This window comes from Dyadobacter soli, assembly GCF_900101885.1.
Taxonomy (GTDB): domain Bacteria; phylum Bacteroidota; class Bacteroidia; order Cytophagales; family Spirosomataceae; genus Dyadobacter; species Dyadobacter soli.
Map to the genome: position 1 here is coordinate 1 of NZ_FNAN01000007.1, position 57,671 is coordinate 57,671.

Consider the following 57,671-nt stretch of genomic DNA (forward strand, 5'->3'; position numbering starts at 1 on the left):
AGAGGGTGTCTCAATTAAAAAACGAGGCACCCTCTTTCATTTTATTTTTGATGATCTGGAATCGGCAGTAATATCTTAGACAAGAAGCTATTGGGCTCGATTTGGTTAATGAAGGCAAAAAACGGCTGTCTTAGGCCGCTCTTTTCCTTAGATTTTGGGCTAATGCTATTAATCCCCACTCGATTTCGACCTTTTGCTTGCCGCGGAGCATGAATCGCCGGAAGCCGTGATTGTTTTTGATGTTGCCAAAGACCGGTTCAACATCATAGCATCGCTTCTTTCGTTTCTGGATGCCTTCTTCACTTGTTAGCAGCTGGTCAGCTTGCTGCTTTTGCCTTTCTAGATTGACATTTATCTGAATCACCCGATCGCCTTGTGACTTGTGACAAGCTCCGTTCAATGGGCAATTTTGACAGTTTCTGGCTTTGTAAAGCCTTACGGTCTGCCCAAAGCCGGTGGTTGTTTTCCTTGTCCGATCGCCTATGTAAGCCATTTTCTGACCCATCGGACAGATATAATAGTCCTGCCCCGGGTTGTAATAAAGTTTGTCGGTGGCAAATGGGTGTTTCCTGTTGAAGGCGCGGTTCTGGCGTTTGTCAAATAGGTTGTACTTCACAAAGGCAGTCACCTTCTTTTCTTCCAATAAAGTGTAGTTTTCCTCCGAGCCGTAACCGGCATCGGCAGTCAGCGATTTGGGGGCAGCGCCAAAGCTTTTCTCATGCTGTTCCAGGTGACTGGACAGCGTGTTCGTATCAGTGGTATTGGGGTGGATGGAGTAATTTACGATGAACTGATTTGAGGTTGATATCTGAACATTATAGGCAGGTTTGAGCTGGCCGTTGCGCATATGGTCCTCCTTCAACTTCATAAAGGTAGCGTCAGGATCGGTCTTGCTATAACTGTTTCGTCTACCTAAAATGGCTTCCTGCTGCTCGTAGCGGGCAATATTGGCCGGGTAATGCTTGGTCACATAACCCAGTTTGGTCTTCATTTTCTTGTCGATGTTCTCCTTTTTACCGAGCACCTGGTTAAGCGTATCGACCGTATCCTGGACTTTCTCCTTATTGATTGTGGTCAAGTCTGGCGGCTCGGGCATGTTGTCTTCGGTGGCAGCCACGCTCTGTGCATACGCCCAGATCTCAGCCAGTTGTTTTTTCATTTTCTCCTTATTGCTGGCAATCGCCTTCTTCCAGACAAATGTGTATTTATTGGCGTTCGCTTCAATTTTGGTTCCATCGGTAAATACTTCCTCAATGCTCAGATATCCTTCCTGGGCAAGCAAGCTGACCACTTGCTCAAAAATCGTCCTGAACGTATCCTTTAAACGAACGCCCCTAAAACGGTTAATGGTGTTATGATCAGGGAAGCTCATTGAGCTCAAATACATAAAGTAAATGCTCTCCTTACAAGCCGCTTCCAGCTTCCTACTTGAATAAATATTGCTCATGTAGCCGAATACAAGCACTTTTAACAGCATCTGGGGATGGTAGCTCGCCGGGCCGGTCAGGTAGTAGGCAGCATTGAGCGACTCTAAATTGATCTTATTGATCACATCATCGACCACACGTACAACGTGACCTTTGGGGACTAATTCATCTAAACTTGGGGGAAGCAGCATTAACTGCTGCTGGTGATAGGGCTTGAAATTAGGCTGTCGTCGACCCATTTTTCCTTGATTTGCTTATACCTAAAGATAATCAATTCAGAAAAATTACCCAACCATGAAAATGAAAAAAGACTGCCTCATGTGAGACAGCCTCTTGCACTAAAAATCTTCCTACGGCGCCACTTCCACGATCATTTCGATCTCCACGGCGATACCGGAAGGCAACGAAGCCACCCCGATCGCCGAACGGGCGTGCTTGCCGCTTTCTCCGAAAACTTCTACCATGAAATCGGTGAAGCCGTTGATCACCTGCGGCTGCTGCGTCAATGTGGGCGTGGAGTTGACCAGGCCTAACACTTTCACTACACGTTTTACCTTGTTCAGGTCGCCGATCTCTTGTTTCAGAGAGGCGAGCAATGCGATCCCGCAGAGTTTCGCGGCTTCTTTTCCCTGCTCGACGGTGAGGTCGTCCCCTACTTTACCGAGGATTTGGCCGCCGCCGGGTTTATCGGGTCCGTGGCCCGAGAGGTAAACCAGGTTACCCACGCGCACCGCACTCAATATGGTCCCTTTCGACGGGTTCTTTTTCGGTATCGTAATGCCCATTTCGGTCAGTTTCTTTTCGACGTCGGGGCGACCGGACTGCGCGTTGCCACGGAAGCTGACGACAGCGAACAAAAGCAATAGTACAATCCGGGAAGTTTGTTTTAACATGGTAAGGTTAAGTTTAAAAATTAGATGGCGCCAAAATTAACAATCATTTGTTGAGAACTGCCATGAGCTGTACACTATTGTAATCCTCACCCTGCGCCGATAACACAGAAATTATTTTATTATCAACATTAATTCTCTATATAATTAAACAAAATTGAGTATCTGTTAAGTAACACTTGACTTTTACTGTCGTAAATCCCCCCTCTCCTATCTGTATCATCAGATTATCATATTGTTAAATAGCGCCTGAACGGAGCTGTTAAACAAGTCGGATTACCCAATTTTGTCGCCTCAAAACCGGAACTAACTTAATTCATTCACCATATCCATAAATCTACACCCATGTATCGATGTAAAGAAAGGTGGCCGCTGCGTGCTGGCACCTTGCAAAAATCGATTGCCCATGCGGCGCTGATCACCCTGATCGGCGGCACGAGCTGGGCAAGCCCGACTCTTGAAACCGGAATCAAATCCGGGAAAGCGCACTGGAATTTCACCAAAGCAGATCGTCAAATCAAAGGCCGCGTTACCGACGGCGATACGCCTGATGGTATCCCGGGCGCCAACGTTATTATTAAAGGGTCCCAGACCGGTACCGTTACCGACGCCTCCGGAAACTACTCCATCGACATCCCCGAGGGCGGTGCGGTGCTCGTTTTTTCTTATGTAGGTTATACAAGCCAGGAAGTTGAGACCGGGGCACGTACCACGATCGATATCGCATTGAAGGCTGACAGCAAGTCACTTAACGAAGTGGTGGTTGTCGGTTACGGTACGCAAAAGAAAGTGAACCTTACCGGTGCAGTGGACCAGGTAGGCCAGGAAGTGCTGCAAAACCGTCCGCTCCCCAACCTCGCGCAAGGCCTGGTGGGTGCGGTACCCAACCTGAACATCCGGATGTTCGATGGCAAGCCTACCCAATCGCCTTCATTCAACGTCCGCGGTACTACCTCGATTGGTCAGCAGGGAAGCGCATTGGTACTCATCGACGGTGTCGAAGGTGACCCGCGCATGTTGAACCCGCAGGATATCGAGAGTATTTCGGTGTTGAAAGATGCGGCCTCGGCTTCCATTTATGGTGCCCGTGCAGTATTCGGGGTGGTATTGATTACCACAAGACCTGCTCCGGAAGGCAAAATGAGGATTTCTTATTCGGCTAACTATTCGATCAAAGCGCCGACGGAGGTTCCCGACAATATCACCGACTCCTATCCCTGGGCGCAGGGTTTCAGCGACGCATGGTCGCGCTGGAACGACAACGGCAGCACGCCGACGGCGATCAACAAAACCATCGCATTCTCTCCCGCCTACCTGGCCGAGATTAAAAGAAGGTATGAAGACCCGTCGCTGCCACGCGTCGAAGTGAATCCTACTACCGGTGAATATCAATATTATTACAGCACCGACTGGTACAAACAGCTTTACAAAAAACGCCTCAGCGCACAGGATCACGCGCTTTCGATCGCAGGTGGTACTGACAAAGCCACTTATTTGCTGAGCGGCCGCTTCAACAACCAGGACGGTTTGTTCCGCTACAATACGGATAAATACAACATGTACAACTTCCGTGGTAAAGGCGGTGTGCAGCTGACGCCGTGGCTTCGCGTGGATAACAATACCGAGTTCTCGTCGATGAAATACCACCAGCCACTCAACGTGGGCGAGGGAAGCGGTATTTACCGTAACATCGCCGATGAAGGCCACCCGCTGGCACCATTGACCAACCCGGACGGATCGCTCTCATTCTCCGCGGCTTATACCGTGGGGGATTACTACTATGGCCGTAATGCCCAGGATCAGACACGTCGCTTCCTGAAAAACCAGACCGCATTGAAGGCCCAGTTCTTCGAAAAAGCGCTGACGATCAGGGCAAATATGACATTCCAGAACACCGACTTCGGTACGCACCAGGTGCGCGTTCCGGTGCCGTACAGCCGCGCGCAAGGCGTGACCGGCTACACGGGTACCAACACCAACGATATTGCCGAAGGAAGGAGCACTACCAATTACCTGGCTACCAACTTCTATGCGGATTATGTGAAATCGTTCAACAACGTGCACAACTTCACATTGCTGGGTGGTTTGAACTACGAGCAATCGAAGCAGGACAGCATTTTTGCGCAGCGTAACGGTCTCGTTTACAGCGGCGCCGACAATATCAACCTTGCACTCGGGCAGAGCATTACCACGGCCGGGCGTTACCGCAAATGGGCCATTGCCGGTGGTTTCTTCCGTTTGAACTACAACTTCCGCGAACGTTACCTGCTCGAATTGAACGGACGCTACGACGGTTCGTCTAAATTCCCGACCGACCAGCAGTGGGCATTCTTCCCGTCGGTATCTGCCGGATGGCGCGTGTCCGAGGAGCCGTTCTGGAAAGTGAATCCTAAAATCATTTCCAATGTAAAAGTCCGTGCTTCTTACGGCTCACTGGGGAATGGTAACATTCAGCCTTACTCGTTCAACGAGAAGTTCGGTATTTCTCAATTGGGACGTGTGATCAATGGTGTTCGCCCGCAAGCAACCGGTATGCCGGGGGTAGTACCTAACGATTTGAGCTGGGAAACTGCCACTACTGCCAACCTTGGTCTGGATTTCTATGCGTTGAACAGCCGTCTTTCCTTCTCGGGAGATATTTACCAGCGCAATACCACGAATATGTTTACCGTAGGGCCAACCGTGCCGGCAGTTTATGGAACGGTAGTTCCAAAAGGCAACTATGCGGATTTGAAAACCAATGGATGGGAGCTTTCCATCAACTGGGACGACCAGTTCAACATGGCATCCAAGCCTTTCCATTACAATGTGCGTTTCACACTGGCGGATTACAGAGCGACCATCACCAAATACAACAATCCCGACAAAAACCTGACCGATTATTACGAAGGCCAGCGTGTGGGTGAAATCTGGGGATATAAAGTGGCCGGCTTGTTCCGCTCCGACGACGAGATCGCAACATCTCCGTCACAAGCCAACATTCCGAATACGAACACCCGGAAAAACTACGTAGGTGACCTTAAATTCCAGAACCTGGATGGCGACAACGTGATTTACCAGGGCCTGAACCGCGTAGGCAATTCGGGGGACAAAACCATTATCGGTAACTCGGAACCACGCTACTCGTACGGCGTAAACCTGTCGGGCGACTGGAATGGCTTCTTCCTGGGTGCATTCTTCCAGGGCGTATTGAAGCAGGACTGGTACCCTTCATCGGAAGCGCGTTTCTGGGGACAATACAACCGACCTTACAACTCTTACCCACGCTGGCAGCAGGATAATATGTTCCGCGAGGAGCTGGGTAACTTCGATGCTTACCTCCCACGCCTCGTAGGTTACGTAGCGCAAGGCTCGGGCCGCGCATTGCAGGTGGCCAACGACCGTTACTTGCAGAATGTAGGCTATATCCGCCTGAGAAACCTGCAAATCGGCTACACCATTCCCGAGCGTTTCACTTCCAAAATCCACGCCCGCGACCTGAAAGTATATGTTTCCGGCGAAAACCTCTGGACATGGTCGCCGCTGTACAAATGGACCCGCGACACCGACGTTACCAGCATTTACGGATCCGATCGCGATCTGGGCGGCGGTACCTCCGGCGACGGTTACAACTATCCGATGTTGAAAGCTGTATCTATCGGCTTGTCACTCAATTTTTAATGGGAATTATGAAGACTAGTAAAATACTTAACTATACCCTTGCCGTAATGCTGATCGCTACGGCAAGCTCCTGCGACCTCAACGAGGTGCCGGTAGATACTGCCACGAATGAAGCCGTATTCGGCTCGGAAAACGGTTTGGACCTTTATGCAAACTCTTTTTACAACCTGCTTCCTGACCCGGACGCGGGCGTGTTCCAGATCGACGACAACTCCGATTTTGTTGCCCGTAATGGCGTGGATACTTACCTGGCGGTAAATGCATTAAGCCCTATTACGAGCGGTGGATGGGATTGGGGAAACCTTCGTAACATCAATTACTTCCTGGAAAACACAGAAAAAAGCACCGTTCCAACCAAGAACCATTACCTGGGCGTGGCGCGCTTTTTCCGGGCCCTGTTTTATTTCGATAAAGTAAAAAGGTTCGGTGATGTGCCCTGGATCGATAAAACCATCGACGTGAAGGACGACGCTACGCTTTACGGCTCGCGTATGAACCGCTACGAAGTAATGGACAAGGTACTTGCCGATCTTAACTTCGCGATCGAGAACATTACATTGACCTCCGATCCTTCGGTAACACGCATTACCAAGAACGTGGCGCGTGCGTACAAAACGCGCATTGCTTTGTACGAAGCTTCGTGGCGGAAATACCATACCGAGGACAACAAGCAGACAACTGCCAATGCATGGTATGAAGAAGTAGTGAAAGAAGCCAATGCGATCACCGGTTTCACGCTGCATACGAGCTCGCCGGACAGGGCTTACCGCGAAATGTTCATCGCAAAGAGCGCATTCGCCGATGAAACCATCCTTTCGGTTGCATTGAGCGCCAGTTTGCAGGTGTACAGCTCGGCCAACCGCCGGTTTATCAGCCCTACTTATGGTAACCGTCCCAGCCTGACCCGCCGTTTTGTGAATACCTACCTGAACCTGGATGGTACGCCATTTACCAGCAAGAAGGGTTACGAAACGACTACGTTCGTGGAGGAGGTTAAAAACCGCGACCTGCGTTTGAAACAAACCATCCGCACCGGCGACTATACCCGTACAGAAAACGGTGTTCCCGTGATCGCTCCGCCAAATTTCACCCAGACCTACACCGGTTACCAGCCGATCAAATGGTGCTACGACGAGCGTTTCCCATTCGACGACGAAAGCCGTAACGACAATGCGCACATTATCATGCGCTACGGCGAGGTGTTGCTCAACAAGGCGGAAGCATTGGCCGAGCTCGACAAAATGACCGACGCGGAATGGACCAATACCATCGGTGCATTGCGTAAGCGTGCAGGTATCACCGGCGCTACGCTCACGACCCTGCCTACCACAGCCGATCCTTATATGGTTTCGTTCTTTGGCAACAAGTTCAACAGCCCTGTGCTGCTGGAAGTATTGCGCGAAAGAGGTACTGAAATGGTTTTCGAAGGCCTCCGCCCGGACGATTTGAGAAGATGGAAACTCGGTAACCTCTTCCAGGACGCGCCCATGAATGGCATGTACGTGCCTGCACTCGGCGAATACGACCTGAATGGCGACGGCAAAAACGACGTATCGTTTTACCAGGGCACCAAGCCTACTTCTACCACGCCGGGCATCGCATTCGTGGATGTAAGCCCTTCGACAGCGGTAGGTCGGATCCAGCTTTCCAAAGGCACTTCCGGCGAAGTGGTCTGGAACCCGGGCCAGCGCGAATGGGCCGACAAGAAATACCTCTGGCCAATTCCCGAGCCCGACCGCATCCGGAACCCTGCATTGGGGCAAAACCCAGGCTGGTAATGTTAAATTCTTAAAAATCTGGTTCTGGAAATCCATTTTAGAAATCCATTTTAGAAATCCATTTTCTGGAAATCCTTAATCTCTCGATCCCCGGGCTAAAGACCGGGGCAATAGATTAACATCTGAGGTTGTCGGCAACGACAACCTCATTTTTTTGCCCTTATCCCCTTGCCCCGGTCTTTAGCCCGGGGATCAGATGATAAAGATTGATTGAATTGACTATCCAAAAAATATTTTGCCCTTATCCCCTTGCCCCGGTCTTTAGCCCGGGGATCAGATGATAAAGATTGATTGGAAATGACTATCCAAAAAATATTTTGCCCTTATCCCCTTGCCCCGGTCTTTAGCCCGGGGATCAGATGATAAAGATTGATTGGAAATGACTATCCAAAAAATATTTTGCCCTTATCCCCTTGCCCCGGACTTTAGCCCGGGGATCAGATGATAAAGATTGATAGATGGGATGACAAATGGCTATCTCAAAAAATATTTTACATACAAAACATGATTTTATATTTTGATAATACATACATTTAATGACTAAATAGACTAAACTATTGTTGGCCAGATGAAAGGGACTAACCTTGGCGAATTTGAAGAACTGGTATTACTCACGATCGCCTCACTCGCGGCCGAAGCTTACAGCGTTGCCATTTGTGATGAGCTGGAACGATATACCGGCCGTTCGGCGAAGCTGGGCGTGGTGCATGCCGTACTGAACAGGCTCGAAGAAAAAGGACTGGCCAAAAGCCGCCTCGGCGACGCAAGCGCCACGCGGGGCGGTAAACGGAAGCGCTTTTACGAAGTCTCCCACGCGGGCAAGGTGGCGCTCATGCGTGCGAAGGAGCTGCGCGAGTCGATCTGGCGGAACATTCCCGGCTTTAACCTCGAAGGCTCGATATGAAAAAGTCCGACCCGCAGCCTCCCAGATGGACCACCAGCTTCCTTCGCTGGTATTGCCGCCCGCGCCTGCTCGAAGACCTCGAAGGCGATCTTTACGAGTATTTTGAACGCAATGTGCGGCAAAAAGGCATTGCCCGCGCCCGGCTGATTTACTTCCTGGACGTGATCAAGTTCATGAGACCGTACACCATTCGTAAAATAGAACCTCTTACTTTCCTAACCCATTTCATGATGATCGGCAGCTATTTCAAAACCTCGCGGCGCAACCTCGTCCGCAACAAACTGTTTTCGTTTATCAATATCGTCGGCCTGGCTGTGAGCATGTCGGTAGGGCTGCTGGTCATCGCCATTGTGAACGACCTGCGTTCGTACGACGATTTCCACGAGAAGAAAGACCGCATTTACCGCATCAACACGCACCATCAGGCCGACGGGCGGGAACCCATGAACCTCGCTTCCACCTCCGCGAGAATCGCGCAGCGGCTCGCGGGCGACGTTCCGGGCATCGAGGATTTTACCATTATCCGCAACGGGTTTTCCGAAGATGCCAAAATAGGCCAGAACACGTTTCCGCTCGAAGCAACCTGGGCCGATGGGTCATTTTTTAAAGTGGTCACTTTTCCCCTGATTGCCGGAGACCCGGCGACGGCGCTCAAAGAACCCTATTCGCTCGTTTTGACTGAAAAAACCGCCCTTAAATTTTTCGGTACCACCCATGCGGTAGGTCAGACCGTCCGCTTGGACACCCTGGATTACCAGGTTACCGGGGTAGCCAGGGATGTGCCGCATCTTTCCCATATCCATTTCGACGCGCTGGTATCGTTTGCAACCGCGGAAGCATTGTTCGGGAAGAAAGGAGATGTGTTTAACAACTGGGACAATGTATGGTCCAACTACGTATACATCGCCGTGCCGAAAGGAGGCAGCACGACCGGCATTCAACGCGCGCTCGACCAGATTTGCAGGGAGGAAAACAAGGCATTGGTGCACCAGAAGGTCACCATGTCGCTCCAACCATTCAAAGACATTGCATTGGGAAGGAAACTTTCCAACAATATGGGCCCGCGCACCGAACCCACTACCCTATGGATACTGGGCGGGCTGGCTTTTGTGATCATCCTTTCGGCTTGTTTCAACTATACCAACCTGTCGGTAGCGCGGTCGCTCAGGCGGTCGCGCGAGGTAGGCGTACGTAAGATCATCGGCGCGCGCGGAAGCCATGTGCTCGGCCAGTTTATGGCCGAGTCGGTGATCATCGCCTTTCTGGCTTTGCTGTTCTCTTTCGGGCTTTACCTGCTGGTTCGGAGGGAATTCCTGGCGCTCGACCCGCACATTTCCGAGATTTTCAGGCTCGACCTGTCGTTCCGTTCGGTATTGTATTTCATCGCGCTGGCCCTATTCACCGGGCTTGCGGCCGGCTTCCTGCCCGCTGTGTTTTTCTCCAAGATCAATGCGCTTGCGGTCATGAAGGACGCATCGGGAATCAAAATTTTCAGGCATATCGGGCTGCGGCGGGTGCTTATCGTGACGCAATATGCGCTTTCCCTGATTTTCATTGCCACCACCGTCGTGGGTTACGGACAATACAAGGGCTTTTTGAATTTCGACCTCGGTTTCAACACCGGAAATATCCTTAATATCAAACTGCGCGGCGTGGATGCCGAAGTATTAAAAAAAGAGCTGGCCGAAATACCCGGAGTGAAGCAAATCTCGCATTCGAGCATGGTTACCAGCGTGGGCAGCATTTACGGGTTCGACGTGAAATACTTTCCCCGCAAGGACGCGCAACCCGCCGATTCGGGATTGGTGTGGGTGAATACCGTAGACGAGCATTACCTTCCTATTCACCAACATAAACTGCTGGCGGGCAACAACTTTACATTACGGCCCGAGAAAGGGAGCGAGAGCGAACTGATTGTAAACCAACAGGTTTTAAAGCGATTTAACATCGGCAACCAGGATCCGCATAAAGCGCTGGGGCAGATCATCGAAGTCAACGGACAAAAGCTGACGATCATAGGCGTGCTGAAAGATTTCCATTACGGCACGATGGAAAACAAGATCGAGCCGGCGATGCTGCGGTATTCCCGAAGCGAGCCGTGGGGATACCTCAACCTTCAACTTGCGACCAACGATCTTGAAAACACGATGGCGAAAATCGAATCCGCCTGGAAACGGTTCGACAGGGTGCATCCGCTGAAAGCCACTTTTTACGACGATCAGATTCAAGAAGCATACAGCCAGTTTTCCGTGATGGTGAAGGCCATCGGCTTCCTCGCCTTCCTGGCTATCTGTATTGCGTCCCTCGGCCTTTTCGGCATGGTCGTCTTCACTACCGAAACCAAGTTGAAGGAAATCAGCATCCGCAAAGTGTTGGGCGCCAGCGAGCCGGGGCTGATATACCTCCTTTGCCGCGGCTTCATCACACTGCTGGGCATTGCGGCGCTCATAGCCCTGCCGGCTACCTACCTGCTATTCGACAAATTGCTCCTTACCCGCTTTGCCTATCACCAGCCCATCGGCCTTCCCGAACTGCTCGGGGGAGCGTTGGTGGTTATGCTGCTGGCGCTGATCATGATTGGCTCGCAAACAGCCAAAGCCGCCCGGAGTAACCCGGCGAAAGTGCTGAAAAGCGAATAAAAAGAATCGCTGTCAATCCATGGCAGCGATTCTTTTTCAGTATTTACTTTGAAATACAAAGTACTTTATAAATATTTGAGAAAATCTTTAAACCGACCGCTATGAATCTTTTTACCCGTCTTGTCCTGTTTTACCTGGAAGCGAAAGGCAACAAATGGTTCCGTTACTTCGCGACCTTTTGCCGCATCGGCGTGGCGTTGGCCTTTATTCCTTCCGGTTTTGTGAAGGTCTCGGGTGAAAGGTTTACCGCGCTGCCCTCGAACAACCCGCTCGGCCACTATTTTGACGCCCTGCATTTGACCGGCTACTATTATACATTCATCGGCGCCGGGCAGCTGATTACCGCGGCCCTGCTGCTCATCCCGCGCACGGCAGTGCTGGGCGCCCTCATGGCATTTCCTATCATGCTGAATATCACCGTGCTGGTTTACGCCCTCCGTTTCGAAGGTACGCGCATTGTCACACTTATCCTCCTGGCGAACACTTACCTCATCTGCTGGTATTTCGACAGAATCCGGTACATCCTGCCCTTCAAAAAGGCCGACCTGGGCATTCCGGAATACAAGGCGGTGAGTAAAAAATTTCCTGTCAAGTTCTTCGCTATGGTGATTGCCATGATTGCCGGCGTCATTATCGGGAACCAATACATGTACGACATCCGTCCCGGCAACTCCCCGGAGGAATGCACGAACGGCTGCCCCGGTAATGATAACCCCGAGGCATGCAGGCAGTTTTGCGATTGCATTTACAACCAGGGTAAGCCGCTGAACGTCTGCCTGGACGCGTACGAGAAGGCGCCCAAAGCCAGATGAGTACGGAATGCACATTGAGACCACCTGCCGCCCTCCTTCGATGAAAAACCGTTAAATCACTGAAAAATGCCGAATACTCACGAAAACCGCCATTAAATAGTTTGAGAGCAACGGCTCCACGGCAACGCGTTACGTTTGCATTGTTTTCCGGCAAGCCCGGGGATCAACCTATCATTAGTCATGAAAATTAAATAAGTATAGACCGCTGGCAGTTCACATTGCCAGCGGTTCTTTTTTTATACACTAAATTTGTTTTTATATTTAATTAAATTATATATTTAGTCAGAAGGTTAACGAACCCATTTCAAACCACTAACCAACCTGACATATGGCAGCCATAGAAGTTTCCGGAAACACCCGCGGCACTGGCGTGGGCAGAGTGAGAAGCAAAGTGTCGACCCGCGTCGATATGACCCCGATGGTAGACCTCGGCTTTTTGCTGATTACATTCTTCATGCTCGCTACTACCATGAGCAAACCCACTTCGATGTCGGTATTCTTCCCGAAAAAGACCGACCTCGTCGAAACCGAACCGATCCGCGCTTCCGGGGTACTGACAATTTTCCTCGGCAACCACGATGAAGTCTATTACCTCGACGGCATTGCGCCGGATGATCAGCGCGCTCCTTCCTCATTGAAAACCACACGCCACGGATTCGAGTTGAGGAACGTCATTTTCGCAGGACAAAAACGCGTCGCAGCCTTGCCGGAAGAACGTCTTGGCAGTCGATCGCTGATTGTGGTGATTAAACCAACGGCGGTTTCGAGCTACAAAAACATGGTGGATGTGATGGACGAAATGGCGATTACCAAAACAAGAAGTTACGCATTGGTCGACAAGCTGACCGAAGCGGAAACAAAACTGCTCGGCGATCGCATTCAGGACAGTCCAATCCCAACCGATCAGCCCCTGGATAAGAAGTAATGCATTGGCTGTAATGCATTGGCAAGCCTGGTCGCCAGCTACTGCGCTACCTGCGACTTTCGTTCTGAAAACGCATACCATTGGACAACGACCAATGCGGTGACGAGCATCGGGGCGGCGATCAGGTTTACGACATTCCATCCCCAGCGGTCGAGGGCTGCTCCGGCTGTGAAAGACGATACGGTGGCGACGGCGTACACCATGAAGTCGTGGAAGGCCTGGCTTTTGGCGCGGTCGCCGGTTGCATAGGACTTGGTAAGCAAAGCCGTGCCGCCGATAAACATGAAATTCCAGCCGATGCCTAGAAAGATCAGTCCGGTTGTGAAATGGAACAGCTCCGTGCCCGACAGCGCCAGCGACAAATGCAGCAGAAATATCAAAATCCCGCACGAAATGACCCGCACCGCACCGAAACGCTGGATGAGGTCGCCCGTGAAAAAGGATGGTACAAACATGCCGAGCACATGCCATTGAATGACGACCGACGAGTCGTCCGCATTGTATCCGCATATTTTCATGGTGATCGGCGTGGCGGTCATCACCATGACCATCACCGCCGACCCTACTGCCGAAGAAGCAATAGCGCCGATGAATGGAGGCCGTTTCAATATCTCCGAAAGCGGCCGCTCGCGCTGCACAGGTTCCGCGAGCGCGTCCTGGCGTGTGTCATGACGTATACGTGAGACGGCCAACACCGCGAGGATCGATAACGCCATGAGCGATACATAAGAATAGAGAAACGGGATGTCCCCAATGTCCTTGGTAAGCCTGGCAATGGACGGCCCGGCCACGGCAGCAAAGACACCACCTGAAACCACCCACGAAATAGCCTTGCTCCTTTCGGCCTCCGGTACCGATTCCGCTGCTGCGAACCGGTAGTATTGCGAAAAGCCCTGATACGCTCCAACGAACATGTTGCCGAGTACAAAAAGCCAGAAATCGACGAGGTAAATGCCAAGCGACGCCAATGCGCCCGCCAGAAAGCCCAGGCCGATACCCACCATAAACCCCTTTTTCCGCCCGTATTTTTTCATAAACATAGAAGCGGGGATCAAAGCCGCAGCCGTTCCGATGCTGATCACCGCGACGGGTATGGTTGCCAAAGCCTTATCGGCAGCCAGATTGTAACCTACCAGTCCCGACAATGCGGCTACCAATATCCCCGCCGTCTGAAAAAATGCCTGACCGGCCACAAGCGGAAACACATTTGCCAGAAACCGGCCCCGTTCATTCAAAATCATTCTGGTATCAATTAGTTAATCCAAAACCACGTGTGCCAAGGTAAGGCAATGCCCTGCCACATCCGAGCCTTTCAGTAGGTTATTTCCAGCCGCCGTTGCCGATTTGCTATTTTTAGCCTTCAAGCGAAAAACAACCGGTTATGAATATACCTTCCACCGACGAGGTGCGGGCCATTGCAGCCATCACCGACCCGACGATCCGCAATTTGCGCATTACGCAATGCTACTGCGAGCTTTCAACCGCATTCGTCAGCCGCACGGGCCCGGTTGCCAACTGGTGCACGTTTGCTACCTGGGCATCCAAGCAGGCAGGCCAGAGCATCCGGCGTGAAGATCTGCTGAGGAGCATGGAGGCGCAGCTGAACCTTCCGCAGTTGGAGGAATTGAAGCTGCTGTGGCGCGTAGCAGTGGAGTTGGGCGTCGATGCGGCATTGCAGCAGAAGCTGTTCGGCATTATCCGCAATACGTGGCTGGCCGGCATCATCGATGACATCAGCGGGGCAGTGAGCCGTGGAAACCGGAAGGTTTTCGAAGAAATCGGCTGGGAATTTGCACGATTTCTCTCTGCTTATTCTCAGGATAAGGCATTTAACCAGCAGCAGCTCGACGATTTCTGCCGAAATCTGCGGCCCGGCAATCCGCCGGATGGCCAGCAGTATCTCAAACAGGCATTTACCAATTACTATCATGCATTCTTCGAGGAAGACGCCCAGTTGCGGACCGAATTGCAGCTGCTGGCCAACCTCGAAATCGGGTTTCATGAACAAACGCGCCTGCAACCGGAAATAGCGGCATCGCTGAATGCGGCATTCGCGGTAAACACCGAAATCGTGCGCAAGAAAATAACCGACGCATTCTTCCCGCCGGAAAGCTGGCTGGCACGTATCCGGCTCTCCTACCTGAAAATCACGGGCAAAACCTCGCGGCTGGACACGGCTATCAATAAATTAATGCACCGCCTGCAAAGCATTGTAAGGGAGCAGCTTACTATACATCTCATGACATTGACACTCCCTCCCGAACTGCGGCTTTCGCTGGCAAAGGATCTGAACAAAACCTACCCGGCGGCATTGCTGCACCTCTCCTGCCCCAGCCTGCTCACATTACTTTCGCAAATAGATCCTACCCCCGACAGTGTGGCACAAAGCGGCGCCGTCGATTGGGCCGACCTGCCGGAGCGTATGCATTTCATTACCGAACTGTTCCGCTGTTACCACATCGATCCGGCGCTGTACTCGGAGGCATTCACGCTGCAACAGGTAGCGGCCATGAAGGGCGGCAAATTACCGACGGGGCGGCTTTGAGCACGCATGATCCTGCGTCGGATACGCCCTGTCCAAGAAATTTTACCGGTCGAAAACTTGCTTGAAAAGCTCCCTTACGAATATATTCGCCCCATTGTCAAAATTGTATTTTTTCGGGTATGCGTACAAGGAAGGTGATTCCGGGTGTAGTTTTTTCTCTTATTTTCTCATTATCAGCAGCATTTGCACAAAACAAAGTCGATCTGTCCAATGCCATCAATGCCGCCCGCCTGAAAGCAGCCAAAGATACGGCCTGGCATAAGATCGAATTTGGGGCTAACATCAACCAGGGGTCGTTTAGCTCCAACTGGACCGGCGGTGGCGTGAACTCGATCGCGCTCGGTGTGTTTTTCAATGCATTGAACGAAAAGAAGAAGGGGAAGAATTCGTGGCGCAATGATTTCCAGTCGCAGTACGGTATTGTGCGCAACAAAGGCCAGGAAAGCCGTAAGAATGCCGACCGCGTTTTCTTTGATACCAAATACAACCGCGAGCTTTCCGACAAATGGAGCTTCTTCGCGAACGTCAACTTCCTTTCACAATTTGCGGCGGGCTACGAGTACAGCGCCAGCACCGACTCCGTCGCATTCAAAAGAAAGGTTTCCGGCCTGCTTTCGCCTGCCTACCTCACCGAAGCGATCGGTATCGAGTATCGCCCGGCCCCCTATTTCTTCGTGGACCTGGCACCCGGCGCATTGCGGCAAACCATCGTGGTAGACCGCGACTTGTATGTGAACACGCCCGACCAGAAGAACTACGGCGTACCTATCGGCAAGCGCGTACGCACGGAAGCGGCCCTCATCCAGCTCGTGGCCAACTTCGACAAGGATATCGCCAAGGACGTGAACCTGAAATTCAGGTACCTGATGTTTTCTAGCTTCCAGGACCCGTTGGAGATCGATAACCGCCTCGATGCCCAGATGACGGCCAAAATCAACAAATATGTGAATGTAAACCTGGGCGCTATCGTGGTTTACGATAAGGACCAGAGCAGCAAAATCCAGTTCGCCCAGGCTTTGAGTGTCGGTTTCCTGTTCGCGTTCTGATCAGAACGCTATGTTTTTCCAAAGCGTACCGTTTACCGTCGTGTAGGCGTGTAAAAGTCCTTGCTTGTGCAATGAACCAAGGTGTTGCTCGCTGTTTGCGAAACTTTGGCCCGAAAGCCCGGCAAATTCCTTGGTAGTCAGCGTCGGATACTGGGCGAAAAGGTCCTGCCAGTTTTTACTATACCAACCTTTCGGGGCACCGGGGTGCATTTTGGCGATCGCCGCTTCGAAAATTTCATAGGGTTTAAAACCGTAAATCTTCTCGTGTTGCCCCTCCCGGTTAAAGACGAGCAGGGTCGGAAAACCGCGGACAGCCCATTGTGCCGCCAGTTGTAAATCGCCCTGGAACAATTTGACAGCGTCCGTTTGGTAATCCTTTTCAAATTGACCAACATCCAGTCCGGCGTGGCTGGCAGCATCCGCAAGATGTTCCCAGCGGGTAATATTCTTTTTTTCCAGAAACACCATTTCCCTGATACGCCGCAGGAAAGCCAGTGCTTTACCTTCGTCCTGCATTTGCGCCGCTTTGAAAGCCACGGAAGGCGGATAGGATGAATGCAGCGGGTCTTCCAGCCACACATCGCCCACAATGGGCATCTCGTAATAGCGGCTCACCTCGTCCCAATGTGGCGCCACGTCCGTAGGTTTGCTGATCCCGCCGCTGTTGTACGACCAGTCGGGCAGCAGCCCGCCCATCCGGTATTCGAGCTCCACCAGCGGGCCGTATTCCAGTTTCAATTTCCGCAACTGCGGTTCGATGCCCCAGCAGGTAGAACAGATCGGATCGGTGAAATAGATGATTTTGACAGGTTTGATACCCGGTTCGACAGTAGCCCCGGCGCTTTCGCCGGGCGCGGACGGCAGTTCGCAAATGCCGCTTTCCGCATCACAGAGCAGTGGATTGTTTTTCATACCCGAAATTAGCTTTCGTATAGTTTCCAATCGTTATGCATTTCCCTTTGGTAACTGGTTACCTTTTGGAAACTACCCAGCGGTGACATACCTTTACATGCGACCAGATCAGGCAAAAAGATGAAGAAACAGGCATCGTGCAATACCACGCAGCAATGCAGAAAAAGGATACTTGCTATCCGTGACGCCATGGAGATCCTTTCGGGCAAATGGAAGTTCCATATACTGGGCACGTTGCTCCTCAACGACAAAATGCGTTTCATGGACCTGCTGCGGGAAGTGGACGGCATTGCTGCCAAGATGCTTTCCAAAGAACTGCACGACATGGAAATGAACCAGCTCATTACCCGCCGCGTGCTCGACACGAAGCCGGTAACGGTCGAATACGAGCTCACCGAATATGGCCGTTCCGTGGAACCGATCATCAACGAAATAGCCGGCTGGGGAATGCTTTACCGCAAAGGTGTGGTGGTGGAATGAAATAAAATAGACTTACGGTTACTTAAAATATTTTCGTTAATTGCCGTCGCACTAATTTATCCAATTACTTAGCCATGCGGACATTTCAACGACTATTAAAAGCAGCATTATCCTTAACTACCTGTGCACTTATCACTAACACGGCCCAGGCCCAGCTGAGCCTCGGGGTAAAGGGAGGGGTTAATTTCAGCAGTCTGGTCGTCAAGGACGACGATTTCACTAATTTTTCGGAACGGGTAGCGCCCAATTTTGCCATCATTTTCAACTATCAGATCGCCCCGACGTTCAGTATTCAGGCGGAGCCGGGCTTTTCTGCACGGGGAGTTACAATTCGCCCGTCAAACAGTACGCCGGTAATCGTTTTTCCCGGCTCGCCCCATCAGCGAGTGGAAAAGGGGGTGCTTAAAATCGGCTATTTTGAATTGCCGATCGTTGCCCAATACCGGCCACGGCTGACCGAGAAACTGGAAGCCATTATTTCTGCCGGTCCCGAAATCCGTTTCCGCACCGGACCGCAAAGGCAGGAAGTTACCACCGCCACCTACGTAAATGGCGAGAAAGTGGGAACAGTTACAAGAAAGGATTCCTATTCCGGTGACGACGCCGTCAGCGTTTTCGATGCCGGGGTTACCGCGGGTGCAGGCCTGGCCTATCCGATAGGGCGACTTAAAGTGTATGTCGAAGGGCGTTATCACCTCGGCTTGTACAATCTCGCATCCAATACCAACGATGGCGACGCGTACGACAGTAAAGTCCACAACCGGGGTGCCTCGGTAGTGCTGGGCGTAACGGTACCGATCTTCAAATAATGTCAATGGCCCCGTCCCGGGGTCATTTTCTTTTACTGACTGAAAAAGCTAACTTCCCACGTATCCTCTAAAATGATATAATTGCTCAACGAACAACAAATCTTTCAACCATAATGGAGCCCGCTTTAAATGTATTAATCATTGAGGATCACGAGCTTATGACATGGGCCCTGATCAAAGTTATCCGAGATGGCTTCGACAATGCTATCCTTCAATCGGCTTTTGACCTGGAACGCGGCCTTGAAATCCTGAAAGAAACCGACATTCAGCTCGTCATGCTGGACCTCGATATCCCTGGCGGCAACAGCCCGCGCATGATCGCGCAGATCCGGCAGATCCGGAAAGAAGTCCGCATTCTGATCTATTCGGGACTTTCGGAAAAACACCATGCACTGAAATACATTATGGCGGGCGCCGACGGCTTTATTTCCAAAAACGCCCCGAAGTCAGCCGTTTGTGACGCGGTGAGAACGGTGCTCAGCGATAAAAAGTACCTGCAACCGATCACGCAGGAGGCGGTTGTGAATGCATTGATATTCAAAAAATTCAGACGGCAGATTTCCGACACCATCCGGCTTACCAAAAGGGAGCAGGACGTGCTGCGATTGCTCCTGAAAGGCAAATGGACCAACGAGATCGCCGACGAACTCGGCCTGCAACCGAATACCATCAGTACCCACAAGGGAAGCATTTACATAAAATTCGGTGTCACCAACCCTGTCGAACTCTTCGAACAGGTACGGGCGAGAATGCCCGAGCTGCTGCATGAAAACGAGAGTAGCCCATCCGTAAAGTAGATCCGTGCTGCGTTTATGATTTACAGGCTCAGCTTACTTTTCCTTCTTCTCTTTTCCGTTCCCATATTTGCCCAAAACGGGTTCTCTGTCAGACACTTCACCGCCGACAACGGTCTCCCGCAGAACAGTATCAAAAGCATTTCCGCCGATACGAAAGGGTATATCTGGCTGGCGACGGAAGACGGCCTGGTGCGTTTTGACGGATTCAATTTCGTCGTTTTCAGCAAATCGGATCTCGGTATCAGCAGCAGCCGCTTCTATTCCCTTGAACCAGGGCAAAGGCGTAAGCCGGGGGTTACGTCCACGCGTAACGACGGTCGGACGGACATTTGCTATGCCACCAATGTCGCCAACGAAGCGGTCGTGATCCGTGACGGGCGGCCGCGACGTGATACCGCCTATACGTCCAATGTGCTGGCGGTGCGCAAGCGTTTGTCGCGAAGACCGAAAGACATTTTCGCCGTAGCCGGGTTACCGGATATCTGGAACGTGCCGCTCTCGAACGTCCGGGCAATGATCCCCACAGGCGATGGCGACGGAAATTTCTATCTGTGCGACAACGATACGGTCTCCTGTTACAAGCAATGGAGAAGGGTTTACGACCTGCGGGCGGAGACAGACGATTTATGGCATTACTTCGCCCTGGGCGGCAGGCTTTACCATCTGGATGCAGGTAACGCTTTTACTGCTATTTTCAATGGTCGCCGGTCACAGTTTCAGCTGAAAGGGGATTTTGCCGCGGAGCCACACGGCGCTGGAAGTGACAGGCATCGGGATACCAGACTTTACTGGAATCCCAATGCCGACCAGGCTTTTCTTTTCAGATCCGGTCATTTGTACCTGCTCGAACCGCAAAAAGACGGCACGCTCACCAGCCGGCTGCTCACGAAAGGTTTCGACCTGACGGCGAACAGTATCGATGTCGTGCATTACGACCCGCTCGCCGGGCTAGTACACCTCGGCAGCAGTACCAATGGGCTGTTTGTCCTCACATTGCATCAGTTTGAAACCGTACGGGTGAGCGGCAACGACCGGCCGAATATTTTCTATGCGCAAATTCCTTTCGGAAGCAATTCGGTGCTTACGCCCACGGGTATCATCGCGGGAAAAGACAATTCGGGCAAACCAATCGACAAGCGGCTACCGCTCCTGGAAAAGGTAAACCCCAGCGACAAACGGGTAATTTTTCGCGACCGGCAGGGCAATCTCTGGACGAAAAACATGCGGATACTGATCAAAATGGATGCAAACGGGAAGCATTTGATCGGTGGCCGGAAGCTGGGCCGGGAAGTGAAGGCCATTTTGCAGGTCAACGACTCGACCATGTGCCTGGGTATGTATGAACGAGGCTTGTTCACAATGCATATCGACGGCCCCGATAAGAAACCCAGGCATGTGGACGGTGTCTACAATAAAAATGTCACCTGCCTGGATCTGCAAGCCGAAAATCAGGTGCTCGTGGGTACCGAGGACGGCCTATACCACGCCGACTTGCACACCGGGAAAATCTCGCTGATCCAGGGTACCCGGGGGATTTACATCAAAAGCATCCATTCGTTCGGGAATGGCCGGGCGTGGATTACGGCGGCGGAAAAGGGCTTGCTGCTGCTCGACGGACCGCGCGGGCTGGTTACCTTCCCGCACGACAAGCAGGGATACCTGGCAAGCGCACATTGCGTGGTGGACGACGGACGCGGGTTTCTGTGGGTATCTACCAATCGCGGGCTGTTCCGGATAAGCCGGACGGACCTGCTCGCATTTGCCGGTTCCCGACCGGACACCCCGCCCGAGCAACCCGGCGAGGAAACAGCACAGCTGGCCCCGCCGCTATTTTACGAGTACCATGCAATGAACGAGGGGTTCAATACCAATGAATTCAATGGAAACTGCGCGCCTTGTGCCCTGAAATTCGACGACGGCACCATTTCCCTTCCCTCGCTCGAAGGCCTGGTATGGTTCCGGCCCTCGCATATACGCACTTACCTGCCCGGCGAGCCGCTGATGCTCGACCGCGTGGACGTGAACCGGCAGATCATCAGCGACCCGGGCGATACCGTCAGCCTGCCGCTTTCGCCCGAAAACGTCCGTCTCCATTTCTCTACGCCCTATTTTGGGCATTACGACAACCTGAACGTGTCGTACACCCTGATCCGCGATGCGTCGGATCTCCCCGGTGCTTCATGGATACCGCTGGACGATGAGGACGATCTCACTGTGCAATATTCCAATTTACCCTCAGGTACACATATGCTCGTGATCCGGAAGCAGGCCGGTTTTGGATTGAATAATTATACGATTAAAAAAATCTGGCTGACCGTGCCCCGGCATTGGTTTGAAACTGCATGGGCAAAGGCTGCATTTGCGGCGCTGTTGATACTCACATTCGTAGCCGGTGTGCGACTATACAATCATAAAAAACTGAAAATCATCCAGAAAGAGAAGCTGATGCTGGAAGAAATGGTACGGCAGCGGACGAGTTCCCTGGAAACCGCATTGGCGCAGCTGGAAGAATCTAAGCGCGATGTCGACGAGCAGGTGCACCTGATGTCGCGGATGCTGGCCTCGATCAGCCACGATGTGCAATCACCTTTGAACCACATTACCTTTGCCGCGGGCGATATTGCCGAAATGGTGCACACGGGCCCGAATGGCAAGATTATCGAGATAGCCAATGCAATAGCCATCGTTTCGAGCCGCACGGGCAAGTTACTGCACGGCCTTTTGAATTATATCAAAATCCAGGTGTACGGCAAAAGAATGCATTCCGGGCGGATTGAATTAAACAAACTGATCCTCGAAAAGCTCGACTTTTTCGAAAGCGTCATCCAGCACAACGGCAACCGGGTAACCCGCGATATTCCGCAGAACTTCCAGGTCGAATCGGATTATGAATTGCTTGCGGTCGTGATCCATAACCTGCTCGATAATGCGGCCAAGTACACGCGAAACGGGGAAATCGCATTGCGCTCGGGAATGCGCGATGGTGTTGCGGAACTCATTATTTCCAATTCAGGCCCTCCTCTTTCGCAGGAGAAAATGGATTTCATCAATCAAGCCGGCGGGGAAAGCACCGACTCCCGCCCGTTTCCGAACGAACGGGTCGTTAACCTGGGACTCATCATCATCAAAGAAGTGTCTCAACTGCTCGGTATCAGCATTAGCGTCAGGCAAACCGCTACCATCGATTTTCACATTCTTTTCAAAAAACCAGCCTGAAAAAACGCCCCACTCATTCGAATGGGGCGCCGCATTGCTGAAAATTTGTGCCTATTCCACGGCTACCCGCTGAAAATATACGCGGTCCTTGTCCTCAGCGGTGCCGCTACCGGAATAGGCCACAAGAATATCCTTGCCCACCAGCTTGATCACCGGAAATGTGGCATAACCGGCCTTCGAGGGCAGGTAACGGGTCCTTAGTTTCTTACCCGCCGGTGTCCGGATTTCCAGCCCGATCCGGCTCCCCTCCCCGGTATGCTCGTCCCAGACAATCGCCTGGTTACCATTTTTCAGGATTTGTATTTGCGGATGTTTGCCTGCTGTGCTGGCACCTACCGCGTTTTTAGCGGTGAATGTCTGCCCGTTATCTTTCGAAGAAGCGTAAAAAACACCTTTCCCCGACCCCATCGTGTACCACACGAATGACAGCCCCGTGCTCGTCTGCGCTATGGCCGGGCCGGTATGCGGGCAGGCGCTGATCACCCAGTTGTCGGGGCTGATGCGCGCCGGTGCCGAAAAACTTACACCATTGTCTTTGGAAACAATGTGGACCATATCCCTGATCGAATCGTTCAAAATTTTGCGATAGGCTACGTGCAGGCCGCCCGTATTATCGGTAAACAGGTCGGTGCGGCAGCATTGGCACACGGTTTCGTCGATCACCTTCTCGCCTTCGAACGCATTACTTTTACCGAATCTGGCAAAATAGAGCGAGGAGCCGTCGCGCGGGTTATTCTTCCGGCTGTCAAGCCACACAACGCCTACGCTGCGGTCGGGCAGTATTTCAAAATCGAAATAACGCTGGTCGATACTATTCGGATCGGGGCTTAATGGCGCCGGCGAAGTCCAGGTGGTACCGCCGTCGGCTGAGGAGGTGTAGTAGATCAGTCCTGAATACGGGTTCTTCGGATTCGGATTTGCCACGCCCCAGGCCGCTATTACCCGGCCATCCGGCGCTACGATCACTTTCGGCAGGTTTTCGCCATGCGGCTTCACTTTTTCGCTGCCCGGTACCAGGATGGTTTTCGAAAATCCATTGCCCTTCGAAACCCGGTAACACAGCACCGCTTTCGACTCCGAAACCGTCCGTACCCAGCTGAAAACCGCCAGCGTATCGGCGCTCTGGAAAAGATACGGGCAGGTGCCGGTGAAAGTACTGTCGATTGCACGCTCATTTTCGGCGATGGTTTTATCCGCCGGTATTTTGGAGCCCGCGCCGATACAGAGCAGCAGCAGACCGATATAATAAATGGTGTTTTTCATTGGTAAAATCAATATTCGGGCAAATTACCCAAACTTCCGTTAAAGCCGCGCCTTACCGGGCCCTGTGAAAGAATTTTCAGCATTAATGGCGCCTAACCTTTACATTAGCTAACCGAATCCGCAACATCATGACAGACAAAAACCACTCATCCGCACCCGTTTCCATTGCCGTCCTGCCCTTTCTGAACCTGAGCGGCGACCCCGAAGAAGAGTATTTCAGCGACGGCGTCACCGAGGAGATTATCAATGTATTGAGCCGCGTGCCCGGTTTGCAGGTCGCGGGCCGGACGTCGTCTTTTACTTTCAAAGGCAAAAATCATGACCCGCAATGGATCGGTGCGCAGCTGCAAGTAGGCCATATCCTCGAAGGCAACCTGCAAACTACCGGCGAGCAGCTGCACATTACTGCAAGGCTGCTGAAAGCCAACGGTTCCCAAATCTGGTCGGAGCGGTACGACAGGACGTTGGAAGATATATTCGATGTGCAGGAAGAGCTTGCGCAGGCTATCCTGGATGCGGTTAAAATCGAGTTGCTGGGTGAAGAACCGGCGATCGCGTTCAAGCGCTATACTAATTATAAGGAAGCCTACCAGCTATACCTCCGGGCGCGGTTTTACCACAACAAATTCGGTGGCAGCGACGACTACCAGAAGGCTATCGGGTATTTCCGGGCAGCACTGGAAACCGATCCTTCCTATGCGATCGCCTATTCCGGCATTGCGTCCTGCTACCTCAATATGTGGTTTTACAGGCATTTACCCGCCGAAACGGCATTGCCCTTGCTGAAAGAAGCTACCGGGCAGGCGCTTGCACTGGATAGCGCCATCGCCGAAAGCTACCTTGCGCTCGCACGCATGCAAATGCTCTACGAATGGGATTTCGCCGCAGCCTCGGACTCCTTCCGCAAAGCATTGGAGCTGAACTGGAACACGGCCGACCTTCACGGTCAATATGCATTATATCTCGCGCTTACCGACCGCCCCACCGAAGCCGAGGCAGAAGCGGCCCACGCCCTGGCGCTGGAACCGTTTTCGCTGATCAACAACTTCTACGCGGCCTACGTGTACTGGATCTCGGCCCGGTTCGACCTGGCCGTTGAGCAGGGACGCAAGCTGGTGGCGCTGGACCCGTCGTTCTGGGGCGGTTACATGATCACCGGCCTGAACCTCATCACATTAAAAGATTACCCCAATGCACAGGACGCGCTCGAAACGGCATTGGAGATCAACTATAACGGCATAACGCTGAGCGCCTGCGGGGTGCTCTTCGGCTTGTCGGGAGAAACGGAGAGTGCGCGGGATATCCTGACGCAGATGGCGTCACTAGGTAAAACGAGCGTCGTAGCGAACTACGACCTAGGCATTGTCAACGCTTCGATCGGGGAGGCAGATACCGCCGTAATGTATTTCCAGGCGGCGATCGAGCGGCACGAACCGCCGATGCTGTTCTTCAAGTACATCCTCAGAGACTGGCTTTCCGACCGTTTACACGAGAAAAGCTACCGAGAACTGGTTCATATGCATCAATAATGTTACAAATAATATATTTCCGTTACAACTTCGAAATTTTATCCTACCTTTGATACCTAACAAAAAAGAAAGTCTAAGTTATGAATAAGGGTAGGGTTAAGTTTTTCAATGAAACGAAAGGTTTCGGTTTCATTACTCCGGAAGAAGGCGGAGATGACATTTTTGTACACACATCAGGTCTGAAAGACAATGTTCGTGAGAATGACCTTGTAACTTACGACGTTGAAAACGGCCGGAAAGGACTGAACGCCGTCAACGTTACGCTGGCATAACTGTCAAACTACGCTAGAACGAGATCCTCCTTCGCGGGAGGATTTTTTTTGTTCTAACAACTTTACACCGACACTCATCCATTATGGCATTTATAGACATTGTTCTTCGTCCGCCTTCCTATGGATGGCAAGATGAACACGGAAATCTGGTCAAGCCGCGCCCAGGTCAGATTTTTGCTGAATTCTTTAAACGGCTGAACATCGTTCAGGACAGAAAGAACTGGCTTTCGCTGATGAGTTGGGTGAAAGTGCTCTGCATGGTGCCGTTTCTGGCACTTTTTATTTTCAAATTCTTCAATCTCTGGTTGCTGCTGGCGGCATTCGTGTACAGCATGTTCATCATGGGCACGCATGGCACCATCTGGCACCACCGCTATTGCACACACGGCGCATACAAGTTTAAAAATCATTTCTGGCGCGTTTTTACACAAAACCTCACGGTGTGTATGATTCCGGAGGAGATATATGTGGTCTCGCACCATGTACATCACGCCAAATCCGACCGCCCCGGCGATCCCTATAATGCCGAAGCAGGGTTTCTCTATTGCTTCCTGGCCGATGTGAACCACCAGCCGATCGCGGCAGATCTCAGCGAACAGCAGTACAATCGCGTAAAGTCGCTCATGCGGCACACCGGTGTGATCGCAAATTCCTACCAGCAATACCTCACCTGGGGCTCGTACCAGCACCCGGCAAGGGCAGTGCTTTACTGGCTGCTCAACTGGTCGTTCTGGTATGCGGTGTTCTTCCTGCTAGGCGGCCATGCGCTGGCATGTACGTTGTTTGGCGCTGCCGGTTTCTGGGCGGTTGGCGTGCGTACCTTTAATTATGAAGGGCATGGCAAAGGCCAGGACAAGCAACGGCCGGGCACCGATTTCAATCAGAACGACAAGTCGATCAATCAGCTCTGGCCGGGCATTGTAGCCGGCGAGTGGCACAACAACCACCACCTTTTCCCTAAAAGTGCCCGCAGCGGCTTCAAGCCTTACCAGATAGATCTGGCCTGGTATTATATCAAATTCCTGAACAAGCTAGGCGCAATATCCAGCTACCACGACTCCAAAAAGCAGTTTTACAAACAATACGAATCGCCGTACCAGGAGGCAAAGCAGAATCCAGAAAAGCGGACGAAATTCACAGAAGCCTGACGAGGCAAGCTGTTTCGATAGATTATCCGGTATTGTACCTTTACAGTACCGATGGTGAACGCATTTGTCAAATGGCTCCTGGCTGCTCTCCTCCTCCTGCCGCTGCTTCCTTCCCGCGCGCAGCAGGGAAGCATGGCTGTTGCCAACAAAAAAATCAAACTCCAAAGCATTTCCATTGACGACGGCCTGTCTCAGGGCTACGTAAGCCGGGTGTTGCAGGACAAAACCGGCTACCTGTGGATTGCCACCGCCGACGGCCTCAACCGTTACGATGGTTACGAGTTCGTGGTGTACAGGAACAGTCCCGACAATCACTCTATCGCGTCCAATTACGTCAAAAAAATGTGTCTGGACCGTGCGGGTAGGCTCTGGATAACCTTTGCCCAAGGCGGCCTCGACCTGTTCGACCGCGATTCGGGGACGTTCATTCACGTGATCCCGATCGGCAGCAGGCCCATTACCACCGATCCCGATGGCTTTTCCTTCCTGGGGCAGTACCGCAATGGCGTGGCTTTCATTCGGAACCGGCAGCTTTTCGGGGTAAGTTTAGAGCCGGTCATTAACGGTGCAAAAAAAGGGAAACCTGCGTCTGCCAGCACCAGAATACAGCCCTTATCTGCTGCGAAAAACTCGGCCAAACCGACGTGGGGCATTATGCCGGACATTTACACTTCCGCTAATGGGCAAACCTGGCTACTCGATGTAAACTCTTCGCTTTACCAGCTCCGTATCGACACCACAGCCAACCGGTACCAATTCGTGGAGCATAGCCTGCCGGTCGCATTGGTTCCTGCGAATACGCCCAAAGTATGCCGCCATTTTTTCGCCGTCGACGAGTTCAGAGGGCTGATTTACTTCCAGCAATACAACAATTTATACAAACTCGACCCGAAGACAGGCGATACCGATTTGCTAATGCAGCACACGGGTTTCTGGACTTTCCTGTTCAGCGCGGTCGACCAAAACGGAAATATATGGTTCGCCAACTACGGCAAGCTTTACTTCCTCGATACAGCGGCCCGAAAGGGTTGGTTTGTCGAAAGCGCCGACCGGGACATCGAAAAGAAGAATGTGTCTACCGACGGGGCCTGTTACCTGGACAATACGGGGAATATCTGGGTTAGTACACTGGGTTACGGCCTCACGAAGATCAATTTGCGGAATGCGAGCTTTCACCACGTCAAAAGGGAGCGCGCGATCAATTTTTCGAGTAAAAAAATCTATACAAGCGTCCGGGGCGACCTCCGCGTTACGCCGTGGGAAGGTGAAGATTGCCTTTTTGATACCATTCAGAAAAAACTGGTGCCGGGAGAAATGCAATTCACCGATAAAGGGCCGATGAAGAATGGCCGGCTTATTCCGCTTTACCCGTTTACGCCGGGGTCCACCAAAATCCCCGCCGACATACTACAACACGGCAACTATCACCTTCGGCCAATGCACAACAGCTACATTTGCCTCATCGAACCCGACCGGAACTTCGCAACCGTTCTTTACAAGGAAGCACAGACCGTGTACGAGTGCCCGTACCTGCTCGCTCCCGGGCATAAGGTGTGGTTTGTGGCGGAAAACAAATCATTGCATTCGCTCGATCTTGCGTCCGGGCGCTACGTGCACATGCCCCTGCCCACGCAAGCGGGACTGGCGCGCGAGACCATCGCCCGCGACAGAAACGGCGACATCTGGCTGGCGGTGGAAAACGGTATCGCTGTTTATCAAGCAGCTACCGGGAAGTGGCGAACGTATTTGCATCACCAACAAGGAGGATTGCAGCCCGGCAGCATCCTTTGCTTTTTCTTCGCCACCGACGACCCGGAGCATGCCTGGATCGGGTTTGAAGGAAAAGGATTTTGTAAAATGAATATCAAAACCGGTGCCTGCCGGTATTGTACCACGGAAAATGGGCTGCCGAACAATGTGGTGTACGGCATTATGCAGGACAAATCGGGCAGCTTGTGGATGAGTACCAACAGCGGGCTCTCTTCCTACAACATTCGGAGCAACCAGTTCCGCAACTACACGTTTGAAGACGGCTTGCAAAGCAATGAGTTCAACCGGTATTGTTTTGCACAGTCGCCTGCGGGAGCCATGTTGTTTGGAGGGGTGAATGGCGTCAACTACTTCAAAGCCGCCGAAATTACGTCCAGGAAAACGGATACGCGCGTGTGGCTGACCGATATGTTTGTGAATAACAAGACCATTGGGCCTTCGGCCGGCGCACCCGTCGCGCGGGATCAGGAACTGGATCTGGCCTACAACCAGAACATGATCGCATTCCGCTTCGCATTGTCGGACCTGACCAACCCGAAGCAGAACCAGTTTACCTGCAAGCTGGAAGGGATTGACGAGGAATGGTCGCGGATGAGTACGGAGCATAATGCCGTGTACACCTACCTCCCGCCCGGTGACTACACTTTCAGGGTGAAGGGCTTCAACCGCGACGGCGTCGGCGCGGGTAATGAGATCCGCTTCCCGTTCAGCATTGCAACGCCCTGGTGGCAAACGTGGTGGTTCCGCACGTGGCTCGTGCTGGTTGTCGGCGCGACGATGTATGCGCTGTACCGTTACCGGCTCAACCAGGTATTGCGCTTGCAGGCTATGCGCAACCGTATCAGCGCGGATATGCACGACGAGATCGGGAGTACGCTCAGCAGTATCAGCTTTTACAGCCAGGCATTACTCATGCAAAACCCGGACGATGCCCAGCGGAGCGTTCTGGAAAAGATCAAGTCCAATGCGCAGGACGTGCAGGATGGGCTGAGCGATATTGTGTGGAGCGTGAAAGCGGATATGGATAGTTTTGAAAGCCTGCTCATCCGGATGCAGCGGGTAGGTAATGAGTTGTTTGAGCCTAAAAACATCCGCTTCCATTTCGACGCCGACCCGAAACTGAAACACCTGAATATCGATATGATGACCCGCAAAAACTGCTATCTCATATTCAAGGAGGCGCTGCACAATGCGGCCAAGTACGCGCAATGCCGCAATGTGTGGATCGACATTCAAACAAGCCGGCAGCAAGTAGTGATGACGATCAGGGACGATGGCCGGGGCTTTGATACCACTACCCAAAGCAATGGCAACGGCCTGGGCAACATGCAGCAACGTGCCGCTTCCATTAAAGGCGACCTGCGTATCCTGTCCAGCCCGGGCAATGGAACCGAACTCACGCTTTCCATCAAAACACCGGCACAGTAGCAAATATTTGCTATTCACTTTCCCGTACGGGTAACTTACATTTGTCCATGACCAACCGGATCGTAATTTTCGATGACAACGAGGAGCGCCTGAAAAGCGTGGAAATGCTGCTGAACCTGTCTCCCGATTTTGAATGTGCGGGCACATTCAAAAATTGCAACAAGCTCCTGGAAGACATCGCGCGGTGCGCCCCTCACCTCATATTGATGGATATCGATATGCCCGGCATGAACGGCATCGAGGCTACGCGCCTTATCCGCAAGAACCTTGACCTGCTGCCGGTCATTATCCAGACGATTTTTGAAGAAAACGAAAAGATTTTCGACAGCCTCCGAGCCGGTGCCAATGGTTACCTGCTCAAAAAGACGCCACCCGAGAAGTTCCTGGAAAGCCTCCGCGAAGCCCTCGACGGCGGCGCACCCATGACAGGCAGCATTGCCAGCAAAGTCCTCCTCTATTTTTCAGCCGAACAGCAAGCTACGAAAGAGTACCATCTGACCGAGCGGGAGAAGCTGATCCTCGGCCTGCTCGTGAAAGGTTACAGCTACAAAATGATCGCCAACGAATGCAAAATCGCATTCAATACGGTGAACAACCATATCCGCAATATCTACGACAAATTGTACGTCAACAGCGCCACGGAAGCCGTGAGCCTGGCTATTAAGGAGCGGCTGGTTTGAGGTAAAGCTACCCGCCACTCACATAACTCCGGATATCAAACACATTGAAACCCAGTATGACAGGATTGCCCGGCTCGGATTTAAACCGGATCGACAGCGTTCCCGGGCCGGTACTAATGCTGTTGGAAAGCGCCGGCGAGGTTATGGGGCAGTAAATTGGCCAGTCGCCCATCGCGGCGAGGCCTTTGATTACGGCCAGTTCGGCCAGGTTGAAATCGGCGTCGGAAGTGAGGGTAAGGGTAATGCTGTCGGCGGCGAGCACGGAACCAATGGCGTGGGTAAGGCTTCCGGTATCCCCGAAAAACTTCTGCCAGTCGGCGCTATCGATCCACGGCGGGGTCGACTTCGATGCCCAGGCCTGGTGCAGCAGCGCGGAACTGTACCATTCGCCCGGCGTAAGGGTAATGTTCGCAAAATGATCGAACTGGGCAGAAACGGTGACCTTGCTTGCTGCAAATTTTCTGCTGATGTTAAATGCGGCAGCGCTGCCTGTCCATATTCCAAAATAGTTAGGATCGTCGCCCGGCGCCCAGGAATCCGACACATCCGGGTCATCTCGGTTCGAGTCGAAGGAAAAACTGGTTCCGGGAGAAGCACGAAGAATGCTTTTCAAATCTGAAAATGAGGGACTGAAAGACGCCGGTTTGGCATTCGGGCCTTCATAGGGTTCCAAAACGGCCTGCGCGCTGCTGATCAGCAACTGTACCGAAAGGTCGGAGCGGCCGATATTCGCGACCGAAGGCGCATTGACAATCGCCCATTGGAACCAGACCGACGGCAATTCATTCGCGGGTGGCGGGGGCGTCACGGTGCGGAGGTACGCCTCCCATTGCACATATGTTTCTCTGCCGATATCCTCGATGAAGGTGCTCTCGGGAAACGACAACCCGTTTACCACCGCGGCATACTGGCCGAAAAACGTAGGCTGCTGGTAAATCCAGCAGTTGTATTTGAGCGTCACCGGCGGGACTACATCTATACAATCCCAAAGGCTCTGGTCACTCACCGGCACCGCCGCGGGTTGCAGCAGCTGAAAATGCCGTGTCGACAGGTTCAGGCAGGACGCCAACTGATTGTACCACCCGTCGGTCACGGCGGTCATCGCTTCGGTAGGAGTTTCGTAAATCGTTGTCATTTTGCTTCCTGAAATATGGTTTCAATGCGTTCCTGTCAACTTGAAGAAGGAAGACCGGCATTACCCGGCCTTCCCGATACAATATTAAACCGTAGCGAGGCTATCAGCCACGAAAGCTCTGGCCGATTCGAAAAGCGAAATACCCAGGCTTGAAGAGTGGCCTACGAATTCCCCTGCCGACAATACGTTCACACCCAGCACAACAGGTACGCCCGGAATGCTGCTGGTAGTGATGGTCATATGGCCTTCCTGGTTAAATTCAACGCGGTTGGTTGACGAGCTGCCGCTATCGCCCGAGTAGAATGGCCAGAAACCCGACGAACCGCTGGAAGTGATCGTCTGCTGATCCAGCGACGAATACTTTGAATCCGAAGTAACGGTGATGGACATCCCCGACGCCACGATCACGTTTGCGCCGAAGTACTGCATGTTGCCATTCGGCCCGAACGTATTGTTCCAGTTAATGGACGACTTGTCGCTCCACGGGTTACCGGTCTGGTTGGCGAATGCCAGGCCCATCGCGGAAGAATAATACCATGCGCCCGGCGTATTGGCCAGTACCAGAACGTGTTCAAAACTGGCTTCGACGGTGATATTGCTGGAAGCAAACTGCTCGCTAAGCGACGAGCTGGAACTGCTGCCGCCCCACAAGCCGAAAAAGCCCGATTTGGAGCTGCCCGCCCAGGAGCTGCTTACGTTTTTGTTCATCGTACCGCTGTTGAAATTGAACGAGCGTGAAGGGGAGCTGGCCAGTTGGGTTACCAGGTCGGCATAGTTGAGCTGCCAGTCAAATGCCACAGGCAGGCCCTTTTCGGTGGTGTACACCAATGCGAGCTCGTTCTGGGCAGTGGCGATTGGGTCGAGCAGAATGGCTGCATAGTCGGAAGAGCCGATATTGGCTACCTCCGGCGCATTGAACATCGCCCAGTTTCTGAACATGGTCGGCATCTGGTTCATGGTTACGCCGGGCTGTGTCCGTACGTACGCATGCCATTCGGCATAGTTTTCCGCGCCGATGTCCGCTTTCACATCGATCTGCCGTGTAGGCGTCAGCGCCGAAAGCAAGCCTCTGTAATTGTTATAGAACTGGTTACCACCGCTGGCAACAAACTGCGCCGTCAGGGTTTTGGGAGGGATATTGTTGTAGTAAGCCCAGAACGTCGGGTTTGCAGCAGTACCGCTTGCGATCGGCGGCGCCGGCTGAATGATCTGAAAAGAATCCTGGCTTTGGCCCAATCCCTGGATCAAACCATTGTACCAACCGTTTTGTAGGTCTAGAAAATCGCTCATTTTTGACGTATGAATAATCCCCTGTTGTCAGACGTGCAGGATTCGTCCCCGTAATAATGCCTTTACAGGTAAGCCCGTTTTTTCAAGTGGTAGCTGATCTCCACCGTACAAAAGCTTTTGTTCGACAAAGTTGAGTAGAAATAATTCTTCAAAAACGACTACAAACACGTGTTTTGGAAAACAGGTGTTTACACTTGGGGGAAGGGGAAATGGAGGAGAGGAGGAAAGGAGGAAGGGAGGAGGATGGGATTCGTTATGCGATTTCTATTGTGGCTAGGAGCCAGTCTTTGATGAGGGTTGAAAGGGCGGGTTCGGCGGCTGTTATAGCGGCCATATCTTTGAAAGTAGCGATCGCCCGGTCGTTTTCTTTCCACACCAGCAGGCCGGAAGCATCCTGTACGAGCCTTTCTTTGGGCTGCTCCTTCACTTTTGCGCCACGGTGGAAAATAAGTTGTACTTGTTTGGGAGGCTGAATTTTCATCGTGATCCGGTCCTGCGAACCTGCCGAATAGTTGGGCCCGTTCCATTTAATGTTCTCTTCCAGCATTTCGCTTGCCTGCAAAATAATATGGCGCAATGCCTCTATTTCCTGCCGCAGCGGATGGTTCAGGTCATCGAGAAAGCGGGTAACGTCTTCGTTCATGGTTATTTGGTAAAAGGTTGATATCCGTTTAAGGCAACACATGCATGCTTTTACCCAATCGGCTGAAAAAACCGTACCGTGTTGCCATCCGCATCCGTGATGTAAAACTCCCTCCTGCCCCAGGTCTGGTCCACCGGCCCCTGATGCACCGGCGATCCGGCTTTCAGCGACGTATCCAGCCCACGCTCCTTATACTTTTTAAATAATGCATCCACATTTTCCACCCAGAAATAAACCACCGACCCGAACAGGTTTTCGCTCTCCGACGTGGTGAGCTGCATATTCGACCCGTTGCGACCCAGGTCCACCACCGGCGAATCTGCATGATCATTCGGATCGGTCATTTCGAAGTCGAGTACCTCAGTATAATGCCGGATGGCGTCGGCCATATTAGAGACTTTGAATAGCGGGACGATCATAGCAGTTTAAGTTTTTTTGAAAATCACTTTGGCTATATTATATTTTACATTATATTTAATTAAATTATATATAGTCATGAAACGATTGCGACTTGCTATACTCTTTTCCGTGCTCGCATGCTGCGCCTGCACGATCGCCCACGCTCAGAAGCGCAAACCCGAATTGCCCATGGACACGATCACGTCGGAAGTCATCGTGCAGGATTTGCTGTACCGCCATCCGCCGGACACCGAAGGCCGGTCGGAAGAGGAAGTCTTCGGAGGCGTTGAACCACAGCCCGAATATCCAGGCGGGACTCATGCAATGTACAAATTTATCTCTGCCAACCTTCGCATGCCTGCAAAGGCCCGCAAGGCCGGTGTTTCGGGAAGGGTTTTTACAAGTTTTAAAGTTGAAGTGACCGGTGAGATCACGAACGTCACCGTTTTGAAAGGGCTCGGATTTGGCTGCGACGAGGAAGCTGTGCGTTTGGTAAAATCAATGCCCAAATGGAAACCGGGCAAACAAAATGGCCAGTTTGTGAAAGGCAGATACACATTGCCGATCTTTTTCGAACCAAAATAAACAGCCGGAGGCCTGCATTCCGCAAACCTCCGGCCGTCATTCAAATCAGCATTCCCCTCTTACAACGCAACCGTCTTCGTAGAAATACCGATCCGGTTCAGGAAGTTGATATGCGAAATGCAGATCATAATGTCGGCGATTTCGGCGGTCGTGAAATGCGCTTTCACATGCTCGTAGGTTTCATCTGCGACGCCGTCGATCGAAATGTGCGTCATTTCCTCGGTCAGTTGCAGGACGTTCCTTTCAGTCTCCGTGAAGAGCGGGCTTTCCTTCCAGGCCGCGAGCGCGAATATGCGGCGGGTGGTCTCCCCGATTTGCAGCGCTTCGGTGGTGTGGTAATCGATACAATAAGCACATTTATTGATCTGCGATGCGCGGATCTTGATGAGTTCGATGAGGGTACGTGGAATGGACGAGGCGTAAATCCGTTTTTCGATGGCGGACATATGCGTCCAGTAAGAGGGTTCTTCTTTCCAGACGTCCAGGCGGTGTTTCACAACTTTTTGCATGATTGACAATGTTTTGTTTGGGTAATACAAAATTCGCCAGGCATGCGGAGGAACTTCTTAAACTGGTTTAAGAAGCGAATTTCTTCCTGATTTCACTCAAATATTCAGGGGTAAAGCCGAGGAACGAAGCCATCAGATACTGCGGGACCCTTTGCAGGAAAGCAGGATACTTTCTGCTGAAATCCTGGTACAAGTCCTCTTTCGAGAGCTCGTACGTCATGCGTACCCGCATTTGCGCGGCGGCATATGCGCGCTGGAACACGAGGTGGAAATATTCGTTGAGCTCGGGCATCGCCGCCAGCATCTCGCGTTGCTGCGAAGCCGAGATCGCCAGCACTTCCGTAGCCTCGATGGCGCGGATCGAGAATTTTGCGATACTGCCATCCTGGAAGGCCATAAAATCGCTGGCCCACCAGTTTTCCATCGCGAAGTCGATGGTTTGCTCCACGCCATTCTGCCGGAGGTAAAACAAATGCACGCAGCCTTTCACGATAAAAAACTTCTCGTGGCAACGCTGCCCTTCTTGCAGCAACAATTCCTTTTTCTTAAACCGTCTCGCCTCGAAGAAGTCGCCGATCGAATGCAGTTTCTCCGGTTTTATCGAAGAATTTTTAACAATATGGGCAATGAGTTGCTGCATGGAAATGCTTGCGTTTTTGTGCGGGAGCAAAATTACGGTATTTGGGCTTAGGGCAAATCGGCAGGCAAAAAATATGCGTTTTCGTGCACACGCCGTAAATCATGAGGGGAGAAATTGCTAAATTCGTTTTTCTCAACCTGTTTTTATGCGCGTCGACGACCATCTTTATGATCTGGAACTGTACAGCCTTGCCAAGTCGGGCGACGAGCACGCCTTCACGATGCTGTACCGCCGTCATTGGCAAAGCCTTTTCAACGGGGCCTACAAGCGGCTGCAATGCAAGGACCAGTCGCAGGACATTGTCCAGAACATCTTTATCGATTTTTGGGAAAGAAGAAACTCTGTCGACGTAGGTAATGTGCAGGCCTACCTGCATACCGCCGTGCGTTTCCAGGTATTCAAGCACACCGCCCGCCAGCCGCAGAATGCACAGTTGCTCCAAACCTTCGAGGCCAGCCTGGCCGCCGCGGGCCATGCCGACGACGCGGTGCTGGAAGAAGAAATCCGCACGCTGCTAAGCCTGTGGATCGAAGCCCTGCCGTTCAAGCGACGCGAAATTTTCCTCCAACATTACTTCGAGGGCCTATCTACCGCCGAGATTGCCGCACGGCTCAATATCGCCCAGAAAACCGTGCAAAACCAGCTCAATACCGCAACGATCGAGCTCCGTACCAAGTTTGATAAAATTTTGTGCATCGACCTGATCGCACTGGCAATTTTCTTCCAATAACCCCTTCCGAATGCTTTTATTCGGCCTTTCTGAAAAAATCTAGAAAAAATCCCAAAGCGCTTTGGGAGTAAGGGAGGCATTTCGGTACATGTCAGAGAACGGCCCCGAAAACGCCGTGCCCCTGTTTCATGAAAGCATTTGATGGCAAAGAGGATTTCCTCGCAATGGTCCGGAAATACCTGGGCGGCAGCGCCAGCGACCGCGAGCGGGCGTTCCTGGAAAAATTTTACCAGAACCAAGAGCGGCACGACGACATCCTGGACCGGTATTCCGATGAAGACAGGGAAACATTGGGGCAGGAAATGGAGGAAAATATCCTGAAAAGGATTTCAGCGGGGCGTGAAACGAAGCTCCGGCTATTCTCCTGGCCCAGGCTGGCCGCAGCCGCGGCGGTGATCGTGCTGGCACTCGGCGCGCTTTTCTACCTCCAAAATAAACCCGGAACACTATCGCGGCCTGTCGCCCAAAAACCAACCGACTTCGCGCCCGGGGGCGAGCGCGCCATGCTCACATTAGCCGACGGTTCGACGGTCGTGCTGGACAGCGCCAGCCTGGGCCGCATTGCCAGCCAGGGTAATGCAACCATCCTCAAAAACGGCAACGGCAAGCTGTCCTACCAGGTCGATGCGAAGGACAAAACAGTAGCCGGTAAAAACACGATCAGCACGCCCGCCGGCGGGCAATACAGTATCAAACTCCCCGATGGCAGCCAGGTATGGCTGAATGCAAAGTCGTCGATCACTTTTCCTACGGCCTTTTGCGAGAAGGAACGGCGCGTGAAAGTGCAGGGTGAGGTATATTTTGAAATTAAAAAGGAAAAAGGCAGGCCATTCGTGGTGGATGTGGACGGCAGGCAGGAGGTGATCGTCACGGGAACGCATTTCAATGTCAATGCCTACGCCGACGAGCCCGAGATACGCACTACGCTGGTTGAAGGTGCCGTAAGCGTGAAGCAGGCGGGCGCAGGCAACGAAACCATGCAATTGATACCGGGCGAGCAGGCCAGTCTGCGCTCCGGTGGCACGGGATTCCGCAAAGCGGCCGTGGATGTGAACGAAACCGTTGCCTGGAAAAACGGCCTCTTCCAGTTCCGCGAAACGTCCCTGGCGACGATCATGCGGGACATCGAGCGGTGGTACAACGTAGAGGTTACCTATCCCGAAGGCATTCCGCAAAAGCGGTTTTCCGGCAAGCTCCGGCGCAATTCCAAAGCCTCCGAAATACTCGAAATCTTGAAGTTTGCGGGCGTGAATTTCCGCATTGAAGGAAGCGAATCTGCGGAGTATAGCGGCAGGATAGTCGTGCTGCCGGGAGATAAGAACCTGTAATCCAGTTTTTTTCAACTAAACCAACCTTTCTATGACAGCAAATTTACGAAGCCCCTAGCCCCGCTCCCGGTTGCAGAAAAAAACCGCAGACGTGCTGGAACCACATCTACGGCGACATTCAGGCTAACCGTCACGGCATTGCCGTGCAAGAATCTCACATCTTTTATTAACCCAAACTTTGTAAAAGTAATGAATTTTCATTCGGAAGGGAAGACTGTGCCCGATGCACAGCAGGGTTTCCATTGCCTGGCAGAACGCCTCGCGGAAACATTGCGCATCTCAACGTTATCTAAGCGACAGATCATTATGCGCCTTAATCTAATAATGGTAATGCTGATTGCCCTGCTCGTGCGTGCGCAGGCAGGCAGTTTCGCGCAGCCCATTACGCTTGCCGAGAAAAATGCGCCCATCGAGCGCGTTTTCGGCGTAATAGAGGCACAAAGCGGGCATGTGTTTTTCTACAACAGCGAGGAAGTGCGGGGTATGAAGGTAAGCCTGAATATGAAGAACGCTTCACTTCAGGAGACATTGAAACAATGCTTCCAGGGATTGCCGCTTACGTACAAGATCGTGGACAAGACCGTGGTGGTGCGCAAGCTGGAAACCCCGGCCAAACCAGCCGCAGAACCCCAGCCGATGTCGGTGGTGCACGATATGCGGGCCGAGATCCGCATAACGGGCAAGGTAACCGACGACAAGGGCGATGCATTGCCCGGCGTGAGCATTTTGCTCAAAGGATCGAGCCAGGGAACTTCTTCGGATATCAACGGCAACTGGGAATTATCGGTACCCGACAAGGCTGCGATCCTGGTTTTCAGCTTCGTAGGTTTCACGACCCAGGAAGTTACCGTGGGCAACCAGTCGGCTATCAACATTACCATGGCTCCCGACGTTCGCGGATTGGAGGAACTGGTGGTGGTGGGTTATGGTGCCCAGAAGAAAGTGAACCTTACCGGCGCCATTACGTCCGTCAATTCGGTGGATCTGAACAACCAGTCGGCGTCCAACCTCTCGAACACGCTTGCAGGCCGCGCGCCGGGCGTGAATGTCACGAACACGTCCGGGCTCTCGGGCGCGTCCTCGTCCATACGTATGCGCGGGAGTTTCGGCGACCCGCTGTATGTGATCGACGGTATCGTGCGCGACAAGGAGGCATTCGACGTACTGGAAGCCAACGAGGTAGACCAGATGAACTTTCTCAAAGATGCCGCCACGGCCTCCATTTACGGATCGCGGGCGGGTAACGGCGTCGTGATGGTAACCACAAAATCGGGTGCCCAGGGTAAGCCGACGTTCAATTTCCAATCCAATTACTCGACCAACCGCCCTACCCAGACGCTCCTTTCCGACCTGACCACCGCCGAGGACGAGCTCATTTACCAGAACCGCGTGGCGGAGTTCAACGGCACACCGATCCCGAACGGGCAGCGCGAGTTTGACTACTTCAAAGACAAGCGCTACAATGTCCACGATTTCATCTGGCAAAACCCTTACAGCCACCGGCATTCGCTGAGCGTGACGGGCGGCGACAAAAAGATCACCTACTACTCGCTGCTTAGCTACCGGGGAGAAGAAGGATCTTACAAAAGCCTTGAAAACGGGAAGTTCAACCTGCGGGCCAATGTAACGGCGCAAATCAACGACGACGTAAAAGTGGGGCTCAACATTGCGGCATACCAGCAGAGCATGGACCGTTTTTACTGGCCTTTCACGCTGGATGACGATTTCGACGTGTCGGATTTGTACCGGGTGACATTCAACTGGCCGAAGCTGTATCCTTTTTACACCGAAGCCGACGGAACGCCTTCCAACCAACCGACCGCTTACCCCGTACAAACGCCGATGGGCAGCTGGCAGGCATGGAACGTGATCGACCAGGTCATCGGCGACCGCTACATCAAGACCCGCGACCGGAATATGAATTCCATCCTCACGCTCGATATCAAGCTCGATAAGCTCATTCCCGGACTTTCTACCAAAATCGTCGGTAACTATATCGCCGAGGATTTTATGAAGAAGAAATACATGACTTTCCAGAAAAATTATGTGTTCAACCAGGCCGACCCGAATGGCAACCGCTTCATACCAGCAGCTCCCGACGAGAACAAGATCAATATCTTCACATTCAGCCAGAACCAGCAATCCCTGAATTACAATCTTTCCACCGGTTGGAGCTACCAGTTCGACTGGTTCCTCAATTACAGCCGCACTTTCGGGAAACACGGCATAGACGGTCTGATGGTGTTCGAACAGGCGCAAAGCGGCTATACCTCGGCCAGCGCACAATTGGAAGAGCCGCTAACCCCTTATGACCAGTCGTTTGTGTATTCTACCGACACCCAGCGCCGCAACGGCAGCGCCTACGAGGAAATAGGTGCGAGACAGTCGTGGATCGGGCGTTTCAATTACAATTTCGACAGCCGGTACATCGCCGAGTTCTCTTTCCGCTACGACGGTAACACGCTCTTCCCGAAAGGAAAGCGCTGGGGCTTCTTCCCGTCGGTGTCGGCGGCGTGGCGCATTTCGGAGGAGGCATTCATGAAAAACAGCAACTCGTTTCTCGACGACCTCAAACTGCGCCTATCCTACGGAACCACCGGTAACGACCTGAATGTAAACAACTTGAAGATCAACCCGTTCTCGTACAGCTACCGTTACCAGAATGCGGGAAGCTATATTTTCGGAGACAGGCTTTACCAAAGCATTGCGCCGGGCGCCACGCCGAACCCTAATCTCACCTGGGCGACTTCGGCGACCTACAACGTCGGCCTGGATTTTGGTTTCCTCAAAAACCGACTCTACGGAACGCTGGATGTGTTTTTGAAAAAGGAAACCAACATTCTCGGCTCTCGCGTGGTGACGCTTCCGGACAATTACGGCCAGAGCCTGGCGCCGGAAAATTATGCGGCACGGTCGTGGCGCGGCGGGGAGCTTTTCATGGAGTGGCGCGACAAGGCGTTCGATAACAAGGTCAATTATTCGATCAATGCAAACATTGGCTATTCCAAAGACCGCTGGGATATCCTCGACGAGTCGGCCGCATTTCAGCCGGGCGGGAACCGGCACTTCCAGAGCCAGGTAGGGCAGCCCGCCAACCGCATCATCGGCCTGAAAACCATTGGTATGGTGCGCACGCAGGATCAGCTGGATGCATTGCTTGCTTCGGGTTTGAAACAATATGGCCGTAACCCGTACCTGGGCGGGCTCTATTTCGAGGATTTTCGCGGCGACGGCTACTCGCCCGGCCCCGACGGCAAGATCGACGGTAACGACATCCAGGTTCTTTCCACCAATGCGACGCCGCGTATCAATTTTGGTTTCGGTTTAAATGTCTCGTACAAGGGACTGGCTATCAACTCGCATTTCCAGGGTGTGGGCGCTTACGACCGCATTATCAGCAACCAGGAAGGCGAGGGAATGCGGCAGCACGGCGGTACGGTGCGCCCCTACTACCCTATCTGGGCCGACGACGTGTGGACGCCCGAAAACCCGAATGCGAAATACCCGCGGCCCATCGGACAGAACTGGTACGAGTCGGGTACGGGCGCTACTTCGTTCTGGATCCGCAATGGCGCTTACATGAGGCTCAAAAACCTCAACATCGCCTACAATATCCCGAAGAAATGGGCCAATATGCTCAAACTCGGCAGCCTGCAAGTGTACGCGAATGGTACCAACCTGTTTGCAATTTCGAAAGTGAAGGAATTTCACGATCCCGAGCAGAAAAACTACGATTCGTTCCCGATCATGAAAACCTACACCGTTGGTCTCGACCTTAAATTTTAAGCTGATACAGACATGAAAAAATTACTATCCCTGATCCTGGGCATCTCGCTCTGCTGCGCATCCTGCAACGATGTGCTCGATGTGGAGGACATCAGCAACTACAACCCGGAGCTGGTCTGGAACGACGCCAACCTTGCCAATGCCTACATGGCCAACCTGTACCCGATGTTCGGCAACTGGAATACCGGCGCGGATGCATTCAGCCAGCAATTGGCCGGTATCAATTTCTATTCGGACCGGATCACCATCACCAACGGCGAGTTCAAACTCTGGAATTACGACCGCATCCGGCTTATCAACCAGGCCATCGTGGACGTGAATAAAGGCAGGCTTTCCGACGCCGTGAAGACCGGCATCACCGCCCAGGCGCTTTTCATGCGTGCCTACACCTATTTTGAAATGGTGAAATTCCACGGCGGCATTCCCTACATCACCATCCCGCAGGACCGCTATACCGACGAACTAGCCGTGCCACGGAACTCTACCGCCGATTGCTTCGACCTGATCGTCAAGGACCTCGACCAGGCCATTGCCGGTCTGCCGCAAAAGATCGCTCCTACCTCCGCAGATTTCGGCAGGATCGACGGCAGCTTTGCACTGGCATTCAAGGCGAAAGTATTGCTGTGGAAGGCATCCCCCCAGTTTAACCCCACCAAACCATTCAGCAATGCGTACTGGCCGGCCGCTTATGAGGTGAATAAAAAGGCTTACGAAGACCTGAAAGCACAAGGTTACGGGCTGGTAGACAACTACTCGGACATTGCGCTCGTGGAACGGGGTAAGGAATCGGTTTTTACCGTCATCAACTCTTACCCCAACAAAGTAGCCGCCTGGGACCATGGCGTTCGGCCCGGTTCGGAGAGCCGCGGCCCGGCCTCGGCGGTACCTACGTGGGAGTTCATTAAAGAGTACCCGATGAAGGACGGCAAAGCGTTTAATGACCCTTCCGGCAAGTACCACAAAACCGAGGAAGCATTGCTGCAAAGTTTCTGGAAAGACCGCGATCCCCGCTTCGAAAAGTCGATCGTGTGGAATGGTAAATTGTATGAAGTTTCGGGGAAAGCCGGAAAACGCCAGTACACGGCATTGGGCGTCGCGCACGAGCTGGATGATTTTGGTGTGAACCCGAAGGCGGGCGTCAACTCCACCAACCTCGACCGCTATACCGGCTTTTTTATCCTCAAAAACAGCCTTTTAAAACTGGCACAGGCGGAAGTGCAGCAATATGACGTGGATTTCGTGGTTATGCGTTTTGCAGAAGTAATGCTCAACTACGCCGAAGCCGCCAACGAAACCGGCAAGATTTCCGAAGCGCTCGATATCCTCAAACAAATCCGCAAACGTGCCGGAATAGAGCCGGGTACCGATGGAAATTACGGCATTTCGGCCACGACCGCGGCTACCATGCGCGAGGCGATTTTGTCGGAACGCAATGTCGAACTCGCATTCGAAGGCCACCGGTTCTATGACCTGCGCAGGCTCCGCATGCTCGACCGCCTCGACGGTACCACCAAGCACGGCGTGGAAGCGATCGCGGTCCTGCCCAATGGCCAGGAAATGCCCATCGGCGAGGCCCGTGAGAAGGCGAACAAATACCAACTGGTCGAAACGGATTTCAAATACAGCCTGCTGCAAGTGCCGCGCTCGGGCGTGAAAGCGAACGTCCTGCCCGACAAATACTACTTCTTCCCGATCCAGCGCGACATCCTCGACCGCAACAAGGCATTGGAACAAAACAAAGACTGGGGAGGCACATTTGACCCTACATTGCCGTAACAGGCCCCGTATTCACTCACTTTTACCAAAGCCGGACGAGTTTTCTTCCGGCTTTGGCGTTTCGTTGTGGATGAAATAAGTAAATTCGCAACAGCTCTGAATCCAACTCCGGGCATTAAGACTAAACTTCCTGATAAAATGAAATTTGCAATCCACGCGCTCGTCGCCGGCGCATCACTGGCCCTCGCGCCATCCGTGTCGATCGCCCAGCAGGCTGCGGCCGGTTCCCCCGTTGAAACCAAAAAGGCGAACTCCGAATACAAATCTGCATTTGCAGGACAAACCCGCATCGGTTCGGTCGTTACCAAAACCCCGTACGAAGGCAAAGTGCTGACCTCTTCCCTCGAAAGACCCTGGGGAATTGCGGTGTTGCCCGACGGCAAGTTTATCGTAACTGAAAAAGGCGGTACCATGCGCATCGTAACCGCTGCCGGCGAAGTAGGAAAGCCGATCGACGGTGTACCCAAAGTGAACAGCGACGGCCAGGGCGGCTTGCTCGGCATTACGCTGGACCCTGCTTTTGCACAAAACAGAATGGTGTACTGGGCATTCTCCGAACCACTTGCGGACGGTAACCTGACGGCCGTGGCCAAAGGCAAGCTTTCGGCAGATGGCACGAAACTGGAAAATGTAAAAGTTATTTACCAGGCCACACCTGCCTATAAAGGTACGCTGCATTATGGCGGCCGCGTGAAATTCGCGAAAGACGGCAACCTGTTCGTTTCCACCGGTGAGCGTTCCGACCTCGTTACACGCCCCCAGGCGCAGGACCTCAACTCCGGACTGGGTAAGGTGATCCGCATTACTACCGACGGAAAACCTGCAAAAGGAAACCCGTTCATCGGCAAGGAAGGCGCACGCCCGGAACTGTATTCGTACGGACACCGCAATGTACAGGGCCTCGCGATCAACCCGGTTACGGGCGATCTGTGGGAAACAGAATTCGGCCCAAGAGGTGGTGACGAGATCAACCGCGTGCAGCCCGGCAAGAACTACGGCTGGCCTACAATCACTTACGGTATCGAGTACAGCGGCAAGCAGATCGGCGATGTGATCCAGCAGAAAGAAGGAATGGAACAGCCGGTATACTATTACGACCCTGTGATTTCCCCAAGCGGCATTACCTTCTACGACGGCAAGCAAATCGCCGAATGGAAAGACAACCTGTTCATTTCTTCGCTCAGCGGAATGCACGTGTGCCGCATTGTCCTCAAAGACAATAAGGTAGTAGGCGAAGAAAGACTTCTCTCCGGCGAAAACCAGCGTTTCCGCGACATTACCGAAGGCCACGACGGCGCACTCTACGCCGTGACCGACCAGGGAAGACTCTACAAAATCGGTAAGAAGTAATTTTCCGGGAGTTTTCTCCTGAAAACTCATTGCATACTTTCACCCGTCGTATCGACAACCGCCCCGGCGCTGTCATACGGCGGGTGTTTTGCTTTGGGCCTGACACAGAGCGGACAGCTTGGTAGATCGCCATCAGTATCTTCACATCCCGCAGGGCCAGTTTCAAAAAAGGCCCATTCTACCCCAAAACCATGCCAGGCGTTTTCCCCACCGGAACGGAATTTGTATAGCCCGCGGATCAAAAAATTGGGGAAATCATGCAAAACCAGGAAAACACAGACGACCGCGACGATAACAACACATTCCCGGACGACGAATCGAACGTCATTTTCACCGACCTGCAAGGCATCCGGCGCAGGGGCATTTACCGGAAAGACCAGGGCTTCCAGGAAATCGCCGAAACGGAGATACCGCGCAAGGAAGAATCTTACTTTCCCGAAGAAGATATCGCGCAATGGGAATATGAGCCGGAAAGCCAGTCGGAATAGAAAAACAATTACTAGTCAACATGAAAACACTTCATCACTACCGAAAATCCGTATTGACAGTTATCGCTGTCGGTCTGCTGGCAACTATTAGTATCAGCTGCGACGACGATGACGACGATTTCTGGGACGCATTTATCCCTGAAACCGACAAAGAAGCCACATCGGCTCAAATACAGGGTTACGTGTTCTATCCTGCGCTTCAACCCGCGTCGGATGAAAATGTGGCCCGGCTCAAAGTTCCGTCGGGGTTTAAAGTCACCAAATTTGCCGAGGGGATGGGAAAACCCCGCATACTGGCTACCAGTGAAAAAGGTCACGTGTACGCCTCCGACCGGGAAGCGGGGATCGTCATGATGCTCATGGACACCAACGGCGATGGCGTGGCCGACGACAAGAAAACCGTAGCGAACATCAAGCAGGTACACGGCTTGTACATTCACGACGGCAAAATGTACATGGCCGCCGTCAAAGAAGTGTTCATGGCGGGCATCAATGCGGACGGTACCCTCGGCCAGCCCCGGATGCTCATCAGCGACCTTCCCGACGGCGGCCAGCACCCGAACCGCACCCTGGCTTTCGGCCCCGACAAAAAGATGTACATCAGCGTGGGCAGCACCTGCAATGCGTGCCCGGAGCCTAACCCCGAAAACGCTACTTTGCTGCGTGCCGAGGCCGATGGCTCGAACCGGAAGGTATTTGCAAAAGGCCTTCGCAACACGATCGGCTTCGGCTGGCATCCCGAAACCGCCGAGCTTTGGGGAATGGACCACGGCATCGACTGGCTGGGCGACGATGAGCAGAAGGAAGAGTTGAACCAGATCAAACAAAATGCCGATTACGGTTGGCCGTACATTTACGGAGAGGGCAAATACAACCCCGGCGACCGCCCCAAAGGTGATACTACTTATCAGCAATACCTGCAAAAGACCACGCTCCCTTCGCTCACCTACCAGGCGCATTCCGCACCTATGGCTATGACATTCTACACGGGTTCACAGTTCCCGCAGGATTACCGCAACGATGCATTCGTAGCCATGCGCGGCTCGTGGAACCGCAGCTCGCCTGTCGGGTACAAAATTGCCAGGGTTCATTTCGAAAACGGCAAGCCGGTACGGTTCGACGATTTCGTGACGGGCTTCACGGTAGATAACAACAAGGCCCATTTCGGTCGGCTGGTGGGCGTTGCAGTGCATAGCGACGGCTCGCTCCTCTTTTCGGATGATACCAACGGCGTCATTTACCGGGTAGCCTATCAATAAGCCCCGGGGTAACTGCTTACACTCCTGTTCAACCTTTATGAAAAAAGAAGATATTATCCCGGGCGACTGGTACCGGATCCTTTTTGGCGAAACGCCTGTCGTTTTCCTACTCGAAATACTCCTCAGGACCATTATCATATACGTGATACTGCTTGTGATCGTACGGATGATGGGCAAACGCATGGGCGGCCAGCTCACGATTTCCGATCTGGCTGTGATGATCACCCTCGGTGCCATCGTGTCGCCGGGAATGCAGATGCCGCAGACCGGCCTGTTGCTCTGCGCATTGATACTGATCTGTGCGCTTGTGTTTCAGCGCGGGCTTAACTTCCTGGAATACAAAAGTGAACGATTTGAAGAGATAACCCAGGGAACGCTTAGTATCCTGGTTAAAAACGGGGTAATGCAGCTCGACCAAATGCATAGCACTAAAGTTTCCCGGCAGCAGGTATTTGCGGCATTACGGAACAGTGAGGTCTACAATCTCGGCGACGTCGATCGCGTATACCTCGAAGCCTGCGGGTTGATCAGCATTTACCGCCGCCCGGAACCCAACCCGGGCCTCCCGCTCTTCCCACCCGACGACGAGGCCATCGAGGGTTTCAGGCAGCATACCATCCATGATTCGCTCGTATGCACCAACTGCGGAAAAGTACCCGAAACACAGGACCGTAGCCAGCATTGCCCTGTTTGCGATGCCACGCAATGGGGCGTCGCCAGCATTTCCAAAACCAGCCAGCCCGTTAGCGACGAGATATGAAAAAGGAAGATATCTATTTCGGCGACTGGCAACGGATGTTTGTCGGCGACGTACCGGGCGGATTCTATTGGGAAGTGGTGCTGCGGATCGCGGTGATCTACATTGTTTTGATGGTGTCGATGCGGCTGATGGGTAAAAGAATGGCCTCGCAGCTCAGCAGGAACGAAATGATCGCACTCGTGTCGCTCGCGGCGGCTATCGGGGTACCCTTGCAGGCGCCCGACCGGGGAATCCTGGCCGCAGTCGTGATCGCAGTTGTGGTGGTACTGGTCCAGCAATCGCTGGCCCGGCTCGCGACGCGTAACCAGCGGTTCGAATCGGCTACCCAGGGCGACCTCACTATCCTCATCGCCGACAGCAGGCTTGACCTGAAAAACATGAAAGTAAGCGGCATTACCAAGGAAAAAGCATTCTCCCAGCTCCGTAGCAACGGCATCCGGCATTTGGGGGAGGTAAAAAGGCTTTATTTCGAAGCCGACGGCTCCTTTACGCTCATCCGCAATGCCGACGTCCCCCCCGGCCTCGGCATTCTCCCCGAATCCGATACCGAATTTGTCCGGCAGGTTTGCCGCCCCGTGTCTGCACACGTGTGCAGGCGTTGCGGGTACGCACTCACGCAGGGGCTCGGGCCGTGTGAAAAATGTGGAAGCAATGAACGCGTCAATGGCGTTGAATAGCATACAAATAATATATCAACCAATGAATATGCGCATTATATGTCTGCTGCTTATCCTGGTGCCCCTTCTTACCAAAGGCCAGGATAAGGTAGCTCCCCGGAAATTCAAAGAAAATTACTGGTACAAAAACAGCATTATCTACAACCTGGAAATCGGCGTGTTCAAGGATAGCGACGGGGATGGCCGGGGTGATATCAACGGGTTGATCCAAAAGCTGGATTATCTCAAAATGCTGGGCGTGGATGTAATATGGCTGGCGCCGTTCCAGCCCTCCCCCGGCGCCGACGACGGCTACGACGTGGCCGATTATTATGGTGTAGACCCAAAATTGGGGACCGCCGGCGATTTCGCGGAACTGATGTACCAGGTCCGCAAACGCGGCATGCGGGTGATCATGGACCTGGTGATCAACCACACCTCCGACCAGCACCCGTGGTTCAAAAATGCACGCAGCGCACGCAATGCCCGCTACCGCGACTGGTACGTGTGGTCGCCTAAAAAACCACGCGACGGCGACAAGGGAATGGTTTTCCCCGGTGTGCAAAATACGGTGTGGACGCTCGACAGCGCTACGAACGAGTATTACTATCACCGTTTCTACAAGTTCCAGCCCGACCTCAATTTCATGAACCCTGAGGTAATGCAGGAAACGCAGCGCATTATCGGCTACTGGCTCAATCAGGGCATTTCGGGCTTCCGGCTCGATGCCGTGCCATTCATTATCGAAGTGCCGCATACCGGTTCTGAAAAGCCCAAACTCGATTTCGATTTCCTGAAAGATATCCGCCAGTTCACCCAATCGCGCCAGGCCGACGCGGCGATCCTGGGTGAAGCCAATGTGGAACCGAAAGAGAGCGTCAACTATTTCGGGGAAAATGGTGAGGGCATTCAGCTGATGTTCAACTTCTTTGCCAACCAGCATTTGTTCTACGCATTTGCAACCGGTGATCTGAAACCATTCAAAAAGGCAATGGAAGAAACGTCGGAGATCAGCCAGAGCTCGCAATGGGCGTATTTCCTCCGCAACCACGACGAGATCGACCTCGGCCGGCTGACCGACCGCCAACGCCAGCGGGTATACGACGCCATGGGGCCCGACACCAACATGCAGCTCTACGACCGCGGCATCCGCCGCCGCCTCGCGCCGATGATGAATAACGACCGACGCCGCCTCGAGATGGCTTACAGCCTGCTATTCTCGCTCCCCGGCGCGCCCGTAATCCGCTATGGAGAAGAGCTCGGCATGGGCGACGACCTGCGGCTCAAAGAACGGCTGTCTGTCCGCACGCCTATGCAATGGACGTCCGCAAAAAACGCCGGCTTCACCACTGCCGACTCGGCATTCAGGCCGGTGATCGGCGACGGCGCATATGGATTTATGAATATCAATGCTGAAAAACAATGGCGCGACAGCAGTTCCTTGCTCACCAGAATCGCGGCGATGATCAACATACGCAAAGCCTGTCCCGAAATCGGTCTCGGCACCTCCACCATTCTGGAAACCGGCTCGGAGGACGTGCTGGCCATTCGTTACTACTATGACGGAAAATCGCTGATCACCCTGCACAACTTCGCCAACGCGCCCCGGAAAGCCGCTTTCAGCATTGGCGGCCGCGGGAACTTGTATGATCTTTGGGATAAAAAAGGAGATCAGGTGATTGAAAATGCCGGCTTTTCATTGGAACTGCCCGCTTATGGTTACCGCTGGTTTCGGGTTGACGGTATTTTGCCGTAGGCGCGTTCGGAAACTTTTGTCTCAAAATGGCCCATTTCATTTCCCTTAATGATTTTTCCTCGTTTCGATTGCTACGATTGCCTCGCCGTGGGCACCGAGATAATACTTGAACAAATCCGGGTAGAGCTTGATACCATTGTCTGAATTGGTAAATATTACCAGCGCTTTTTGGGATTTTGGAAGAACCACCGCAATGGTATGAACGCCGGGATCGTGCCCTCCATGCGACAATGCGTACGCGCCATTCGTCGCGAGATTTCCGACCGGGTTTCCGACCGGGTTTCCAACCGGGTTTCCAACCAGATCGTAGATTACCCAGCCGAGCCCCATGTATGAATTCGCTTTCCGTTCCACCTGATGGCTGGCCATTTCTTTGAACAAAGCCTCGCTGAGTCCCCCGCCGTTCAATATCCAGGTTATAAATTTGCAGTAGTCCGTAATGGTGGTTTTAAGTAAATCCGCCGCATTAGGTTCCGTATTTCTGACCACTTCCAATTGTTTTCCTTCCGCATTGAACGGGTAAGCGAAACGGCTTTCGTCTGCGGCATTCCAGGTAAACCGCGTGTCGCGCATTCCCAGCGGCGTGAAGATGATCGAATCGGCGAGCTGTGCCAGCGAACGCCGAAACTTGCTTTCCAATGCACGTCTCAGATATTCGAAGCCTTCACCTGAATACTGGTGCTTCGTCCCGGGGTCGAACTGGAAGCCAAGCTTGCCGGTGGGTAACTCTGAACGCCAGTTGGGAAATCCGGTGCGATGTGTGAGGATGTCCCGTGTCGTAAGTCGTCCGCTCCGGGGGTCGTCCTTCACATCCGGATCTGTGAAGTAATGCGCCAGGGGCTCGTCCAACTGCCATTTCCCTGCATTCACTAGGTTCAGCGTCACCATGGCCGTGATCGTTTTGGTCACAGAAGCTACGTTGAAAACTGCATCTTTCCGGGAAGGAACGCCGGCTTTCAGTTCCCCGAAAACATTCATTTGCTTCACCTCGCCATTTTCAAGGAAACCAACGGCCAGGGCAGGGATATTCTTTTCTTTCAACCATCGGGTCACTGCCGGTGAATCACTCATATCCGGCATCGCGCCGCCGGGTTGGGCTTTGGCTGATGTTATCGCCATGAAAAACAGCATGGTAAAACAGGCTAAATGCAGCAATGAAGGCACTTCCGCCTTAATACTGGAAAGTTTTGTAGGGATCGGCATCGCAAAAGTCTTTTTGTTTCTTTTATTAGAGCACTTATCCGACTTTTCGGTTACAAAATCCTAGCCGCCGACCACATCCATGAAACCTACCTTTCGCATCTACCTTGCTATCATCCTTGTTCAAACGGTCGCCAGCCTCGCACAGGCGCAAAGCCAAAAGTCTGCAACTGGTCCGGACCCCCGCACTATTCTCTGGAAAATTACAGGCCCACGTTACACCAAACCTTCCTATTTGTTGGGAACATTCCATCTGTCGGATGCGGAGTGGCTTTTGAAGAAGCCCGAAATGAGCAAGGTCATCGACAGTACCGAATACATTTTGAACGAAGCATTTAGCACACAGCCGGCGGTCGCGGTAAAAAAGAAATACGTATTGAAAGCATTGCCGCTGCTCGATCCCAAACAGTTTCAGACGCTGGACTCATTCTTTGTGGCAAGAGTCGGCGAGGGCATCCGGAACAACCCCGACGCCGAAGCAATGACGGTGGCGGAAATGGGATCGATCATTATGGAAACGCTGGTATCGGGAAGCGACAAGCCCAACGCTATTACGAAATTCATCGACAAGGATTTATTTGACTTGTACATCAAGCTCGGAAGGCAGGGCGACCAGTTGGATCGGATGAAAGTCGTCGATTTCGACTCGTCGGAAATCGATCATGCAAGGCAGTATATGGCGCGCGCCATGCACTATATCGTCGGCAGCGATAAACCGGATTGGAATCCGTACCATATGACGGACTTAGAAGGCTCGCTAGCGAACTACAAAGCGATGAAAGTTGAATATCACCTGGACGGATATTCTAAAGACACAAACACCATAACCTATTTCGATTTCATCCCGCTGGATCAGAGAAACAAGGACTGGATGCCCAAAATTACGGCTACCATTTCGACCAAACCCACCCTCATCGCCGTCGGCCTAGGCCATTTGTATTACCAAACCGGGCTCATCGTGCTATTAAGAAAACAAGGCTACCGCGTCGAGCCGGTGTTGTTTAACTAATTCTTAACCGCTGCTTTTAGAATTTTAAATACTTTTACTTTCAGTTACAAAACTGAACCGCCATCAATAATTTCCAAAAACACCTGAGTCAGATTGTGCCGCTGAGTGAACAGGCTTTGGCGGCGATCGATGGCATTACCGTGCGCAGGACCGTGCCTAAAAATACGCGGCTGTTCGAGCATGGGAATGTCTGTCACGAGTTTCATTTCCTTGAAAAAGGGCTTGCCCGGGTTTTCTATTATAAAGACGGTAAGGAAATCACGGCGTGGTTTGCGTCTGAAAATCAGCTCGTGAGCGCAATCGACAGCCTTTTTACGGGAAAGCCTTCGTCCTACAACATCGAAATCATTGAAGATGCGGTGCTATGGAGCCTTCAATTCAGTAAAATCGAGCCGGTGTTTGAAGCCTTCCCGGTCGTAGAGCGGCTAGGACGACTTTTGATCACCGAAAACTACCTTTTGCTGGATGAACGGATGAAGTTATTCGCGTTTTGTTCGGCGGAAGAAAGGTACGAGCGGCTGGGAACGCAGATCCCGGAAGTACTGCGGCGCGTCAAACTGGGGCACATTGCCTCCTATCTGGGGATTTCGATGGAACACCTCAGCAGGATCAGGGCAGGACATAAAAACAAAGGGAACGCCGGACATTCTGTTTAATATAACCTTGTGGTTTTGAGATAGTTTTGGTATAATTATTGCTATTCGCTCTCAAACTCTGAAAGTTATGGAAAACGTCAAACCCATTGTCCAGCAGGTGATCAAAATCTGGCGGCTTCACAAGACGCTGCAACTGACGCTCACGATGGCCATGCGCCAGGAAATCCCTTTCCGCCTCCGCAAGCTACTGAGCCGCGATTACATGGTTTGTTCGCTATTGAAGAAAGAAATGGCCAACTTTTACGATGCGCTCAAATGCTGCATGCAGGATGCCTGCATCATGCGCCCCGATACGAAGGCTACGATGGTAGTGGATGTGAAAGGCAACGTGGAGCTGGCGGTCGGGAAAATCGTGCATGTGCACCGGCAGGTTATAACGGAATACGAAATATTGCTTGGCCTGGCCGAGGGATCGAACCTCAACCTCTCATTGCTGCGGCAGCACCGGAAACAGATGGCACGAATGACCGATGATCTTTCGGCCCAGTCGAATGAACCGGCGCCGGAAGATCATCGTCAAACATACATTCCTGTGGAGCACTGACCGTCAACGGATTGCCCATTTTACTTTACCAACAAAAGGATCGGTGCCGACGACATATTTGCCGCCCTTTTTCACCAGCGTAACCGCTTTCACGCTGTCCTGACCGGGCAGAAAAAGCGGTACTTTCGCGGAAGCCGCGTTACTGAAATTTCGTAATTCAATATTCGCCCAATCTATCTCACCCGTAGATTGGGCTACTTTTACCTGCGGCAGCACCGCTCCCTCACGAACCAGCATTACCACATCCAGCTCGCCCGCGGCGATCTCGTGCCAGCCGCTTCCGTAAGTCTTGCCGGTCTGATAGTCGGTCCACTGGCCTTTCGGCAGGTACACATTGCGTGTTTTACCGGTTTCAAAAAGCGGCGCCACGAGTATTTCCGAGCCGAGCATATACTCATTATCGACCATCCACGCGCCGGGATCGCCGGGAAATTCCACCAGCAATGCACGCACCATCGGCAACCCTTTTTCCGACGCGATTTTGGACTGGGTATAAATGTAGGGCATGAGCCTGTACTTCATCTCCACCGCTTTTCGGAAATAGTCCTGAAAATCCTCTCCGTACTCCCACGGCTCCTTGGGTGCCTGCCCGTGTGTGCGCGTATGCGACGCGAGCAGCCCCATCGGCAACCAGCGGCGGTAGAGGTCTTCGGGCGTTTTCATGGTAAAACCGCCGATATCGTGGCTCCAAAACGTAAAACCCGACAACCCGAGCGACAAGCCGCCGCGCAGCTGCGCTTCCATTCCCTTATTCGTCGTTTCGGCATCGCCGCCCCAGTGGATCGGGTAACGCTGGCTGCCGGCCCAGGTGCTGCGTGCCCAGATGATGTTGTCGCCGGTCATTTTGCGGGTAAGGTCGGCCACGATCTTGTTGTAGCGCAGCGGATAGAGGTTATGCTCGTAAAACCCGGTGCGCCCGGAAGCATACACGCCCGACAATGGCGCCGCCTCCCCGAAATCGACCTTAATAGCCGAAACGCCCAGTTTCAGAAGCCCCGCGATTTTGTCCTCGTACCATTTGACCGTATTCTCATTCGAAAAATCAAGTACCGCATCCTCATAGGGCAACGTCCCATTGCCGTTTTTTACAGCCAGACCCTTGGCCACGATTTCGGGGTAAAGGTCATTTTTTGGAACAAAATAAGGCAGCTGCCAGAGCGACGTCCGGAAACCCTGTTTTTTCAGGTCGGCAATCATGCCTTCCGGGTCCTTGAAACGGCTTGGCGCGAACCGGTAGTCGCAGCGCCAGTCGGTTTCGAACCAGCCGGTATCGAAATGGATCACGTCGGAAGGAATGCGGTTCTGGCGGAGTTTAGCGGCCACATTACGGCCATCCTCCTCCGAGAAATAGGTAATGCGGCTCATCCACAACCCGAACGACCATAATGGCGGCATGGAAGCCTTGCCTGTTAGGTCGGTGTAGGCGTCGAGAATGTCTTTGGGCTCGCCGAGAAATACAAACAGGTCGAGGTTTTCATCGCCGATCTGCATTGCATTCGACTCGCCGTAAGTGGCCCCGAAATCGCAGGTAATGGGCGCCGTAGTGTGCATGAACATCCCGTATCCGCGTGAGCTCATGTAAAAAGGAATGGGCTTGTACATGGTCTGGGTTTCGACGCCGTTGGGGTCGTGCGTCCAGAGCACGAGCTTCTGCCCGTTCTTGTCCAGCCGCGTGAACGACTCGCCGCACCCGAATATCTTTTCATCGGGCGAAATCGAGAATACGGCGGCCACGCTGCGCGAGTAATCAGAAGCCCGGCGGACGAACGAGAACGGCAATGTAGGCGTATAGGATGCCTTGCCGTCAGCCTGGCTGCGGGTTTGGGTCAAAATTTTGCCGCTGGCATCGCGGATGAGGATTTTCCAGGGGTTTTCATAGATCGTCACCGAACCGTAAGCGCCGGTGTACTGGTGCCCGCCGCTGATTTTACTGTGTTTCCAGGAAGCATCTTTACCCGGCTCGCCCGTGAGCATGAGCGACGTGCCCGTTGCGGGTCCCTGCGAGCCCGTGTTCGCGCGGATGCGTACCGTACACGGGGAAGTGAATTCAATGGAAAATGGTAGAACAGGGTCCTGCGCATATTCAATGGCGGGAAACTCATTGCTGAACGACCGCTTGTAGCTCAGCATCGAGTTGTTGAAATTATGGGCTGCAAACGGTTCGTTCCGCTTCCATTTGATCTTGCCCGAACCGGTAGCCGCGTCGAAGGCGGCGAGGCTATCGGCGAAGAAAATGGTATTGGAAAAATCACGGAAATCGCCGCTGATATCGACCGGCTCGTTAATCAGCCTGCTATGCTGGGCAGTGGCGTTGAAATGGGTGAATATCAAGAATAATAGTAACAGGCTGCAAGCCTTAAGCCGTAAGCCGTAAGCATTAGACTTTAAGCTATAAACTCTAAACTCATAGCTATAAACTTTAAACTCTAAGCTACAAACTTTGAACTCTAACCTATAAACTCTAAACGCTAAGCTGTAAGCGCTGCTACGGGGTGGACGCTTTAAATCGTACATGGGGTGCTTTTCAAATGTGGTGCCCGGCATTACCGGGCAATGATTTTCCGGCCACCGGAGGGCAACCCGGCAACAGCATTGCGAGCGCCCAACCGATGGCGGATAAAATATTGTTCGGCATTGTACCTACTTCTGCACAATCCGGAAATTGTCGACACTGCCGTTGAAAGACGCGATAGCCACATCCGCCGAACCGAACGATACTTTCAGGTCGGTAACTTTGGACACGTCGGCAATGGTGGAGCCGGAACCATTCTTGAACTCGGTAAGCTCGATGACAGCCGTTCGCCAGCCGTTGGTGAGGTAACCGGCCGATGCGTATTCGGTGGAATTCCAGGGCTGGAAAGCGTAAACGTATTCACTGCCGCCGGCGGAGATGGTAATGTCGTACTTTCCGGCTTTCCAGGGTTCGGCAATGTTGTGTTCAAATTTGAATTGCCGGGTTGCGGCGTCACCCGCGGGTAGCTTGAAATCGAAAGTGCAAGTGGAGAACACCCAGCCGTCGTTGTAGCCGGCTGCGGGCAGTTTGGTCTGCTTAATCCTCGAAAACTTACCCGAAATGGCCTGCGCATCGGTAGCGGCAACGATTGGCGCGCCGCCCCAGCACACTTCCTTGTCCCAGGTAGTGGCCGGCACATCGAAATTGACCATATTGCCGGTTACGAGGTCGTTTATTTTAAAGTTCGTTTTGGCACTACCAAACTCCCCTTCCACGGTGATAATGCCCGTAGCAGCCGTTGCAGGCATTTTAGCGGTGATTTGCTTCACGGTCGAGCTCACAATCTGCAATGCCGTGGTACCCAGCTTCACCGTCTTCACATTATAGAAGTAATCGCCATTGATCACCACATTCCCATTCGCTTTCACAAATTCCGAATACAAGCCTGAAATGACCGGTACCGGCGCCGTCAGCACGAAATCATAGGTAGCTTCGCCGCCTTTCGTCACGACTTTGATCTTATTCGGCACACCCGCGTCCACCGCTTTGGTGGGCGCATTGGCGGGAATGGTGATGACGATATTCGAGTTACTACCCAAGGCGGAGTTAAAAGTCGCTTCGAAGTCATTGAAATACACTTTCAGCACACTAGCCAGGTTCTGGCCCTGGATCACGATCAGGCTCCCGGGCTCGGCGGCATTCAGCGAGCTGTCGGCTTTGGTGGGATCGAGCAGGCGCACATTGCTGATCGCGGGCGCGCCGTCGACGTCGTCGTCGTTACAGCTCTGGAAAAAAAGCAGCATACCCGCCGCCAGCAGCATTCCCAGCCCTGTTTTTAGGATATTTTTCAAATTCATCGGGATCACAGATTTGGGTTAGTCGACTAGTTTGCTGAAATCAAAAGCGACCGGCTCGTTTTTCAACGAAGGCGCATTCACGATCTCGCTTTCCGGGAACGGCAGGTAAAGCGTGGCGTCCGTGAGCGGGTAATATTCCGCCGGCGAATAGGTCACATTGTATTTTTTAGGATTGATAGAGCCCGCCGTATAGGTCATCGTGTAGTTTTCCTTATGCTGCGCAGCGGTGTAAGCAATCGCCTTCGCCGGGTTGAAATAATACCAGCGCACCACCTCGTTCCACGAATTGCCCTCGAATACGGTTTCTACTCTTCTTTCCCGGAAAATATCCTCGAAAGTCAGCGAGGTTTTAGCAGGCATACCCGCTCTTTTGCGCACGGCATTGAAGTATTCCAATGCTTTGGCGTCGGACGTGGTAGCGCTGTTGCCCAG

At 52.7% G+C, this 57,671-nt stretch carries 46 protein-coding genes (1 of these 46 running past the window's edge); 31 read left to right on the forward strand and 15 right to left on the reverse strand.

Translation table 11 applies throughout. The features are described from left to right. Positions 1-130 precede the first annotated feature (130 nt). Both BLQ88_RS12200 and BLQ88_RS12205 read right to left on the reverse strand, forming a co-directional pair. Complete coding sequence (locus tag BLQ88_RS12200; protein ID WP_090145524.1) at positions 131-1,666, reverse strand: IS1182 family transposase; 1,536 nt, start codon at positions 1,664-1,666, stop codon at positions 131-133. Between the two features lie 111 nt (positions 1,667-1,777). Then, entirely contained in the window at positions 1,778-2,320 is a 543-nt protein-coding gene (locus BLQ88_RS12205) for a RidA family protein (protein ID WP_090149847.1), read from the reverse strand. Positions 2,321-2,662: 342 nt separating this feature from the next. Here BLQ88_RS12205 and BLQ88_RS12210 point away from each other — a divergent pair, with 342 nt between their 5' ends. The 6 genes from BLQ88_RS12210 to BLQ88_RS12235 all read left to right on the forward strand — a co-directional run bounded on the left by BLQ88_RS12210 (position 2,663) and on the right by BLQ88_RS12235 (position 13,035). Next, positions 2,663-5,977, forward strand: a complete 3,315-nt coding sequence (locus BLQ88_RS12210; protein ID WP_090149850.1) for a SusC/RagA family TonB-linked outer membrane protein — start codon at positions 2,663-2,665, stop codon at positions 5,975-5,977. Positions 5,978-5,985: 8 nt separating this feature from the next. Then, complete coding sequence (locus BLQ88_RS12215; RefSeq protein WP_229212679.1) at positions 5,986-7,755, forward strand: RagB/SusD family nutrient uptake outer membrane protein; 1,770 nt, start codon at positions 5,986-5,988, stop codon at positions 7,753-7,755. 568 nt (positions 7,756-8,323) lie between these two features. Continuing rightward, a complete protein-coding gene (locus tag BLQ88_RS12220; RefSeq protein ID WP_090149855.1) occupies positions 8,324-8,659 on the forward strand; it encodes a PadR family transcriptional regulator in 336 nt (111 codons plus the stop codon). Beyond that, complete coding sequence (locus tag BLQ88_RS12225; protein ID WP_090149857.1) at positions 8,656-11,298, forward strand: ABC transporter permease; 2,643 nt, start codon at positions 8,656-8,658, stop codon at positions 11,296-11,298. The genes BLQ88_RS12220 and BLQ88_RS12225 overlap by 4 nt, the downstream gene beginning before the upstream one ends. Positions 11,299-11,399: 101 nt before the next feature. After that, a complete protein-coding gene (locus tag BLQ88_RS12230; RefSeq protein ID WP_090149860.1) occupies positions 11,400-12,110 on the forward strand; it encodes a DoxX family protein in 711 nt (236 codons plus the stop codon). A 328-nt stretch (positions 12,111-12,438) separates the two neighbouring features. Further along, complete coding sequence (locus BLQ88_RS12235; RefSeq protein WP_090149861.1) at positions 12,439-13,035, forward strand: ExbD/TolR family protein; 597 nt, start codon at positions 12,439-12,441, stop codon at positions 13,033-13,035. A gap of 38 nt (positions 13,036-13,073) precedes the next feature. Here BLQ88_RS12235 and BLQ88_RS12240 read toward each other — a convergent pair whose 3' ends face one another. Then, the gene (locus tag BLQ88_RS12240; RefSeq protein ID WP_218132906.1) at positions 13,074-14,276 is read right to left on the reverse strand and encodes an MFS transporter; all 1,203 of its coding nucleotides are present in this window, start codon (positions 14,274-14,276) and stop codon (positions 13,074-13,076) included. Positions 14,277-14,416: 140 nt separating this feature from the next. On the opposite strand from BLQ88_RS12240, the gene BLQ88_RS12245 reads away from it, so the two are divergent. Both BLQ88_RS12245 and BLQ88_RS12250 read left to right on the forward strand, forming a co-directional pair. Beyond that, complete coding sequence (locus BLQ88_RS12245) at positions 14,417-15,580, forward strand: hypothetical protein (protein ID WP_090149864.1); 1,164 nt, start codon at positions 14,417-14,419, stop codon at positions 15,578-15,580. A gap of 119 nt (positions 15,581-15,699) precedes the next feature. Further along, the gene (locus tag BLQ88_RS12250) at positions 15,700-16,626 is read left to right on the forward strand and encodes a DUF3078 domain-containing protein (RefSeq protein ID WP_090149867.1); all 927 of its coding nucleotides are present in this window, start codon (positions 15,700-15,702) and stop codon (positions 16,624-16,626) included. On the opposite strand, the gene BLQ88_RS12255 is transcribed toward BLQ88_RS12250, so the two are convergent. Further along, complete coding sequence (locus BLQ88_RS12255; RefSeq protein WP_090149869.1) at positions 16,627-17,538, reverse strand: ClpXP adapter SpxH family protein; 912 nt, start codon at positions 17,536-17,538, stop codon at positions 16,627-16,629. 120 nt (positions 17,539-17,658) lie between these two features. Between BLQ88_RS12255 and BLQ88_RS12260 the strand changes: the two genes are divergently transcribed. From BLQ88_RS12260 to BLQ88_RS12275, 4 genes are all read left to right on the forward strand, one after another. After that, positions 17,659-18,018 (forward strand): winged helix-turn-helix transcriptional regulator, encoded by a 360-nt coding sequence (locus BLQ88_RS12260; protein WP_090149871.1) that lies wholly within the window; start codon positions 17,659-17,661, stop codon positions 18,016-18,018. A 74-nt stretch (positions 18,019-18,092) separates the two neighbouring features. After that, positions 18,093-18,827 (forward strand): porin family protein, encoded by a 735-nt coding sequence (locus BLQ88_RS12265; protein ID WP_090149873.1) that lies wholly within the window; start codon positions 18,093-18,095, stop codon positions 18,825-18,827. Between the two features lie 113 nt (positions 18,828-18,940). Then, the gene (locus tag BLQ88_RS12270; RefSeq protein ID WP_090149875.1) at positions 18,941-19,624 is read left to right on the forward strand and encodes a response regulator transcription factor; all 684 of its coding nucleotides are present in this window, start codon (positions 18,941-18,943) and stop codon (positions 19,622-19,624) included. 15 nt (positions 19,625-19,639) lie between these two features. Then, the gene (locus BLQ88_RS12275) at positions 19,640-22,840 is read left to right on the forward strand and encodes a sensor histidine kinase (protein ID WP_090149877.1); all 3,201 of its coding nucleotides are present in this window, start codon (positions 19,640-19,642) and stop codon (positions 22,838-22,840) included. Positions 22,841-22,891: 51 nt separating this feature from the next. Here the strand turns inward: BLQ88_RS12275 and BLQ88_RS12280 are convergent, their stop codons facing one another. Continuing rightward, the gene (locus BLQ88_RS12280) at positions 22,892-24,103 is read right to left on the reverse strand and encodes a sialidase family protein (protein WP_090149878.1); all 1,212 of its coding nucleotides are present in this window, start codon (positions 24,101-24,103) and stop codon (positions 22,892-22,894) included. Positions 24,104-24,231: 128 nt separating this feature from the next. Here BLQ88_RS12280 and BLQ88_RS12285 point away from each other — a divergent pair, with 128 nt between their 5' ends. The 5 genes from BLQ88_RS12285 (at position 24,232) to BLQ88_RS12305 (ending at position 30,930) form a co-directional block, all read left to right on the forward strand. Then, a complete protein-coding gene (locus tag BLQ88_RS12285; RefSeq protein WP_090149881.1) occupies positions 24,232-25,632 on the forward strand; it encodes an AraC family transcriptional regulator in 1,401 nt (466 codons plus the stop codon). An 80-nt stretch (positions 25,633-25,712) separates the two neighbouring features. Beyond that, positions 25,713-25,904, forward strand: coding sequence for a cold-shock protein (locus tag BLQ88_RS12290; RefSeq protein WP_090149885.1), 192 nt, complete (start codon positions 25,713-25,715; stop codon positions 25,902-25,904). A gap of 83 nt (positions 25,905-25,987) precedes the next feature. Next, positions 25,988-27,052 carry a fatty acid desaturase gene (locus tag BLQ88_RS12295; protein WP_090149888.1) on the forward strand — a complete coding sequence of 355 codons (1,065 nt, stop codon included), beginning with the start codon at positions 25,988-25,990 and terminating at the stop codon, positions 27,050-27,052. Between the two features lie 51 nt (positions 27,053-27,103). Beyond that, positions 27,104-30,250, forward strand: coding sequence for a sensor histidine kinase (locus BLQ88_RS12300; RefSeq protein ID WP_090149891.1), 3,147 nt, complete (start codon positions 27,104-27,106; stop codon positions 30,248-30,250). A 47-nt stretch (positions 30,251-30,297) separates the two neighbouring features. Continuing rightward, entirely contained in the window at positions 30,298-30,930 is a 633-nt protein-coding gene (locus BLQ88_RS12305; RefSeq protein ID WP_090149894.1) for a response regulator, read from the forward strand. 7 nt (positions 30,931-30,937) lie between these two features. On the opposite strand, the gene BLQ88_RS12310 is transcribed toward BLQ88_RS12305, so the two are convergent. From BLQ88_RS12310 to BLQ88_RS12325, 4 genes are all read right to left on the reverse strand, one after another. Beyond that, positions 30,938-32,065 carry a hypothetical protein gene (locus tag BLQ88_RS12310; protein ID WP_090149897.1) on the reverse strand — a complete coding sequence of 376 codons (1,128 nt, stop codon included), beginning with the start codon at positions 32,063-32,065 and terminating at the stop codon, positions 30,938-30,940. Between the two features lie 84 nt (positions 32,066-32,149). Then, on the reverse strand, positions 32,150-33,355 hold the full coding sequence (locus BLQ88_RS12315; RefSeq protein WP_090149900.1) for a hypothetical protein: 1,206 nt from the start codon (positions 33,353-33,355) through the stop codon (positions 32,150-32,152). A 253-nt stretch (positions 33,356-33,608) separates the two neighbouring features. After that, a complete protein-coding gene (locus BLQ88_RS12320; protein WP_090149903.1) occupies positions 33,609-33,998 on the reverse strand; it encodes a DUF1801 domain-containing protein in 390 nt (129 codons plus the stop codon). A 50-nt stretch (positions 33,999-34,048) separates the two neighbouring features. Next, entirely contained in the window at positions 34,049-34,417 is a 369-nt protein-coding gene (locus BLQ88_RS12325) for a VOC family protein (RefSeq protein ID WP_090149906.1), read from the reverse strand. A 76-nt stretch (positions 34,418-34,493) separates the two neighbouring features. Here BLQ88_RS12325 and BLQ88_RS12330 point away from each other — a divergent pair, with 76 nt between their 5' ends. Then, positions 34,494-34,982 (forward strand): energy transducer TonB, encoded by a 489-nt coding sequence (locus tag BLQ88_RS12330; protein ID WP_090149909.1) that lies wholly within the window; start codon positions 34,494-34,496, stop codon positions 34,980-34,982. Between the two features lie 59 nt (positions 34,983-35,041). Here the strand turns inward: BLQ88_RS12330 and BLQ88_RS12335 are convergent, their stop codons facing one another. Beyond that, positions 35,042-35,491, reverse strand: a complete 450-nt coding sequence (locus tag BLQ88_RS12335) for a carboxymuconolactone decarboxylase family protein (protein ID WP_090149911.1) — start codon at positions 35,489-35,491, stop codon at positions 35,042-35,044. Between the two features lie 67 nt (positions 35,492-35,558). Continuing rightward, the gene (locus BLQ88_RS12340) at positions 35,559-36,131 is read right to left on the reverse strand and encodes a Crp/Fnr family transcriptional regulator (RefSeq protein WP_143016832.1); all 573 of its coding nucleotides are present in this window, start codon (positions 36,129-36,131) and stop codon (positions 35,559-35,561) included. A 145-nt stretch (positions 36,132-36,276) separates the two neighbouring features. Here BLQ88_RS12340 and BLQ88_RS12345 point away from each other — a divergent pair, with 145 nt between their 5' ends. From BLQ88_RS12345 to BLQ88_RS12390, 10 genes are all read left to right on the forward strand, one after another. Further along, the gene (locus BLQ88_RS12345) at positions 36,277-36,861 is read left to right on the forward strand and encodes an RNA polymerase sigma factor (RefSeq protein ID WP_090149916.1); all 585 of its coding nucleotides are present in this window, start codon (positions 36,277-36,279) and stop codon (positions 36,859-36,861) included. A gap of 128 nt (positions 36,862-36,989) precedes the next feature. After that, positions 36,990-38,189 (forward strand): FecR family protein, encoded by a 1,200-nt coding sequence (locus BLQ88_RS12350; protein WP_090149919.1) that lies wholly within the window; start codon positions 36,990-36,992, stop codon positions 38,187-38,189. 189 nt (positions 38,190-38,378) lie between these two features. Beyond that, positions 38,379-41,975 (forward strand): TonB-dependent receptor, encoded by a 3,597-nt coding sequence (locus tag BLQ88_RS37030; RefSeq protein WP_090149921.1) that lies wholly within the window; start codon positions 38,379-38,381, stop codon positions 41,973-41,975. A 12-nt stretch (positions 41,976-41,987) separates the two neighbouring features. Then, positions 41,988-43,751, forward strand: coding sequence for a RagB/SusD family nutrient uptake outer membrane protein (locus BLQ88_RS12360; protein WP_090149924.1), 1,764 nt, complete (start codon positions 41,988-41,990; stop codon positions 43,749-43,751). Between the two features lie 138 nt (positions 43,752-43,889). Continuing rightward, positions 43,890-45,101 (forward strand): PQQ-dependent sugar dehydrogenase, encoded by a 1,212-nt coding sequence (locus tag BLQ88_RS12365; RefSeq protein ID WP_090149927.1) that lies wholly within the window; start codon positions 43,890-43,892, stop codon positions 45,099-45,101. Positions 45,102-45,358: 257 nt separating this feature from the next. Continuing rightward, the gene (locus tag BLQ88_RS12370; RefSeq protein WP_090149930.1) at positions 45,359-45,589 is read left to right on the forward strand and encodes a hypothetical protein; all 231 of its coding nucleotides are present in this window, start codon (positions 45,359-45,361) and stop codon (positions 45,587-45,589) included. Positions 45,590-45,609: 20 nt separating this feature from the next. Then, on the forward strand, positions 45,610-46,848 hold the full coding sequence (locus tag BLQ88_RS12375; protein WP_090149933.1) for a PQQ-dependent sugar dehydrogenase: 1,239 nt from the start codon (positions 45,610-45,612) through the stop codon (positions 46,846-46,848). A 37-nt stretch (positions 46,849-46,885) separates the two neighbouring features. After that, positions 46,886-47,608, forward strand: a complete 723-nt coding sequence (locus BLQ88_RS12380; protein WP_090149935.1) for a DUF421 domain-containing protein — start codon at positions 46,886-46,888, stop codon at positions 47,606-47,608. Continuing rightward, positions 47,605-48,285, forward strand: a complete 681-nt coding sequence (locus BLQ88_RS12385) for a DUF421 domain-containing protein (protein WP_090149938.1) — start codon at positions 47,605-47,607, stop codon at positions 48,283-48,285. Before BLQ88_RS12380 ends, BLQ88_RS12385 begins: the two co-directional genes overlap by 4 nt. A 28-nt stretch (positions 48,286-48,313) precedes the next feature. Next, positions 48,314-50,020, forward strand: a complete 1,707-nt coding sequence (locus BLQ88_RS12390) for an alpha-amylase family protein (RefSeq protein ID WP_229212680.1) — start codon at positions 48,314-48,316, stop codon at positions 50,018-50,020. Positions 50,021-50,065: 45 nt separating this feature from the next. On the opposite strand, the gene BLQ88_RS12395 is transcribed toward BLQ88_RS12390, so the two are convergent. Then, on the reverse strand, positions 50,066-51,223 hold the full coding sequence (locus tag BLQ88_RS12395; RefSeq protein ID WP_090149945.1) for a serine hydrolase domain-containing protein: 1,158 nt from the start codon (positions 51,221-51,223) through the stop codon (positions 50,066-50,068). A 79-nt stretch (positions 51,224-51,302) separates the two neighbouring features. Between BLQ88_RS12395 and BLQ88_RS12400 the strand changes: the two genes are divergently transcribed. The 3 genes from BLQ88_RS12400 (at position 51,303) to BLQ88_RS12410 (ending at position 53,429) form a co-directional block, all read left to right on the forward strand. Continuing rightward, positions 51,303-52,229 (forward strand): TraB/GumN family protein, encoded by a 927-nt coding sequence (locus BLQ88_RS12400; protein ID WP_090149948.1) that lies wholly within the window; start codon positions 51,303-51,305, stop codon positions 52,227-52,229. Between the two features lie 95 nt (positions 52,230-52,324). Then, positions 52,325-52,885: a Crp/Fnr family transcriptional regulator gene (locus BLQ88_RS12405; RefSeq protein ID WP_176884981.1), complete on the forward strand. Its 561-nt coding sequence runs from the start codon at positions 52,325-52,327 to the stop codon at positions 52,883-52,885. A 67-nt stretch (positions 52,886-52,952) separates the two neighbouring features. After that, positions 52,953-53,429 (forward strand): hypothetical protein, encoded by a 477-nt coding sequence (locus tag BLQ88_RS12410; protein ID WP_090149954.1) that lies wholly within the window; start codon positions 52,953-52,955, stop codon positions 53,427-53,429. Between the two features lie 3 nt (positions 53,430-53,432). On the opposite strand, the gene BLQ88_RS12415 is transcribed toward BLQ88_RS12410, so the two are convergent. From BLQ88_RS12415 to BLQ88_RS12425, 3 genes are all read right to left on the reverse strand, one after another. Further along, positions 53,433-55,760 (reverse strand): glycoside hydrolase family 31 protein, encoded by a 2,328-nt coding sequence (locus tag BLQ88_RS12415; protein ID WP_229212681.1) that lies wholly within the window; start codon positions 55,758-55,760, stop codon positions 53,433-53,435. Between the two features lie 309 nt (positions 55,761-56,069). Next, positions 56,070-57,239 (reverse strand): glycan-binding surface protein, encoded by a 1,170-nt coding sequence (locus BLQ88_RS12420; protein WP_143016833.1) that lies wholly within the window; start codon positions 57,237-57,239, stop codon positions 56,070-56,072. A gap of 18 nt (positions 57,240-57,257) precedes the next feature. Continuing rightward, on the reverse strand, positions 57,258-57,671 hold the 3' end of the coding sequence (locus tag BLQ88_RS12425; RefSeq protein WP_090149960.1) for a RagB/SusD family nutrient uptake outer membrane protein. The gene runs 1,212 nt beyond the window's last position; the window shows 414 of its 1,626 coding nt (coding positions 1,213-1,626); the start codon falls outside the window, past its right edge — the gene reads right to left on this strand; it ends in the stop codon at positions 57,258-57,260.

Bases quoted from the DNA above. Each gene is read 5' to 3' on its own strand.
- BLQ88_RS12200 (WP_090145524.1), bottom strand. From the start codon at position 1,666: ATGGGTCGACGACAGCCTAATTTCAAGCCCTATCACCAGCAGCAGTTA.
- BLQ88_RS12205 (WP_090149847.1), bottom strand. From the start codon at position 2,320: ATGTTAAAACAAACTTCCCGGATTGTACTATTGCTTTTGTTCGCTGTC.
- BLQ88_RS12210 (WP_090149850.1), top strand. From the start codon at position 2,663: ATGTATCGATGTAAAGAAAGGTGGCCGCTGCGTGCTGGCACCTTGCAA.
- BLQ88_RS12215 (WP_229212679.1), top strand. From the start codon at position 5,986: ATGAAGACTAGTAAAATACTTAACTATACCCTTGCCGTAATGCTGATC.
- BLQ88_RS12220 (WP_090149855.1), top strand. From the start codon at position 8,324: ATGAAAGGGACTAACCTTGGCGAATTTGAAGAACTGGTATTACTCACG.
- BLQ88_RS12225 (WP_090149857.1), top strand. From the start codon at position 8,656: ATGAAAAAGTCCGACCCGCAGCCTCCCAGATGGACCACCAGCTTCCTT.
- BLQ88_RS12230 (WP_090149860.1), top strand. From the start codon at position 11,400: ATGAATCTTTTTACCCGTCTTGTCCTGTTTTACCTGGAAGCGAAAGGC.
- BLQ88_RS12235 (WP_090149861.1), top strand. From the start codon at position 12,439: ATGGCAGCCATAGAAGTTTCCGGAAACACCCGCGGCACTGGCGTGGGC.
- BLQ88_RS12240 (WP_218132906.1), bottom strand. From the start codon at position 14,276: ATGATTTTGAATGAACGGGGCCGGTTTCTGGCAAATGTGTTTCCGCTT.
- BLQ88_RS12245 (WP_090149864.1), top strand. From the start codon at position 14,417: ATGAATATACCTTCCACCGACGAGGTGCGGGCCATTGCAGCCATCACC.
- BLQ88_RS12250 (WP_090149867.1), top strand. From the start codon at position 15,700: ATGCGTACAAGGAAGGTGATTCCGGGTGTAGTTTTTTCTCTTATTTTC.
- BLQ88_RS12255 (WP_090149869.1), bottom strand. From the start codon at position 17,538: ATGAAAAACAATCCACTGCTCTGTGATGCGGAAAGCGGCATTTGCGAA.
- BLQ88_RS12260 (WP_090149871.1), top strand. From the start codon at position 17,659: ATGAAGAAACAGGCATCGTGCAATACCACGCAGCAATGCAGAAAAAGG.
- BLQ88_RS12265 (WP_090149873.1), top strand. From the start codon at position 18,093: ATGCGGACATTTCAACGACTATTAAAAGCAGCATTATCCTTAACTACC.
- BLQ88_RS12270 (WP_090149875.1), top strand. From the start codon at position 18,941: ATGGAGCCCGCTTTAAATGTATTAATCATTGAGGATCACGAGCTTATG.
- BLQ88_RS12275 (WP_090149877.1), top strand. From the start codon at position 19,640: ATGATTTACAGGCTCAGCTTACTTTTCCTTCTTCTCTTTTCCGTTCCC.
- BLQ88_RS12280 (WP_090149878.1), bottom strand. From the start codon at position 24,103: ATGAAAAACACCATTTATTATATCGGTCTGCTGCTGCTCTGTATCGGC.
- BLQ88_RS12285 (WP_090149881.1), top strand. From the start codon at position 24,232: ATGACAGACAAAAACCACTCATCCGCACCCGTTTCCATTGCCGTCCTG.
- BLQ88_RS12290 (WP_090149885.1), top strand. From the start codon at position 25,713: ATGAATAAGGGTAGGGTTAAGTTTTTCAATGAAACGAAAGGTTTCGGT.
- BLQ88_RS12295 (WP_090149888.1), top strand. From the start codon at position 25,988: ATGGCATTTATAGACATTGTTCTTCGTCCGCCTTCCTATGGATGGCAA.
- BLQ88_RS12300 (WP_090149891.1), top strand. From the start codon at position 27,104: ATGGTGAACGCATTTGTCAAATGGCTCCTGGCTGCTCTCCTCCTCCTG.
- BLQ88_RS12305 (WP_090149894.1), top strand. From the start codon at position 30,298: ATGACCAACCGGATCGTAATTTTCGATGACAACGAGGAGCGCCTGAAA.
- BLQ88_RS12310 (WP_090149897.1), bottom strand. From the start codon at position 32,065: ATGACAACGATTTACGAAACTCCTACCGAAGCGATGACCGCCGTGACC.
- BLQ88_RS12315 (WP_090149900.1), bottom strand. From the start codon at position 33,355: ATGAGCGATTTTCTAGACCTACAAAACGGTTGGTACAATGGTTTGATC.
- BLQ88_RS12320 (WP_090149903.1), bottom strand. From the start codon at position 33,998: ATGAACGAAGACGTTACCCGCTTTCTCGATGACCTGAACCATCCGCTG.
- BLQ88_RS12325 (WP_090149906.1), bottom strand. From the start codon at position 34,417: ATGATCGTCCCGCTATTCAAAGTCTCTAATATGGCCGACGCCATCCGG.
- BLQ88_RS12330 (WP_090149909.1), top strand. From the start codon at position 34,494: ATGAAACGATTGCGACTTGCTATACTCTTTTCCGTGCTCGCATGCTGC.
- BLQ88_RS12335 (WP_090149911.1), bottom strand. From the start codon at position 35,491: ATGCAAAAAGTTGTGAAACACCGCCTGGACGTCTGGAAAGAAGAACCC.
- BLQ88_RS12340 (WP_143016832.1), bottom strand. From the start codon at position 36,131: ATGCAGCAACTCATTGCCCATATTGTTAAAAATTCTTCGATAAAACCG.
- BLQ88_RS12345 (WP_090149916.1), top strand. From the start codon at position 36,277: ATGCGCGTCGACGACCATCTTTATGATCTGGAACTGTACAGCCTTGCC.
- BLQ88_RS12350 (WP_090149919.1), top strand. From the start codon at position 36,990: ATGAAAGCATTTGATGGCAAAGAGGATTTCCTCGCAATGGTCCGGAAA.
- BLQ88_RS37030 (WP_090149921.1), top strand. From the start codon at position 38,379: ATGAATTTTCATTCGGAAGGGAAGACTGTGCCCGATGCACAGCAGGGT.
- BLQ88_RS12360 (WP_090149924.1), top strand. From the start codon at position 41,988: ATGAAAAAATTACTATCCCTGATCCTGGGCATCTCGCTCTGCTGCGCA.
- BLQ88_RS12365 (WP_090149927.1), top strand. From the start codon at position 43,890: ATGAAATTTGCAATCCACGCGCTCGTCGCCGGCGCATCACTGGCCCTC.
- BLQ88_RS12370 (WP_090149930.1), top strand. From the start codon at position 45,359: ATGCAAAACCAGGAAAACACAGACGACCGCGACGATAACAACACATTC.
- BLQ88_RS12375 (WP_090149933.1), top strand. From the start codon at position 45,610: ATGAAAACACTTCATCACTACCGAAAATCCGTATTGACAGTTATCGCT.
- BLQ88_RS12380 (WP_090149935.1), top strand. From the start codon at position 46,886: ATGAAAAAAGAAGATATTATCCCGGGCGACTGGTACCGGATCCTTTTT.
- BLQ88_RS12385 (WP_090149938.1), top strand. From the start codon at position 47,605: ATGAAAAAGGAAGATATCTATTTCGGCGACTGGCAACGGATGTTTGTC.
- BLQ88_RS12390 (WP_229212680.1), top strand. From the start codon at position 48,314: ATGCGCATTATATGTCTGCTGCTTATCCTGGTGCCCCTTCTTACCAAA.
- BLQ88_RS12395 (WP_090149945.1), bottom strand. From the start codon at position 51,223: ATGCCGATCCCTACAAAACTTTCCAGTATTAAGGCGGAAGTGCCTTCA.
- BLQ88_RS12400 (WP_090149948.1), top strand. From the start codon at position 51,303: ATGAAACCTACCTTTCGCATCTACCTTGCTATCATCCTTGTTCAAACG.
- BLQ88_RS12410 (WP_090149954.1), top strand. From the start codon at position 52,953: ATGGAAAACGTCAAACCCATTGTCCAGCAGGTGATCAAAATCTGGCGG.
- BLQ88_RS12420 (WP_143016833.1), bottom strand. From the start codon at position 57,239: ATGAATTTGAAAAATATCCTAAAAACAGGGCTGGGAATGCTGCTGGCG.